Below are 57,671 nucleotides of genomic sequence, written 5' to 3'. Positions count from 1 at the left end.
ACTTTCCTGGGCGGTAAGATCCACATTGGCCTGGAAAACTACAGCGGCGGCCGTGCCGGGGATCCACCATCGATCACCCTGGCCTCGCGTCTGCGTGAAATGCCATTCCGGGTTGATCGTCTGAAAACCGGTACTCCGCCGCGTATTGACGCACGTACCGTAGATTTCAGCCAGCTGCTAGCGCAGCACGGTGATAATCCGACGCCAGTGTTTTCGTTCATGGGTAAAGCTTCGGATCACCCGCGCCAGATTCCGTGTTTCATCACCCACACCAATGAGAAAACCCATGACGTGATCCGTAATAACCTGGATCGCAGTCCGATGTACTCCGGGGTGATCGAAGGGATCGGGCCACGTTACTGTCCGTCGATCGAAGACAAAGTTATGCGCTTTGCCGACAAGGACAGCCACCAGATTTTCATTGAGCCGGAAGGCCTGACAACCCACGAGCTGTACCCGAACGGGATTTCCACCAGCCTGCCGTTTGATGTGCAGATGCAAATCGTGCGCTCTATGAAAGGCTTTGAAAATGCCGTGATCGTGCGTCCTGGCTACGCCATTGAGTATGATTTCTTTGACCCTCGCGATCTGAAGCAAACCTTCGAGACGAAGTTTATCGACGGCCTGTTCTTTGCGGGTCAGATTAACGGTACCACCGGTTACGAAGAAGCCGCGGCCCAAGGCCTGCTGGCGGGTATGAACGCTGCCCTGCAGGCGCAAGGGAAAGACGGTTGGAGCCCGCGTCGTGATCAGGCCTACATCGGCGTATTGATTGACGATCTGTCCACCATGGGCACCAAAGAGCCGTACCGTATGTTTACGTCTCGTGCCGAATACCGTCTGCTGTTGCGTGAAGACAATGCTGATCTGCGCCTGACGGAAATGGGCCGAGAGCTGGGACTGGTTGATGATGAGCGCTGGGCGCGATTTAACCAGAAACTGGACAACATCGAACAGGAACGTCAGCGTCTGCGCAGCATTTGGGTCACCCCGAGCTCTGCTCAGGTTGACGCCGTGAACGCGATCCTGAAATCGCCGATTGCGCGCGAAGCCAGTGGTGAAGATCTGCTGCGTCGCCCGGAAGTCAGCTACAACCAGCTGACCGAGATCGAGACGTTCGGTCCAGCTCATGATGACAGCCAGGCCAGCGAGCAGGTAGAAATCCAGGTGAAATACCAGGGTTACATCGAGCGCCAGAAAGACGAAGTGGAAAAATCCCTGCGTCACGAAAACACTAAATTGCCGCTGGATCTGGATTACAGCGTCGTGAAAGGCCTGTCAAACGAAGTCATTGCCAAGCTGAACGATGCCAAGCCGGAAACGGTCGGGATGGCTTCTCGTATTTCCGGTATTACCCCGGCGGCCATTTCGCTGCTGCTGGTCTACTTGAAAAAACAGGGCATGCTGAAAAAAGGCGAATAAGGAGCGCGCAATGAAAGAACGTCTGACGCAACTGATTGCGCAAACCGATTTGGTGGTGACAGAGCAGCAGCTTAACCAGCTGGTTGGTTTTGTCGCCATGTTGGATAAGTGGAACAAGGCATACAACCTGACCTCTGTCCGCGATCCCCATGAGATGTTAGTGAAACATATCATGGATAGTATTGTGGTGAGCCCTTACCTGAAGGGCAACCACCTGATTGATGTCGGTACCGGCCCTGGCTTGCCGGGGATCCCGCTGGCGATCATGAACCCGGACAAGACCTTTGTGCTGCTCGACAGCCTGGGCAAGCGAATTCGCTTTATCCGTCAGGCGCTGCACGAACTGAGGCTTACTAACGTGACCCCTGTGCAGAGCCGGGTTGAAGAATTCCAGCCGGAGCAAGGCTTTGATGTGGTACTGAGCCGCGCTTTTGCCTCGCTGACGGATATGGTGTCATGGTGCCGTCACCTGCCAAGTCAGGACGGCCACTTTCTGGCCCTGAAAGGCCAGTACAATGAGCAGGAAGTCACTGAACTGCCGTCATGGTGTTCTGTGACTGAAGTCAAATCTTTGCAAGTTCCTGAGTTGGAAGGCGAGCGCCATCTAGTAATCTTGGCTGCAAAGGAATAACGGATGAGGGTTTTCTGTGGGAAGAGTCATAGCAGTCGCCAACCAGAAAGGCGGCGTGGGTAAAACCACAACATGTGTCAACCTGGCTGCCTCGCTGGCAGCAACTCAGCGCAAGGTGCTGGTGATTGACCTGGATCCTCAGGGCAATGCCACGATGGCCAGCGGCGTCGATAAGTACCAGGTCGATGCAACAGCGTATGAACTGCTTGTCGAAGAAACCCCGTTCCAGGATGTTGTCATCCACGAGACCACTGGCGGCTATCACCTGATTGCCGCCAATGGTGATGTTACTGCGGCGGAAATCAAACTGATGGAAGTGTTTGCCCGCGAAGTGCGGCTGCGTAACGCTTTAGAGGTAGTTCGTGATAACTATGATTTCATCTTTATTGATTGTCCTCCAGCCTTAAACCTTCTTACAATCAATGCCATGACCGCCGCTGATTCGGTGCTGGTTCCGATGCAGTGTGAGTACTTCGCTCTGGAAGGACTGACGGCATTGATGGATACCATCAGTAAACTGACTGCTGTCGTTAACAGCGAGCTGAAAATCGAAGGCCTGCTGCGCACGATGTACGATCCGCGCAACCGACTGGCCAGCGAAGTCTCGCAGCAGCTTAAAAAGCACTTTGGCGATAAAGTCTATCGTACCGTCATCCCGCGTAATGTCCGCCTTGCCGAGGCACCCAGCCATGGTCGCCCGGCAATGTACTACGACAAGTATTCGAGTGGGGCCAAAGCCTACCTGGCCCTGGCCGGAGAAATGATTCGCCGTGAAGAACTGGCGCACTCTGCCGGGACGGTCGAGGGATAAAGGTAAACCATGAATATGAATAAGCGGGGCCTGGGCAAGGGCCTTGATGCGTTGCTGGCGACCAGTGCGGTAGCGAGCGTTAAACAGCAACAAGCCGAGCAGGCACAAACCCTTTCTGCCGATGGCACCCTCAAAGAGCTGGCTTTGTCCCAGCTGACTCCCGGCCGTTATCAGCCACGCAAAGACATGTCCGATGAAGCCCTGGCCGAACTGGCCGAGTCTATCCGGGCGCAGGGCGTGATTCAGCCTATCGTGGTGCGTGAAACGGCACCTCAGCAGTATGAAATCATTGCCGGCGAACGTCGCTGGCGAGCGTCGCGTCAAGCTGGGCTTCAGAAAGTCCCTTGTATTATTAAGGCTATTGATGACAAAGCGACCATTGCGGTGGCTTTGATCGAAAATATCCAGCGTGAAGACTTAAATGCCATTGAAGAAGCCCAGGCGCTGGAAAGGCTGCAGAGTGAGTTTTCACTTACTCACCAGCAAATCGCAGAGGCGGTGGGTAAGTCACGCGCTGCAGTCTCTAACCTGCTGCGCCTGAACCAACTGGAAGCACCGGTGAAGCGATTGGTGGAGCAAAAACAGTTGGAAATGGGCCATGCCCGGGCGCTGTTGGCTCTGTCATCGGCGCAGCAACTTGAAGCAGCCCAAATGGTGGTTGCAAAATCGTTAACGGTTCGTGAAGCGGAACGTTTGGTCAAACAGATGCAAAATCCTGCCCCTGAAGCACAGACTTCCCCCGTCAACCCCCAGGTTGAACTGGCAGAAAATCGCCTGAGTGAGCACTTCGGCACCCAGGTGGCGATTAACCAGCGGAAAAACGGTAAAGGAAGCATCGTTATCAGTTTTGATCAAACCGACAAATTGAAGCAAATCCTTGCAATGTTTGGTCAGGAAATGTGACACAAAACGTGGAACTTATGTTGCAAAAATTACAATGACGTGATCAGGTTATTGTGTTGTAAAATCTAACACTTTTTTTTGCTGCGATTAGATTGCATTCAAACTGACGAACCGTATAATTTTCGCAGTTTTCCCAGCACGACGTATGTGCAGTGGAACGGACTCGAGGAACGAATACATGGTATCGGCGCTGGTTAGACCGGGACGCCAGCTGGCGAAGCGGTTGCTCTTGCTACAATCTGGCGTCGTTTTAACAACGGCAATAATGGCAGCGTTTGCTGTCAATGTTGACTGGGGAATCTCTGCATTAATCGGCGGTGGCATCTTCGTGATAGCTAACGCTGTCTTTGCGACCTGTGCGTTTTTGTTTAGTGGTGCCCGCAAGGCACGGCTGATCATGGCGTCATTCTTCGGTGGTGAAGTGCTTAAAATTCTCATCACAGTCATCCTATTTGCCATTGTTTACCTGTATGTCGAGGTGGAACTTGTTCCCCTCAAACTGACCTATTTGCTGGCTCTCGGTATTAATATCTTTGGGCCGGTTTTATTCATTAACAACAACAAATAGGATGAGTTATGGCTGCGCCAGGTGAAGCGCTAACGCCGTCAGGTTACATTGCTCACCACCTGACAAATTTGTCAGTGGGTGAAGGTTTCTGGACGGTTCATATAGACAGCCTGTTTTTCTCTGCCCTAACCGGATTATTCTTCCTTTGGGTATTCCGCAAGGCAGCGAAAACGGCGACATCAGGAGTCCCTGGAAAACTACAGTGTTTTGTAGAAATCATGGTGGAATTCGTTGACAACAGCGTCAAAGAAACCTTCCATGGTCGCAACCCACTGATAGCTCCTTTGGCTCTGACCATTTTCTGCTGGATCTTGTTGATGAACATCATGGACTTAGTGCCAATTGATTTTCTTCCGTATCCTGCAGAGCACTGGTTAGGTATTCCTTACCTTAAGGTTGTACCGAGTGCTGATGTCAACATCACCATGGCAATGGCATTAGGCGTGTTCGCTTTGATGATCTACTACAGCATCAAAGTGAAAGGCGTTGGTGGCTTTGTCAAAGAACTGGCACTTCACCCGTTCAATCATCCGGTCATGATTCCGTTCAACCTGCTTCTTGAAGTGGTGTCGCTGCTGGCGAAACCAATTTCACTAGGTATGCGTCTGTTCGGTAACATGTTTGCCGGTGAGGTGGTGTTTATCCTTATCGCGGCACTACTGCCGTGGTGGGCACAATGGCTAGGTTCGCTACCGTGGGCAATTTTCCACATCCTGGTCATTACGATTCAAGCATTCGTATTTATGATGTTGACGATTGTGTACCTGTCTCAGGCACATGAAGACAATCATTAATCGATAATTTGTAAGATTTTCAATTCTTTACTGGCACTTTGCCGACAACTATAAACTGGAGATAGTGATGGAAACTTTACTAAGCTTTTCTGCAATTGCCGTGGGCATCATTGTAGGTCTTGCTGCACTGGGTACAGCGATCGGCTTCGCCCTTCTGGGTGGTAAATTCCTTGAAGGTGCTGCGCGTCAACCTGAAATGGCACCAATGCTACAAGTTAAGATGTTCATCATTGCGGGTCTGCTTGATGCGGTTCCAATGATCGGTATCGTAATCGCTCTGCTATTCACATTCGCAAACCCATTCGTTGGCCAGCTGGCAGGCTAATAACCGAATACGAACGGACCCATAGCAACCCTTTTTAAGGAGATGCCGTTGTGAATATGAATGCAACTTTGCTGGGTCAGGCGATCGCGTTTTTCCTGTTTGTGGTGTTCTGCATGAAATATGTATGGCCACCAATCATGGAAGCGATTGAAGAACGTCAGAAGAAAATTGCTGACGGTTTGGCAGCGGCTGATCGCGCTGCCAAAGACCTGAACCTGGCGCAGGCGAATGCTTCCGACCAACTGAAAGAAGCAAAGCGCACTGCGACTGAGATCGTTGAGCAAGCTAACAAACGCAAAGCTCAGATCATCGAAGATGCTAAGGCGGAAGCCCTGGCTGAGCGCGATAAAATTCTGGCTCAAGGTCGTGCAGAAATTGACGCCGAACGTAGCCGCGCTCGCGATGAACTAAGAAAACAAGTTGCAACTCTGGCTGTGATTGGTGCTGAGAAAATCATTGAGCGTTCTATCGATAAAGACGCTCACGCTGATCTTCTTAACAAAGTCACTGCAGAACTGTAATTAAAGGGGCAAGCACATGTCGGATATGACTACTATCGCACGCCCCTACGCTAAAGCAGCTTTTGATCTTGCAGTTGAAAAAGGTGAGCTGGCCGCCTGGGCGGAAATGCTCACCTTTGCTGCCGAAGTAGCGCGTAACGAAACGATTCAGGAAATTCTGAGTAGTGGTTATGCAGCTGAAAAACTGACAGAAGTATTCCTGTCAGTGTGCGGCGAGCAACTCAACGAAAACGGCCAGAACCTGATTAAGGTGATGGCTGAGAACGGACGCCTGAAAGCCCTTCCTGCTGTATGTGAAGAGTTCATGCTGCTCAAGAGTGAGCATGAGAAAACTATCGAAGCCGCCGTAATTTCTGCGGTTGAGCTGAATGATAGTCAACTTGAAGCAATTAGCGAGAAACTGGCTAAGCGTCTGGATCGTAAGGTCAAGCTGACTTGCAGTGTAGACGAGACCCTGATTGCCGGGGTTGTGATTAGAGCTGGAGACTTGGTCATCGATAACTCAGTACGCGGCAAACTAAGCCGTCTGAGCGATACTTTGCAGTCTTGATTTGGGGAATTGGAGCATGCAACTTAATTCCACGGAAATTAGCGAACTGATCAAGCAGCGTATTGAAAACTTCAACGTTGTTAGTGAAGCGCGTAACGAAGGTACTATCGTATCAGTAAGCGATGGTATTATTCGTATCCATGGCCTTGCAGATGTAATGCAAGGTGAAATGATTGAACTTCCAGGTGGCCGTTTTGCACTGGCACTTAACCTTGAGCGTGACTCGGTTGGTGCGGTTGTAATGGGTCCATACGCTGACCTGCAGGAAGGTATGAAAGTTAAGGGTACTGGTCGTATCCTTGAAGTACCTGTAGGTAAAGCACTTCTTGGCCGCGTAGTGAACACACTGGGTGAGCCAATCGATGGCAAAGGTCCAATCCAGGCAGAGACTACGTCTCCTGTTGAAGTGATTGCACCGGGCGTAATCGACCGTAAATCTGTTGACCAGCCAGTTCAGACTGGTTACAAGGCAGTTGACTCGATGATCCCAATCGGCCGTGGCCAGCGTGAGCTGATCATCGGTGACCGTCAGACTGGTAAAACAGCCCTGGCGATCGATGCCATCATCAACCAGAAAGATTCTGGTATCTACTCTATCTACGTCGCAATCGGCCAGAAAGCGTCTACTATCGCTAACGTAGTACGTAAACTGGAAGAGCACGGTGCGCTGGAAAACACTATCGTTGTTGTTGCATCTGCTTCTGAAGCAGCTGCCCTGCAGTACCTGGCACCTTACTCAGGCTGTGCGATGGGTGAATACTTCCGTGACCGCGGTGAAGATGCTCTGATCGTATACGATGACCTGTCTAAGCAGGCTGTTGCTTACCGTCAGATCTCTCTGCTACTGCGTCGTCCACCAGGTCGTGAAGCATTCCCAGGTGACGTTTTCTACCTCCACTCTCGCCTACTAGAGCGTGCAGCACGTGTTAACGAGCACTACGTAGAAAAATTCACTAACGGTGAAGTGACTGGCCGTACCGGTTCTCTGACCGCACTGCCTATCATCGAAACTCAGGCTGGTGACGTATCGGCATTCGTACCGACCAACGTTATCTCCATCACCGATGGTCAGATCTTCCTGCAAACCGAACTGTTCAACGCCGGTATCCGTCCAGCTGTTGACCCAGGTATTTCGGTATCTCGTGTAGGTGGTTCTGCGCAGACCAAGATCATCAAGAAACTGTCTGGTGGTATCCGTACTGCCCTGGCACAGTACCGTGAACTGGCAGCGTTTGCTCAGTTCTCGTCTGACCTTGATGACGCAACGAAGAAGCAGCTGAACCACGGTCAGAAAGTAACCGAGCTGATGAAGCAGAAGCAGTATGCACCAATGTCTGTATTTGAGCAGGCGCTGGTAATCTTTGCTGCGGAAAAAGGTTATCTGAATGATGTTGAGCTGGACAAGCTTGCTGACTTCGAAGACGCGTTGCTTTCTTATGCCAAAGGTCACTTTGCTGAGCTGGTAGCTCAGATTGATGAGACGGGTGCTTGGAACGATGAAATCGAAGCCCAGTTCGTGAAACTGGTTGAAGGTTTCAAAGCGACCCAGACTTGGTAATTGGTTGGTGATCGCTTGCGATCACCCACTAACGGAGAGTAACGATGGCCGGCGCAAAAGAGATTCGTAACAAGATCGGTAGTGTTAAAAACACTCAGAAGATCACAAAAGCGATGGAAATGGTAGCCGCGTCCAAAATGCGTAAAACGCAGGACGCAATGGAATCATCACGCCCATACGCACAAACTATGCGCAAAGTGATCGGTCATATCGCACTTGGTAGCCTTGAGTATAAGCATCCTTATCTCGAAGAGCGTGAAGCCAAGCGCGTTGGTTACATCATTGTTTCTACTGACCGTGGCCTGTGTGGCGGCCTGAACATTAACCTGTTCAAGCAAGCCATGACAGACATGAAGAAGTGGTCAGATCAAGGTGCTGAAATTGACCTGGGCCTGATTGGCTCTAAGGCAACAGCATTTTTTAACAGCTACGGCGGTAAAGTTGTGGCTCAGGTTTCCGGCCTGGGTGACAAGCCATCAGTCGATGAACTGATCGGTACTGTTGGTGTGATGCTGAAGAAATATGATGAAGGCCAGTTGGATCGTCTGTACCTGGTTTACAACAAGTTTGTGAACACCATGGTTCAGCAACCAGTGACTGATCAATTGCTGCCTTTGCCTAAGTCGAAAGACGAAGACATGCAGCGCAACCATGCTTGGGACTACATTTATGAGCCTGAGCCAAAACCTCTGCTGGATACCCTGCTGGTTCGTTATGTCGAATCTCAGGTTTACCAAGGGGTTGTTGAGAACCTGGCAAGTGAACAGGCTGCTCGAATGGTCGCGATGAAAGCAGCAACCGATAACGCAGGCAACTTGATTGATGATCTGCAGCTTGTGTACAACAAGGCCCGTCAGGCTGCGATTACACAAGAGCTGTCAGAAATCGTTTCTGGTGCGGCTGCTGTTTAAGGCAAAGATTAAACAAGTTTAGAGGATTAACGATGGCTACAGGTAAGATCGTACAGATCATCGGTGCGGTAGTCGACGTAGAGTTTCCACAGGACTCAGTACCACAGGTATATGATGCCCTGCACGTAGATGCTAAAGAAAACGGTACGCTAGTACTGGAAGTTCAGCAGCAGCTAGGCGGTGGTATCGTGCGTGGTATCGCAATGGGTAGTTCTGACGGCCTGCGTCGTGGTCTGTCTGTTGAAAATACAGGTCGACCAATTGAGGTTCCAGTTGGTAATGCAACGCTAGGACGTATCATGAACGTTCTGGGTCAGCCAATTGACGAATGTGGTGAGATCGGCGAAGAAGAGCGTTACTCAATTCACCGTGAAGCACCAAGCTACGAAGAGCAGTCAAACGCTACTGAACTTCTGGAAACAGGCGTTAAGGTTATCGACCTGATTTGTCCATTCGCTAAGGGTGGTAAAATCGGCCTGTTCGGTGGTGCGGGTGTAGGTAAGACCGTTAACATGATGGAGCTTATCAACAACATCGCCCTGCAGCACTCCGGTCTGTCAGTATTCGCGGGTGTTGGTGAGCGTACTCGTGAAGGTAACGACTTCTACTTCGAAATGCAGGAAGCTGGCGTTGTTAACATTGAGAACCCAGCTGAATCAAAAGTAGCAATGGTTTACGGTCAGATGAACGAGCCACCAGGTAACCGTCTGCGTGTTGCTCTGACTGGCCTGACTATGGCTGAGAAATTCCGTGATGAAGGCCGTGACGTACTGCTGTTCATCGATAACATCTACCGTTACACCCTTGCAGGTACAGAAGTATCGGCTCTGCTGGGTCGTATGCCTTCTGCGGTAGGTTACCAGCCAACGCTGGCGGAAGAAATGGGTGTGCTTCAGGAGCGTATTACCTCTACGAAGACTGGTTCTATCACATCTGTACAGGCCGTTTACGTACCTGCGGATGACTTGACTGACCCATCTCCAGCCACAACGTTCGCGCACCTTGATGCGACAGTTGTACTGTCTCGTCAAATCGCGTCTCTGGGTCTGTACCCAGCGATCGACCCACTGGATTCGACATCTCGTATGCTGGATCCACTGGTTGTTGGCCAAGAGCACTATGACATTGCCCGCGGTGTACAGAGCACCCTGCAGCGTTATAAAGAACTAAAAGACATCATCGCTATCCTGGGTATGGATGAGCTGTCAGAAGATGACAAGCAAACTGTATCCCGTGCACGTAAGATTGAGCGTTTCCTGACTCAGCCTTACCACGTAGCGGAAGTCTTTACTGGCGACCCTGGTATCTACGTATCGCTGAAAGATACACTGCGTAGCTTCAAAGGTCTTCTGGCAGGTGAATACGACGATATCCCAGAGCAGGCATTCATGTACTGCGGCGCGATTGAAGACGTATTGGAAAACGCTAAGAAGCTTTAAGCTAAGTAGGAGGCGATATGGCAGCGATAACCTTCCATCTGGACGTTGTAAGCGCCGAGAAACGTTTGTTCTCTGGCCGTGCTGAAAACATTCAGGTGACCGGTAGCGAAGGTGAACTGGGTATCCACGCAGGTCACACCCCGCTGCTGACCGCTATTACGCCGGGTATGGTCCGTATCACTAAGCAGCATGGCGGCGAAGAGGTAATTTACCTGTCCGGCGGTATGTTGGAAGTTCAGCCTGGCGCAGTAACTGTGCTGGCTGACACCGCGATTCGTGGTGAAGATTTGGACCGAGCGAAAGCGGAAGAGGCGAAGCGCCAGGCTGAGGAGCGTATCCACAATCAGCATGGCGACATCGACTTTGCGCAGGCGGCCAGTGATCTGGCGAAGGCGATTGCTCAGCTCCGTGTTATCGAGCTGACCAAGAAAGCCCGCTAACCAGGCAGATAAGAAAAAAGCGACCTTTGGGTCGCTTTTTTTATATCCGCGGTTTGGGACTGTCAGCTGTGGGTTAATACTCAGAAAAAATTATCTATTTTCCTTAACCCGTCAGTACTGAGTCGATACAATGCAAAAAGTCACATTGAAAATTATGCATCGAGAGGAATAACGCATCATGAGCTTCAGCGCTGTGATCCTGGCGGCGGGCAAAGGAACCCGCATGTACTCCAATTTGCCGAAAGTACTGCATACCTTGGCAGGTAAGCCAATGGTTAAGCATGTTATTGATACCTGTACCGGCATTGGGGCCAACAACATTCATTTGGTTTACGGCCATGGTGGCGAGCAGATGCAGGCTGCACTGGTGGAAGAGCAAGTGAACTGGGTGCTGCAAGCGGAGCAGCTGGGGACTGGTCATGCGGTTAACCAGGCATGCCCGGATCTGGCGGACAATGAGAAAGTCCTGATTCTGTATGGTGATGTGCCGCTGATCAGCAGCGAGACGCTGGAAAACCTGCTGGATGCCCAGCCGGATGGTGGCATTGCGCTACTGACGGTCATGTTGGACGATCCGACGGGTTACGGCCGGATTATTCGCCGCAATGGCCCGGTGGTTGCTATCGTGGAGCAGAAAGATGCCAGCGAAGAGCAGAAGCTGATCAAAGAAATCAACACCGGGGTGATGGTGGCCAATGGCGGCGATCTGAAACGTTGGCTGTCGGCGCTGAAAAATGACAACGCGCAGGGTGAGTATTACCTGACCGACATCATTGAGATTGCCCACGACGAAGGCCGAGCCGTGGAAGCGGTTCACCCGGTGAAAGCCATTGAAGTGGAAGGCGTCAACAACCGTATCCAACTGGCCCGTCTGGAGCGTGCTTATCAGGCGATGCAGGCCGAGCGTCTGCTTGAACAAGGTGTGATGCTGCGTGATCCGGCGCGTTTCGATCTGCGCGGTGAGCTGCAGTGCGGTACGGATGTTGAAATTGATGTGAATGTCATCATTGAAGGCAGTGTGTCACTGGGCAACAATGTCATTATTGGTGCCGGTTCGGTGCTGAAAGACTGTGAAATTGATGATAACAGTATCATTCGCCCGTACAGTGTGATTGAAGGCGCGACGGTCGGCGAAGACTGTACGGTCGGCCCGTTCACCCGTCTGCGCCCTGGTGCAGAGCTGGTGGGTGATTCTCACGTCGGCAACTTCGTGGAAATGAAGAAAGCCCGCCTGGGTAAAGGCTCGAAAGCTAACCACCTGACATATCTGGGTGATGCCGATATCGGCGATCGCGTGAATATCGGTGCCGGTACCATTACCTGTAACTATGATGGTGCGAACAAGTTCAAGACCGAAATCGGCGATGACGTGTTTGTTGGCTCCGACACGCAGCTGATTGCGCCGGTGAAAATTGCCAAAGGTGCCACGATTGGTGCCGGTGCGACCATCAACCGAGATGTTGGTGAAGGCGAGTTAGTGATCACCCGTGCTCCGGCCCGTACCATCAAAGGTTGGAAACGTCCGGTTAAACAAAAGTAATTCCCGCAGAAGGCAGCTTTAGGCTGCCTTCTTTTTATCTCAGCTTCCCTGCCCTACTTTTGCCCTATTCCCGTAACCTCCCCAGCCTATTTTGATGGCTGTGAGCAGCCCTCGTTTTTCTGAAATCACGCCGGCAGCCTTCTTTTTCATAAAAAATTAATTGCACAGTGTTGATCAAAAAAGTTTTGCTCTGCTAAAATTTCTTTCAGTTCGAAACTTATAGCTATCAGTTCGTAATTCCATGTCCAAACGAAATACCCAGCAACGGCGCCATGCGATTGTCCAGATGGTCAATGAGCAAGGTGAAGTCAGTGTCGATACCCTGGCAAAACAGTTTGCCACTTCCGAAGTTACCGTGCGTAAAGATCTGGCTGCACTAGAAAAAAACGGCCAGCTACTGCGCCGCTATGGTGGGGCGATTGCCATGCCAAGTGAAATGGTGGCCGAAACGGAAGAAGATGAAGTTTCGATTCGAAAGATGGCGATTGCCAGAGCCGCCGCCGAACGCATCCGGGATCATAACCGCATCATTATCGACAGCGGCAGTACCACGGCATGCCTGATCGGTTTGCTGGGGGAAAAACATGGTCTGGTGGTCATGACCAACTCGCTCAATGTGGCCAACGCCCTGAACGAGCTGGAGAACGAGCCAACCCTGCTGATGACCGGGGGCACCTGGGATCCGCATTCGGAAGCGTTTCAAGGGCAGGTGGCAGAATCGGTACTACGCTCATATGACTTCGATCAGCTGTTTATCGGCGCGGACGGGATCGATACGGCGCGTGGAACGACGACATTTAACGAACTGATTGGCCTGAGCCGCGTCATGGCGGAAGTCGCCCGCGAGGTGGTGGTCATGGTGGAATCGAGCAAGGTGGGGCGCAAAATCCCGAACCTAGAGCTGCCCTGGCAGCATATCAGTACCCTGATCACCGATGACGGCCTGGACATGGTCGCCAAACAACAGATTGAACAGCAAGGCGTGCAAGTGATCTGCGCGTCGGCAAATTAATTTAGGAGCAAATTAACTATGTGTGGGATTGTTGGTGCAGTAGCACAACGTGATGTAGCAGAAATTCTGGTGGAAGGCCTGCGTCGCCTGGAATACCGTGGCTATGACTCTGCTGGTGTGGCGATTGTTGACGGTCAGGGTAACCTGGAGCGTATTCGTCGCCTGGGTAAAGTGCAGGAGCTGGCGGATGCGGTGGCGAGCGCGGCACCAACCGGCGGTACCGGTATTGCGCACACGCGTTGGGCTACGCACGGTGAACCTTCTGAAATCAATGCGCACCCACACATGTCAGGCGACCACATTGCTCTGGTTCACAACGGCATTATCGAGAACCACGAAGAGCTGCGTGCGATTCTGACCGAGCGTGGTTATGAGTTCTTATCACAGACCGATACCGAAGTGATTGCTCACTTGGTGGAGTGGGAACTGCGTTCTTCGGAAACACTGCTTGAAGCGGTGCAGAAGACTGTGGCTCAGCTGGAAGGTGCCTACGGTACGGTGGTGATGGACCGTCGTGACCCTGAGCGCGTAGTGGTTGCGCGTTCTGGCAGCCCACTGGTGATTGGTCTGGGCGTGGGAGAGAACTTCCTGGCATCGGATCAGCTGGCCCTGCTGAACGTGACCCGTCGTTTTATCTTCCTGGAAGAAGGCGATGTGGCTGAAATTACCCGCCGTGAAGTGAATATCTTTGACACTGACGGTCAGCCGGTGGCCCGTGAAATCCACGAGTCTAACCTGCAGCACGACGCCGCAGACAAAGGCCAGTACCGTCACTACATGCAAAAAGAGATCTATGAGCAGCCAAGCGCACTGATCAACACCATGGAAGGCCGTATCAGCAGTGATGCCGTGATCGTTGAGAGCATTGGTAACGGCGCGAAAGAAATCCTGGAAAAAGTGGAACATATCCAGATCGTGGCCTGTGGTACCTCTTACAATGCAGGTATGGTCGCCCGTTACTGGTTTGAAGCCATGACCGGTGTCAGCTGTGACGTTGAGATCGCTTCTGAGTTCCGCTACCGTCCGTTCGTCACGCGTCCGAACAGCCTGCTGATCACCCTGTCGCAGTCTGGCGAAACCGCCGATACACTGGCAGCGCTGCGCCTGGCCAAAGAGAAAGGCTACATGTCGGCGATGACAATCTGTAACGTGGCTGGCTCGTCGCTGGTACGTGAATCGGATTTGGCCTTCATGACCCGCGCCGGTACTGAGATTGGCGTAGCATCTACCAAAGCCTTCACCACGCAGCTGGTGGCCCTGCTGATGCTGGTGACCGCACTGGGTAAAGAGAAAGGCCTGATCGACTCGGCGAAAGAGAAGCAGATTGTTGATGCCCTGCATGCCCTGCCGACGCAAATTGAGAAAGCGCTGGCTTTCGACAAGCCGATTGAGCAGTTGGCCGAAGATTTTGCCGATAAGCACCACGCTCTGTTCCTGGGCCGTGGCGAGTACTACCCAATCGCGATGGAAGCGTCACTGAAGCTGAAAGAGATTTCGTACATTCATGCTGAAGCCTATGCTGCTGGTGAACTGAAGCACGGCCCGCTGGCGCTGATTGATGCTGATATGCCGGTAATCGTGGTGGCACCTACTAACGATCTGCTGGAGAAGCTGAAATCCAACATCGAAGAAGTGCGCGCCCGTGGCGGTCTGCTGTATGTGTTCGCAGACAGCGAAGCGGGTTTTGAAGAAACCGACGGCATGAAGATCATCACGATGCCACGTGTTGACGAGATCATTGCCCCTATTTTCTACACCATTCCGATGCAGCTGCTGTCTTACCACGTTGCGTTGATTAAAGGGACGGACGTAGACCAGCCACGTAACCTGGCGAAAGCGGTGACTGTGGAATAAGCTCGATGAAAAGAGTGTTTCAAGATTGAGAAAAGGCATCCGACAAGGATGCCTTTTTTATTTTGCCGGTGTCCAGAGGTCTACTATCTAGACTGGAGTGCAGGATTTTTTGCGAAATAGAAAATACAGGCAGGTTGGTTACTTATTGCGAATCAAAATACAACCTCAAAGATAAAGTTGAGTTTTATGTTGTTGTTAATCTTTGATTTTTAGCCGTGTTGGCAAGTTGGCTTATGTTGTGCAACTCCGTAATGAAAGCTAGGCAATGTTCATTGAAGTCGGATTGGAGGTGAGACATGACTGATTCCAAAGCCAAAATCGCAGCCCGTATTAAAGAGGCCCGGGAATGGAAAGGGCTGACACAGGTCCATATGGCCCAGCAACTCAAAGTAGCACGCCAGACCTATCTTGATTTAGAGACCGGGAAGACGGAGCCTAAGGTCAGGGTGCTATCGGAAATCTCAGAAATTACTGAGCGACCGCTAACCTGGTTTGTCTACGGGGACGAAGGGATCGAAATCCTGGAAAGTGAATATAAGGACGAAATTGATCGCCTGCTTCAGTATTTCAGCCGATTACCCCACTCTGCCCGGAATGTAATTCTGCAACAGAGTATCAACCTGGCAGGTTTTATGGCGGAATACACTAAAGCATTGACGCAAAGAGATAAGTAGTGGCAGTTAACTGCGTTTATCTCATTTGTTGTGTCTGAGTTGGACGGCATCTATAAAGGATGAGTGTCTCGTTTTAGTGACACCTGTTGCCCAATATCACACTTTTACTTTTCCAGCGTCGTGCAGGGAGGAACGACAGACAATAATTGACCGTTTTGACAATAGGCAGATCCGTTTGGCGCTGGGCCAGACGGTAAACTGCTGAGATGCCGTATGGAAATTGAGGGGACGGTTTGAATGGTTACTGCTAAACCGCAGATAGCAAAACGGATTAAGGAAGCAAGAGAGTGGAAAGGCTTGTCGCAGGTAGCGATGGCCAAGCGACTGGGCATTGCCCGCCAAACTTACTTAGATTTGGAAACCGGCAAAACGGAGCCCCGCATTACCGTGTTGCTCAGTATCGCCGCGTTGACGGAGCGGCCGGTCAGCTGGTTCATGGTTGAAGAGAGTACGCATACTACCGAGCGGTGTCAGCCGGATATGCAGCCATTGTTGTCACTGTATCGCCAACTGCCGGAACCCCTGCGTTCACAATTGCTGACCAGCCATATTGGTCAACTGAAGGCCTGCCTTGATTACCTGCATCACCACCAGCCCGATGAGGCTGCCTGCGAATAGCAGGCCGTGAGCGAGTTGCCCTCGCCGCCGGCCCGTTACATCCTGGCCCAGATCTGGGCCGCGATGGTTTATGTTGATGATCTCACTGTGCCAGGAAGAATTGGTACGCCTGGTTACCGGTTTCGTCCTTCCAGCTGTAACCCAGCTCGCGCAAGTGGCTGGTGAACGAAAGTAAATCGGCGTCATCCATTTCAAAGCCGCACAGCACTCTGCCATAGTCAGCCCCGTGGTTACGGTAATTGAACAGACTGATATTCCAGCGGGTGCCCAGCGTCGTCAGGAACTTCAGCAACGCACCTGGGTATTCCGGGAACTCGAAGCTGTAGAGACGCTCCTTGAGCGGCTTGGACGGACGTCCGCCAATCATGTAACGGACATGGACTTTCGCCATCTCATCGTCGGATAAATCCACTACCGGATAACCGCCTTTGCGCAAGTCCGCAATGATGTTGTCGAGTTCTTCCTGCCCCTGTAACAGGCGCACCCCGACAAACACATTTGCCAGGCTGTCATCGTTATAACGGTAGTTAAACTCGGTCACCGCACGGCCGCCCAGTAGATGGCAGAAATCGAGAAAAGCCCCTGGTCGTTCCGGAATGGTCACGGCCAGCAATCCTTCCCGTTTTTCGCCCAGCTCGCAGCGTTCGGAGACGTAACGCAGGCCGTGGAAATTGAGGTTGGCACCGGACAGGATAGCTGCCAGCTGCTTGTTTCGGAGCTGGTGCTTATCGACATATTTTTTCAGTCCGGCCAGCGAGAGCGCGCCGGAAGGCTCGGCAATCGCACGGGTATCCTCGAAAATATCTTTGACGGCAGAGCAGATTTCATCGCTGCTGACCGTGATCACGCCATCCAGATACTGCTGGCACAGACGGAACGTTTCCTCGCCAATGCGCTTGACCGCCACCCCGTCTGCAAACATGCCGACCTGATCCAGCGTAACTGGCTCACCGGCATCGAGCGCTGCTTTCAGACAGGCCGAATCTTCAGCTTCGACCCCAATGACTTTGATTTGCGGCATCAGCTGCTTGATCAGAACCGCGACCCCGGCTGCCAGGCCGCCGCCGCCGACCGGCACGAAAATGTAATCCAGGTGGCCGTTCTGTTGCACCAGCTCGACCCCGATGGTGCCCTGCCCGGCAATGACCGCCGGGTGGTCAAATGGCGGAATAAAGGTGTAGCCGTGCTGGCCCGCCAACATCTCGGCATGGGCTTTGGCTTCGTCAAAGTTGCTGCCGTGCAGCACGACTTGACCGCCAAAGCTGCGCACTGCGTCGACCTTGATATCCGGCGTGGTACGCGGCATGACAATCGTGGCCTGAACCCCGAGGTGTTTGCCCGACATGGCCAGCCCCTGGGCGTGGTTGCCGGCTGAGGCCGCAATGACCCCAGCGCGGCGCTGGGGCTCGGTGAGCTGGGCCATCATGTTGTAGGCACCGCGCAGCTTGAAAGAGTGGACCGGCTGGCGGTCCTCTCGTTTGAGCTGAATCTGGTTGCCGAGTCGGGTCGCCAGACGAGGCATGGCCTGCAGCGGTGTGACCTGTGCAACTTCATACACCGGAGCCCGAAGGATGTCGCGAAGGTAATCCGCGCCGTTGGGTAAAGTGACCTCTCTGGCCTGAGTGGCTTCGCTCATCATTCGTTATCCTTCCAGTTTCGATTTATCGCGGACTGCGCCTTTGTCGGCGCTGGTGGCCAGGTTAGCGTAGGCACGCAGGGCGAAGGACACTTCACGCTGGCGATCCAGTGGTTTCCAGCCGCGCTGATCCGCCGCCGCACGACGTGTCGCCAGGGTGGCATCGTCCACCAGCAGGTCGATCGAACGGTTCGGGATATCAATCGCAATGGTATCGCCGTCTTCGATCAGGCCGATGGTGCCGCCGTTGGCTGCTTCCGGTGAGACGTGGCCAATTGACAGGCCGCTGGTGCCGCCGGAGAAACGGCCGTCCGTGATCAGGGCACAGGCTTTGCCCAGTCCCATCGACTTCAGGTAGGTGGTTGGGTACAGCATTTCCTGCATGCCCGGTCCGCCTTTCGGCCCTTCATAGCGGATCACTACCACATCACCGGCTTTGACTTTACCGCCCAGAATGCCTTCCACGGCGGTTTCCTGGCTCTCGAACACAACAGCTGGCCCGGTAAAGGTCAGGATGCTGGCATCGACCCCGGCGGTTTTCACGATACAGCCGTCCTGTGCCATGTTGCCGGACAGTACCGCCAGTCCGCCATCCTGGCTGAACGCATGCTCGTGGTTGCGGATGCAGCCGTTTTCGCGGTCATCGTCCAGGGTGTCCCAGCGGCATTCTTGTGAGAAGGCCTGGGTGGTACGGATGCCAGCCGGTCCGGCACGGTAGAAGGCTTTGACGTCTTCAGACTCGGTTTGTATGACGTCAAAATGCTTGAAGGATTCAGCGAACGTTTCGCCCAGTACGTTGTAGCAATGGCTGTGCAGCAGACCAGCACGGTCCAGCTCGGCAAGAATGCCGTACACGCCACCAGCACGGTGGACATCTTCCATGTGGTACTGCTGAGTGGACGGCGCGACTTTACACAGGTGTGGGACCTGGCGGGACATCCGGTCGATGTCAGTCATGGTGAAGTCCACTTCGCCTTCCTGCGCGGCTGCCAGCAGATGGAGCACGGTATTGGTTGAGCCGCCCATGGCGATATCAAGGGCCATGGCGTTCTCGAAGGCCTGTTTGCTGGCGATGTTGCGCGGCAGCACGCTGTCATCATCCTGCTCGTAGTAGCGTTTGGTCAGAGTGACAATTCGCTGACCGGCGCTGAGAAACAGTTGTTTGCGGTCGGCATGGGTCGCCAGCAGTGAGCCATTCCCCGGCTGGCTCAGGCCCAGCGCTTCGGTCAAACAGTTCATGGAGTTGGCGGTAAACATGCCAGAGCAGGATCCGCAGGTGGGACAGGCGGAACGCTCGATCTGCTCGCTTTGTTCATCAGAAACCGTTGGATCGGCTCCCTGGATCATCGCATCGACCAGATCCAGCTTGAGGATCTGATCCGACAGTTTGGTTTTACCGGCTTCCATCGGGCCGCCGGAAACGAAAATCACCGGAATATTGAGGCGCATGGAGGCCATCAGCATTCCCGGGGTGATTTTGTCACAGTTGGAGATACACACCATGGCGTCGGCACAGTGGGCATTGACCATATATTCCACGGAATCGGCAATTAGCTCACGGGACGGCAGCGAATACAGCATCCCGCCGTGGCCCATGGCAATCCCGTCATCAATCGCAATGGTGTTGAATTCTTTGGCGATACCGCCCGCAGCTTCAATTTCCCGGGCGACCAGTTGGCCGAGGTCCTTGAGGTGAACGTGGCCGGGAACAAATTGGGTGAATGAGTTCACCACGGCAATAATCGGTTTACCGAAATCTTCGTCTTTGACACCGGTGGCACGCCACAGGGCGCGGGCACCGGCCATATTACGGCCGTGAGTGGTGGTGGCGGAGCGGTACTTGGGCATAACAACAATCCTTTTGCAGTTGGGTCTGGCCAGCAGCGGTGAGCGAGGCTGCTGGCCGGGTCTATCAGTTACTTGTCAGTCGGGTAGATGTAATCCAGCCAGCCCCATTTGTCTTCCGTGGTGCCGTTGAACAGGCCGAAATACGCCTCCTGAACGGCTTTGGTGATCGGACCGCGTTTACCGGCGCCGACGGTAATTTGATCCACGCTGCGGACCGGTACGATTTCTGCCGCCGTACCGGTCATGAAGATTTCATCTGCCAGGTACAGGGCTTCGCGGGCAATGTTCTCTTCACGCACTTCGTAACCCATTTCTTTGGCCAGGACCATGATGGAGTCACGGGTAATGCCCGGCAGGATGGCGCTGGTGGTCGGCGGGGTCGACAGAATGCCGTTGCGTACCACAAACAGGTTCTCACCGGCACCTTCCGACAGGTAGCCGTCTACGCTCAGGGCGATCCCTTCGGCATAGCCGTGGCGACGGGCTTCACCGCCAACCAGCAGGGACGACAGGTAGTTACCACCGGCCTTGGCAGCGGTCGGGATGGTGTTCGGTGCGGCGCGGTGCCAGCTTGAGATCATTGCATCCACGCCATTTTCCAGCGCTTCTTCACCCAGGTAAGACCCCCACGGGAAAGCCGCGACCATGACATCCATCTCTGTGCCAACCGGTGGGCAGACACCCAGGCCCACATTACCGACATACGCCAGCGGGCGAATGTAGGCAGAATCCAGGCGGTTAACGCGCAATGTTTCCCGGCACACTTCCATCAGTTCGTCAGTGCTGTACGGAATCGGGAAACGGTAAATCTTGGCCGAGTTTTTCAGCCTGTCCATGTGCTCTTTATGACGGAACACCGCGGGACCGTTCGGGGTGTTGTAGCAGCGGATCCCCTCGAAGACTGACGTGCCGTAATGCATTGCGTGGGTCAGGACGTGTACTTTGGCGTCGCCCCAAGGGATCATTTCACCGTTGAACCAGATAAATTCCGCTGTATTGGCCATGTTTGTTCCTTCCTTAAAAACTAATCTCGGTTATCAATGAGCGTGGTTTCAACGCTCAGGACGTCCCACAGTTTTTCAATTTGATTGATGAGGGTTGAAATGGGACGGTCACTGTCCACAAGAATTGCGATAGTGGCGATCTTGCTTTCATGGTTTTGCGTCGCATTCACTTGCTTAATAATGAAACCACGGTGGCGGATAACGCGTAAAATCCGCTCTAGTAATACTGGCTTATCATCCGCTTTGATGTCGAGTAAATATCGGTCCATTAAGTATTCTCCAGCATATCCTGGTTGGCGGCACCGGGTGGAACCAGTGGCCAGACGTTGTCTTCTTCGGCGATCACCACATGCAGCAGGTAAGCGGTGTCACTGGCCAGCATGGTTTGCAGGGCCGGTTCAACGTCTTCTTTGCGGGTGATGGTTTTGCCCGGAATCCCGAAGGCACTGGCCAGCGTGACAAAATCCGGGTTGTCGTCGAGCAGGGTTTCACTGTGGCGGCCATCAAAGAACAGCGACTGCCACTGGCGTACCATTCCCAGTCGCTGGTTATCAATCAGCACCATTTTGACCGGGATCTGGCGGCGTTTCAGGGTGCCCAGCTCCTGCACATTCATCATGAAAGAGCCATCCCCGGAGATCAGGATTGATTCATCCTCCGGGCGGGCCACTTTCGCGCCCATTGCTGCCGGCAGGCCGAAGCCCATGGTGCCCAGACCCGCAGAAGTGATGTAGTTCTGAGGTTCTCGTGGCTGAATATGCTGTGCGGCCCACATCTGGTGCTGGCCGACATCGGTCGACACCATGGCACTGTCCGGCATCATATCGGAGAGCTGTTTCAGCATTTTCGGGGCGTAGATACGTTCGCCCGGGTGGTCGTAACGCCACTTGAAACGGGTACGCAGGGTATCGCAGTGGGTGACCCATTCACTGATATCTTGCGCCAGTTCCAGCTGCGGCAGCACCTGGTTGATGTCCCCGCGCAGCGGGGCATGGGCATGGCGCAGTTTGTTGATTTCGGCGGCATCAATGTCTATATGGATCACTTTGGCATGCGGCGCGAAGGTTTCCAGCTTGCCGGTCACCCGGTCATCAAAGCGGGCTCCAACGGCGATGAGCAGATCACATTCCTGCACGACCAGATTGGCTGCTTTGGTGCCGTGCATCCCCAGCATGCCAAGATAATGCGGGTGATGGCGCTCGATGGTGCCCAGCCCTTTCAGGGTGCTGACCGCCGGCATTGGGTTCATGGCCAGGAAGGCGCGTACCGTGTGGGTGGCGTGGGCCAGTTGCACCCCGCCGCCGACATACAACACCGGGCGTTGGCTGTCAGCCAAAAGCTGCTGGGCAGCGGCCAGTGCCTCGGTAGTCACTTCCGGGAGAGCGGGAGGAGTGAACAGCGGCAAGGTCGTGACCGGTGCCTCGGCCAGCTGCACGTCTTTTGCGATGTCTACCAGTACCGGGCCGGGACGGCCGGTGCGGGCAACTTCAAACGCTTCCGCCAGGGTCGGGGCCAGTTCATGGATATCGGTCACCAGGTAGCTGTGTTTGGTACAGGCTAGCGACATTCCGATCACATCCATCTCCTGGAAGGCATCTGTACCGATGTGAGAGCTGGCAACCTGGCCGGTGATCGCCACCAGCGGGACAGAATCGAGGAAGGCATCAGCCAGACCAGTGACCAGGTTCGTCGCCCCCGGGCCGGATGTGGCCATGCAGACCGCGACGCTTTGTGTGGCTCTTGCCATCCCGATGGCGGCCATGGCGGCTCCCTGTTCATGACGGCAGAGGATGTGTTCCACTTCACTGCCGTAGAGGGCATCGTAAATCGGCATGATTGCGCCGCCCGGATAGCCAAAAATTGTTGTGATCCCCTGCTGTTGCAGCGCTTGTACGACTAACTCTGCTCCTGTCATCGCTGCTCTCCCTTGTTGTCCCTGTTGGCGATGCGCTGAATTATTCAGCGAATTCTTGGTTATTGTTCACAAAAAAGCCCCCGGAGCTGGTTGGCTGCGGGGGCTGTTTGCGTGTTTGCATGTGATTGCTAATTTACGCCTGCTCGTCCCCCTCGCGATGAAATAATCACCACGATGACGTTAATAATGAGAAGGAGAACATTGGCGTTAAATTGCATTGACTGTCTGTCCGGTTTTTTATGTTTCTATGTTGTGTTTACTAAGTGGTAACACAGACATCGCTCGCATGACAAGCAAAAACTTTCGCTTTTTTGTACAGCGAGTAGACAAAAAAAGGTTACTTAAGCCACATAGTCTATGAATTTCATTAACTTATCTGATTAAAGTATCAACAGAATGGTGATTCATGAACCTTGCTATTGTCCATAGTCGAGCGTGTGTGGGAGTGGAAGCGCCGCCGGTGACGGTGGAAGTCCATATCAGTAACGGAATGCCGGCACTGGCACTGGTGGGGTTGCCGGAAACCAGTGTGAAAGAGGCCAAGGATCGGGTCCGCAGTGCGATTGTCAACGCCGGGTTTGAGTTCCCGTCCCGGCGGATAACGGTCAATCTGGCTCCGGCGGATTTACCCAAGGAAGGCGGCCGGTTTGACCTGCCGATTGCGTTGGGGATACTCGCCGCTTCCGGCCAAATCCCTGATACATCACTGCAAAATACCGAGTTTTTGGGGGAGTTAGCCCTGTCGGGGGAGCTGCGTCCGGTCAAGGGAGCGTTGCCTGCGGCGCTCGCGGCCAAGCAGGCCGGACGGTGCCTGGTCGTCCCGGATCAGAACGGCAATCAGGTGGCGCTGGTGGGGAAGGCTCTCCACAAATCGGCCCCGTCCTTGCTGGCGGTATGTGGCCATTTGTGCGGACAGGCTAGCCTCTCGCTCAGCTGTTCGGCCCCGCATGAAGACCCGCCACCGAGTGGCGTGTCCCGCGACATGCAGGACATCATTGGTCAGCAGCAAGGGAAACGGGCGCTGGAAATTGCCGCGGCCGGCGGGCACAACCTGCTCTTTTTGGGGCCGCCCGGAACCGGAAAAACCATGCTTGCGTCACGATTGTGCGATCTGTTGCCCGACATGACGGTCGCGGAAGCCATGGAAACCGCGGCCGTGGCGTCGCTGACTCAACAGAGCATTCACGAAGGCAACTGGCGGCGTCGGCCGTTCAGAACGCCGCACCATTCCAGCTCGATGGCGGCGCTGGTGGGCGGGGGCTCGGTGCCCCGGCCGGGGGAGATTTCCCTGGCGCATAACGGGATCCTGTTTTTGGATGAAATGCCGGAATTTGAACGTAAAGTGCTGGATTCTTTACGTGAACCGCTGGAATCCGGCGAGATTGTGATCTCCCGAGCCACCAGCAAAATGACGTTTCCGGCTCGCTTTCAGCTGATTGGGGCATTAAATCCCAGCCCGACCGGCTACTACGAAGGCAGTCAGGCACGCACCAACCCGCAGGCGATCTTGCGCTATCTGGGGCGGCTGTCTGGCCCGTTGCTGGATCGTTTCGATATGTCGATTGAGATCCCTGCCCTGCCGCGCGGCACACTGGCGGATGGGGGCGATCGGGGGGAGCCGAGTGTGGTGATCCGCCAACGGGTGGCGCAGGCGCGGGATATCATGCAAGGGCGTGCCGGACGGGTGAATGCCCTGCTTTCGACTCGGGAGCTGGACAAGTATTGCGCGCTGGATAAGCCGGATGCGGAGTTTCTGGAAACCGCCTTGCACCAGCTTGGTTTATCGATTCGGGCCTATCACCGTATTATCAAGGTGGCGCGCACCATTGCCGATTTAGCCGGGTGTGAGCGGATCAGCCGGGCTCATCTGGCGGAAGCACTCGGTTACCGGGCGATGGATCGGTTATTGAAACAGTTGTCAGCTCAAATGGTTTAAAAGGAGCTGTAACGCAACAGGTATCAGCCGCAGAAACAAAAACAGGGCCTGAGGCCCTGTTTTCCGTGGTGTGCGGAGCACTTATTTGGTCAGCAGGAAGTTGACCAGTTCGAAGTACTCATCGGCAGAGCGGATATTGCTGGTTTGCACCAGGTACTTGTTATTGACCACGACGGCTGGCACGCCGGTCAGACCGCTGTCCTTAAACGCTTTATTGAAGCGGTTTACCATGGAGTTGACGGCAAAGCTGTTGAATGCACCGTCAAAGTCTTCCGCTTTTACGCCTTCGTCGATGAAGATCTGGCGCAGTTCCTCGTCATTGCGTGGCGGTTTGTTCATGTCGTGAATGCGGGCAAACAGCACCGGAATCATCTTGTCTTCCACACCCAGAACCACTGACGTGGCGTAGGCTTTACTCATAGATGTGCCCATCGCGCCGCCCATGAAAGAAACATGATTTTTCTGCAGCTTGGCATTGTCCGGCAGGGCTTTTTTCAGCTGCTGGATCATCGGCTCGAAGTTATGGCAGTGTGGGCAGTAGAACGAGAAAAACTCGGTGACGACCGGGGTGCTGGATTTTGGCAGGTCGAGCACTTTGTAGTAGTCGCCTTCGGTGAATTTTGCCGCCTGAACGGATAGTGATAGCAGTGCGATGCTGGCGAAAGCCAGAATTTTCTTTAACATGTTTCTAGTAACTCCCTGAAATAATAACTGAACTTACAGGCGGTGTTGCCCGGTTTGTTGATTTATGGTGATTACCATTGCGGCATCAGCTGCAATGGCGGTTCATTGAGTGCTGCAAGTTGCTCCTTGAACGCCAGTACTTGCCCTTCCCAGTATTTTGCATCCGCAAACCACGGGAAAGCCTGCGGAAACGCCGGGTCTTCCCACCGTTTTGCCAGCCAAGCCATGTAGTGCACCATTCTAAGACCGCGCAAAGGCTCAATCAGTTTCAATTGGTTAACATCAAAATCGGCAAATTCGTCATAGGCTTCCAGCAGGGTATCTAACTGTACCAGTTTATCCTGGCGTTCGCCGTTCAGCAGCATCCATAAATCCTGAATGGCCGGGCCGTTACGGGCGTCGTCGAGATCCACAAACAGTGGCCCGTCCCGCCATAAAATGTTGCCGGGATGGCAATCGCCGTGCAGGCGGATACTTTGCCAGCTGTTGTCCCAGTGTTGTTCGATTTCGCGAATCAGGAAGTCCAGATCATTGAAGAACGCGGCTTTCAGGTGATCCGGAATAAAGTCGGCCTGCTCGAGCTGGCGACGCGGCTGATACAGGTATTCCTCCAGTCCCAGCGTCGGGCGGTGGGCAAAGGCCTGTTTCTGGCCGACGCTGTGCACCCGGCCCATAAAGCGGCCGACCCACTCCAGCTGATCGAGATTATCCACTTCAAACTGGCGCCCGCCCAGGCTGGGAAACAGCGCGAAACGGTGTCCCTGGTAATGATGCAGGGTGCTGCCGTTATGGACCAGAGGCGCGGCGACCGGAATATCCTGCTCGGCCAGTTCGAGGGTGAACTGATGCTCTTCCAGAATCTGGGCATCGCTCCAGCGCTGGGGACGGTAAAACTTGGTGACGTAACGCGCGCCATCTTCAGCCATAAACTGGTAGACCCGGTTTTCATAGCTGTTAAGGGCAAGCAGGCCGGATTCGGCCCGAATCCCGGTGCTGTCGAGGGCATCGAGCAGCAGGTCCGGGCTGAGATCGGCAAAACTAAAACCTTGTGGGGTGGTCATGGATAATTTCCGCAAGCTACAGATGGCACAAGTATACCACCATAATAAGACAGGGCCGGAAAAGGCCCTGTCTGTGTTGCTGTGGCGCGGACGAATCCAGGCGTGGGGGTTAGCGAAGATCGCCGATAAAGCGGCTTTCTGTGCTGATGCTGGTGCCGTCTTCACGAGTCAGCGTGAATGTAATATCGGCAATGCTGCTCTCCATCACATACGGGTCAACCCCCAGGCTGATCGGTAGAGAGTAAACCTCACCAGCCGACACGGTGACCTTGCTCGGGCCATACCATTTGATATCTTCCAGGCCGCTGGCGGTCAGGGTGAAAACGGCCGGCTGTTGCGTCTTGTTCAGAATTTTCAGGGTGTAGGTGTTCTCGACCAACCCTTCCGAGTTTTCCCGGAACAACTGGTTGCGGTCACGCAGTACATCCAGTCCCATAGGCTGAATCGACGCCAGTAAGTAGAAGAACAGGCCCACCATGGCAACCATCACGACCCCGTAGCCGAGCAGTTTCGGCCGCATCACATGGGTCTTCTTGCCTTCCAGCTTGTGCTCGGTGGTGTAGCTGATCAGACGTTTTTCGTATCCCATCCGCTCCATGGTTTCGTCACAGGCATCGATACATGCACCGCAGTTGATGCATTCGTACTGCAGGCCGTCCCGGATGTCGATCCCGGTCGGGCAGACCTGAACACACAGGTTACAGTCGATACAGTCTCCCAGTCCGAGCTCTTTTGGATCTTTCTTGCGTGAGCGCGGGCCGCGGGTTTCACCGCGTGCCACATCGTAGCCGACAATGTAGGTGTCTTTATCGAACATCGCTGACTGGAAGCGGGCGTAGGGGCACATATGGATGCAGACGATGGAGCGCATCCAACCGGCATTGGCATAGGTACAGCCAGCAAAAAACAGCACCCAAAAGCCAGCCCAGAAGCTGGTGTTGAACGTGAAAAAGTCGATAAACAACGCTTTGACCGGCAGGAAGTAACCGACAAAGGTCAGCCCGGTGACCAGCGCAACCGCCAGCCAGGCGATATGCTTGAGTACCTTGCGTCCCATCAGTTTGGCAGTGGGCGCGATGCTGTCTTGCTTGCGTCGTTTGTTGGCCGGCCCTTCCAGCTTTTCCTCAAACCAGATATAGATGAAGGTCCATACGGTTTGCGGGCAGAAATAACCGCACCAGACCCGGCCGAGGAAGGTGGTGACAAAAAACAGGGCAAAGGCCGCGATCATAAACAGGGTCGCCAGCAGGGTCAGATCCTGCGGCCACAGGGTGGTGCCGAAGAAATTAAACTGCTGTTGCCCGATATCGAGCAGGATGGCCTGGCGATCACCGTACGGGATCCACGGCAGGCCCAAAAACAGCAGCATCAGCAGCCAGCCCATACGTTGGCGCAGTTGCTGGTAAATCCCTTTTACGGCCCGGACGTAAATCCGGTTGTTCGGATTGAAGCGATCCGCCTCCCCTTTATGCGTTTTGGGGTTGAACGTGGGCGGGGTGATATCCTTGATCTTGATTTTCTCTTGGCTCATGACATTACTTTCCTTGGGTAGCCCCCTATGGGTAACTATAGTCAGGGGTTGACGGCCGGTACATTGCCGAGCCGATTGTGTCATTCGTAACAGAATGTTATCGAGCGATTATATCTCAGCCGCTGGAGCGATAACTCTAGCAAGGTCATAGTTTGAGCAACAGATACAGAATGGGTGCTAAAGGACTATAACAGAAGGAAAATTAATAAAAGGGAAAGGACAAAAGGCACCGCCCAGTGCCGGCGGTGAGTGGGCACTGGGGGATAAGATTGTGTGATTACTTAATGATGCCACGGGCGCGAAGAATGGCGGTTTTAAAATCTTCCTCGCAGTCTTTAGCGATGCCCGGGATCATCGCCTGCTTGTCCGCATTGCGCATTTTCAGGTGGTAAATCAGCACATCGTCGGTCAGGTCTTCCAGCTTGCCCTGGTACTTGGCTTCTTCCGCCAGCTTAAGCAGAAACTCAACCAGGTTAAGGTCCGGGTCTTTCTGCCATTCCGGATGAAGCAGCTCGATCAGCTCGTTGACGCGATGGGTTTTCATAACAGGCTCCGCAAATAAAGGCTGGGGTAATGTCGTACTTTTTATAAGGGTAAAAAGTATACCATTCTCCGGCGTGATACCAACCGGTGGGACAGAAAAAAGCACAGGCAGCCTAGGCTGCCTGTCGGACCGGTTATGCCGCTTGCTCAGTGCTGGCTGGCATCGGGTTGACGACCGGGGAAGCGGTCGGTACGGCAGTCAGCGTTGTCTGCGGTTGTTTTGGTTTTACCGTTGGAGCGTGAAAGGTACTGCGCAGACGGGAAGGACTGCGTGGAGTGCTGTACCTGACAAAGGAGGTTGGGCGCATGGTTTACCTACAAGTCAGGCTCATCCGTGGCCAGGGTTTATGGTGTATTTCCGCTTGCTCATGCTGGCTGGGCCGTTCCTCAGCGGAAATAAATAAGACATTGTTTTTTTCGCCGCGAGAATAGCAGTTACCTATGCGCAAGTCGAGTATTAATCCGGCATATTGATTAAGGTTTTTCCGTTTTGTCCGGCCGGGATTTTGCACCCGAACTGTTAGCAAGCTCGCCATCTGAGAAGATAAGCCGTTGCACCGGCGCGGCTTTGTGGTCTAATGCGGCTGACTGGCAATAAACGCCTGCTAAAGATTGACAGGCAGGTCAATAACAAGAGCCTCTGGAGGAAGTAAATGGATCACGATCTGCAACGTCAGGTCACCAGCCGTAACCTGTCATATAAACTGGCTGAAGCGATCGGACAGAAGATTCTGCGCGGCGAACCGGCTCCTGGTGAGATCTTGCCCGGCGAAGTTGAGCTGGGAGAAATGTATGGTGTCAGCCGGACTGCCATTCGCGAAGCGATCAAAATGCTGGCGGCCAAAGGGATGGTTCTGCCCCGCCCGCGTATCGGTACCCGGGTACTGCCAAAGCGCAACTGGAATTATCTGGATCAGGATTTACTGGCCTGGCTCAATTTCGATCAGCACGAAGAACTGGTCTCAGAGTTTCAGCGCGTCCGTATCACACTGGAACCGGAAGCCGCGGCGTTAACTGCCCTGAATGCCAGTGAGGCTGATCGTGCGCAGCTGTGTGCCCTGATGGTGGAAATGCATGAGCTGGGTGAGCACTTCGATCAGGAGCGTTGGGTCGATGTGGATACCCGGTTCCATCAGCTGATTTATTTTGCTTCCGGCAATCACTTTATCAGCCCGTTTGGCAACCTGTTCAAGGCGGTGTTTGAAAATTATTTCCGGGTGATTATCCGCGACCGGTTGCTCAAGCTGGAGCTGCACCAGCAAGTGGTTGATGGCATCATGGCGCGGGATCCGGATGCGGCCCGCCAGGCGACCATTGAGTTGCTAAAGTGAAACAAAAAAACGAAGCCACGGCTTCGTTTTTTTATGGGCGTGACGTCGCTTCCATCACGGTGCTTGCAGGCGGCGCCGGTTCGCTGCAATATTAATAGGAATTCATATCGTTTCGGCAGGGCCCAGCACGGCGTTGCCGGCGCAAAGGAGATGCCTGATGTCATTGTTCCGAAAAAGCCTGGCTAGCCTGGGAATAGGCTCGGCCCGGGTTGATACGTTGGTTCACCAGGACGTACTGATCCCCGGCGGTAACCTGCAGGTGGAGATCCAGATACACGGCGGGAAGGTCAGTCAGCAGATCGACAATATTGATCTCTACCTCTGCTGCCACTACCGCGAAGAAGTGGAAAGCAGCCGCGGTGACAACCAGCACCGTAAAGAAACCATCACCCAGGTGTGTAAATTGGCGGAATGGTCCCTGCCCTACGCTTTTGAAATTCAGGCCAACGAAGAGCGCCAGTTTTCGGCCACGCTGGAGCTGCCGTTCAATACGCCGATTACCATCGGGGATGCTAAGGTGTGGCTGGAAACCCATCTGGATATTCCGATGGCCGTTGACCCGAAAGACAAGGATCGCCTGACTGTCCGTCCGGATCCGTTGATGGATGGAGTGTTTACTGCGCTGGAGCTGGCCGGGCTGCGCATTCGCCAGGTCGAGTGCGAGGCGGCGAAAAACTTTGCCCTGCCGTTTGTACAGGAGTTTGAGTTTGTGCCGGTCTCCGGTCCGTACCACGGGCGCTGGCGCGAGCTGGAGATTGTAGCCTACCGCGATGAGCAGGCATTGCAATTGTGGTTTGAGGTCGATCGTCGCCAGAACGGGTTTAGCGGCATGCTGTCGAGCTTGCTGGGGCGCGGCGAACTGAAGCGTTACCTGGAATTACCGACGGGTATGCACCCACAGCAGGCTGGTGAGATGGTGCTGGAATTCCTTGATCAGCACACCTGAACTTCACTCCCTTAGCGTCGGTTCCTGCCCCTGAAAATTTAGCTTACACGTGTAAGCTAAAGTGTGCCATACTGCCGAAAACAATATGCAATATGGCCTTGCCGCAAGCGTGCGGCGGGGATTTTCGGGACAGTGAAAGGGAGCGCGAACATGGCGAAATCATTGACTTTGCGATCCGGCTATTCGGTCGCAGAGGAAGTGGCAAACAGTATCAGTCACGGCCTGGGGATGATTTTTGGCATCGTCGGGCTGGTGCTGTTGCTGATGCAGGCGGTGCAGGCCGATGCTGATGCACTGAGTATTACCAGTCTGAGTATTTATGGCGGCAGCATGATCGTGCTGTACCTGGCTTCGACCCTCTATCATGCCATTCCGTTTGCCCGTGCTAAGCGGGCCCTGAAAACTTTCGACCACTGTGCCATTTACCTGCTGATTGCCGGCACATATACCCCTTTCCTGCTGATCACCCTGCGGACCCCGCTGGCCATTACCCTGATGGCGGTGATTTGGCTGATTGCCCTGCTCGGGATGTTGGTCAAAATTGTTTTTGTGTACCGCTTTAAGCGGCTGTCATTGGCCACGTACCTGGCGATGGGCTGGCTGTCACTGATTGCCGTGTATCCACTGGCAATGTCGCTGGAGACCGGCGGGCTGGTGCTCCTGGCGGCCGGCGGGGTGATTTACTCGCTCGGGGTACTGTTTTATGTCAATCAGCGCATTCCGTTTAACCATGCGATTTGGCATGTGTTTGTGCTGGGCGGCACGGTCTGCCATTTTCTGGCGATTTACTTCTATGTTGACCCGGTCTGAGGGGATGACCATCGAGACGGGAAATTGAAAAGAGAGCCATGCGGCTCTCTTTTTCGTTTGGGGCTTTTTTATTCTGAGGCTCAGTTACGCCAGAAGGCCGGGAAGAACAGCACCAGCACGGTCAGAATTTCCAGACGCCCCATCAGCATGCCTAGGCTCAGGGTCCATTTCGCCATATCCGGTAAGGTCGCGAAGTTACCGGTCGGGCCGATTACCTCTCCCATGCCGGGACCAACGTTGGCCACCGCGGTCATCGCCCCGGTGATACTGGTGATGGCATCCAGCCCTTGCATGCCCAGCACAGCCGCCACAATCACGATGGTCAGAATGAAGGTCAGGGCAAAGGCCACGACAGAGCGTACGATACCGTCGGTAACCGGACGCCCGTTATAGCGCTGGATGAACACCCCGGAAGGATGAATCAGCTGCATCATCTGCTTGCGCAGCAGCGCAAACGCGACCTGGAAACGGAAGATTTTGACCCCGCCGGCAGTGGAGCCGGAGCAGCCGCCGACCAGCATCATGAACGCAAACACGATGGTCGGGAATGGCCCCCAGGAGCTGAAATCGTCCAGACCGAAGCCGGTGGTGGTGACAACCGAGATAATGTTGAACAGCGAGACCCGGAAAGCATCGGCAAACGGGTAGTCGCGCTGCCACGTCAGCCACAGGGCGACCGCCAGACCAGCACACAGCACCAGCAGGGTAAAGCCTTGTACCTGGGCATCTTTGAGCAGGGTTCGCGGGTGTTTTTTCCGCAGCACCTGGACAAACAGCAGGAACGGCAGGCCTCCGGCAAACATGAACACGATGGCCACCCAGTGGGCGGCATTGGAGAAGTGGTTCATGGAGCCATCGGAAGTGGAGTAACCGCCGGTCGACAAGGTGGTGAAGGCGTGGTTAATGGCATCAAAGGTGTTCATTCCGGCCATCAGGTAACCGACAAAGCACAACCCGGTCAGGCACAGATACACGTTGACGATATTTTTGGCCACGCTTTTAGTTCGCGGTGAACTTTTTTCCGACCAGTCGGACGATTCGGTTTGGAACAGCCGCATCCCGCCCACGTTCAGCATCGGCAGGATGGCCACCCCCATTACGATGAATCCGACCCCGCCGAGCCACTGCAATGTCGAACGCCACAGCAGGATACTCGGTGCCATGTCATCCAATCCGCTCAGCACCGTCGAACCGGTCGTGGTGATCCCTGACATGGTCTCGAAATAGGCATCGGTAAAACTGATATGGTTGATGAACACGAACGGCAGTGCGGCGAAGGCGCTGGCGATAGTCCAGACCAAGGTGGTGATCATGAACATATCGCGTACCCCGAGCTTGAACTCGTCGGTCCGGCCAAATGTCAGGCACAGAAAAGCGACCACGTGGGTGATCAGCACCGCCGTCGCGAAGTCGATAAAGCCCGCCGTCCCGGTGACAAACGCCACCAGGGTCGGGACATACATGAACAGGGCGATCTTTGACAGCACCAGCCCGATCACGAAGAGGATGGGACGATAATTGACCATAGTATTACAAGAAGAACGGGCTAGGCTGGAACAGGCGTTCGACGTCCGGGATGTATTTTTTATCCACCAGGAACATCACCACGTGGTCGTTCTGCTCAATCACGGTTCGGTCATGGGCGATCAGCACTTCGTCACCACGGACGACGGCACCAATGGTGGTCCCCGGCGGCAGCTTGATATCACCGACGGCCCGGCCCACGACTTTCGACGTGCTGGCATCACCGTGGGCGATTGCCTCAATGGCTTCAGCCGCGCCGCGTCGCAGTGACGAGACGTTGACGATATCGGCCTTGCGCACGTGGGTCAGCAGGGCCGAAATGGTTGCCTGCTGCGGCGAGATCGCAATATCGATAGTGCCGCCCTGGACCAGGTCCACGTAAGCGCCGCGCTGAATCAGCACCATGACTTTCTTGGCCCCCATCCGTTTGGCCAGCATGGCTGACATGATGTTGGCCTCATCGTCATTGGTTACCGCAATAAACACGTCAATCTGCTCAATGTGCTCTTCGCTCAGCAGTTCCTGATCCGACGCATCGCCACAGAACACGATGGTATTTTCCAGCATTTCCGACAGGTTTTCCGCCCGCTCCGGATTGCGCTCGATGAGCTTGACGCTGTAGCTCTGCTCCAGGCGGCGCGCCAGACCGGCGCCGATGTTACCGCCGCCGACAATCATCAGGCGTTTGTACGGCTTCTCCAGGCGCTGCAGTTCACTCATGACCGAGCGGATATGGTTGCTGGCCGCCACGAAGAACACTTCGTCATCCGCCTCGATAATCGTGGTGCCCTGCGGGCGGATTGGCCGTCCCTGACGGAAAATGGCCGCGACCCGGGTGTCGATGTGCGGCATGTGCTCACGCAGTGCCGACAGGGCATTCCCTACCAGCGGGCCGCCGTAATAGGCTTTAACCGCCACCAGGCCCACCTTGTCTTCGGCAAACCCGACAACCTGCAGGGCGCCAGGGTATTCGACCAGGCGTTCGATATAGCCGGTCACCAGCTCTTCCGGTGCGATTAAATGGTCAACCGGCACAGCATCTGACTGGAACAGCGGATCTTTTTCTTTCAGGTATTCCGGCGAACGGATACGGGCGACCCGGTTCGGGGTATTGAACAAGGTGAAGGCGATCTGGCAGGCGACCATATTGGTCTCGTCAGAGTTCGTGACGGCCACCAGCATATCGGCGTCCTGTGCACCGGCTTCCCGCAGGGTACGTGGGTGGCTGGCAAAGCCCTGTACTACACGCAGGTCATATTTGTCCTGCAGCTCTCGCAGACGCTCCGGATCCTTATCGACGATGGTGATATCGTTGTTCTCGCCAACCAGGTTTTCAGCCAACGTACCGCCGACCTGACCGGCACCGAGAATGATAATTTTCATAGCATGTGCCTGATTATTGGAATCGTTGTAGGTTACTACGCTTCAGGATGAGGGTCATGCTGATCTCTATCCATTTAGAATAACTTAGTTTTCACCCCTGTGGCGAACTGCCTCAAACAGGAGGAAAGCTGCAAAGAAAAAGCGGAACTTGTTAACCAAGTTCCGCTTTCTGATTATGCGTTCGTTTTGCGGATCACCGCATAGTAGAAGCCGTCCATGTCGTGTTCACCCGGCAGGATCTGACGGCCCGGTTGTGCCGGGTCGCTGTCCATCAGGGTCGCTTCCGGGGTACGGGACAGGAACGCTTTGACCTGTTCACTGTTTTCCTGCGGCGTAATGGAGCAGGTTGCGTACACCAGGGTGCCGCCTGGCTTGAGCTGTTGCCACATCGCATCCACGATCTCTGCCTGTAACTGCGCCAGTGCTTCAATGTCGTCTGCGCGGCGCAGCCACTTGATGTCCGGATGGCGGCGGATCACGCCGGTTGCCGAACATGGGGCATCCAGCAGAATCCGATCAAACTGCTCGCCATGCCACCACTGTTCAGGATGACGGGCATCGGCACACAGTACTTCGGCGTCGAGCTGCAAGCGCTGCAGGTTGTCGTAAACCCGTTTGAGGCGCTGTTCATCGCAGTCAATTGCCACCACTTTGGCTTGCGGCTGACGTTCCAGAATGTGCGCGGTTTTTCCGCCCGGAGCAGCACAACAGTCCAGAATCAGTTCACCGGCCTGCGGCTGCAGGTATTCGACGGACAGTTGCGCGGCGGCATCCTGTACCGAAACCCAACCATCAGCAAAGCCCGGCAGTCGGCTGACCTCACACGGGCTGTGCAGTTTCAGGGCATCCGGCGCCTGTGGGTGAATGTCGGTCGCAATGCCAGCTTCATCCAGCAGGGCGCGGTAGCTATCCCGATCATGATGACGGCGGTTAACCCGCAACCACATCGGTGCTTTGGTGTTATTAGCCGTGACAATGGCTTCCAGCTGATCCGGGTAACTGGTTTGCAGCAGTTTCAACAGCCAGCCCGGATGGCCGTAACGGCCGGCATCGTGGCTGGTCGCCTGGGTATCCAGAGCCTCTTGCTGGCGTTGGTAGTTACGCAGAATGGCATTGATCAGGCCCCGCAGCTGTGGCTTTTTCAGGGGCTTGGTGGCATTCACGGTTTCAGCCACTGCTGCGTGCGCCGGGATCCGCATGTAACCGAGCTGGTACAGGCCGACCAGGATCAGATGGTGGAAAACCCGTTGCTTGCCTTTCAGTGGCTTGTCCATCAGTTCCTGGGTAATGGCTTCCAGGCGGGGCAGCCAGCGCAATACGCCGTAGCACATTTCCTGCAGCAGCGCGTGATCGCGTTCTTTGATGTCTTGTTGGGCGGCTGGCAGTGCTGTTGACAGGGACTGGCCCTGATCGACAACCTGATACACCACTTTTGCCGCAGCGGCTCTTACATTCATGCAGTTTTCCTGATGTTATCGCCCCACCCTCGCCGGGACAGCGAGCCGGGGAAGAAAAAACGAAGGCCAGTGCAAGCACTGGCCTGGGGATCCGCGCGCCATGACGAATAACGCGTCAGGCCGCTGAGTCAGCTTATGATGAGAGTACGTTACCCGGGGTGAACCACTCTCGGCGCGAGTTCAGCAGATCCTGTGCCTTCATGGCTTTCTTACCCGGAGGTTGCAGCTCAATCAGACGCAGCGCGCCTTGCCCGGTCGCGACCAGAATACCGTTTTTATCGGCAGCCAGAATGGTGCCCGGGGCTTTGCCCTGGTTGTCTGCTTCCACGGCGGTCTGCCAGACTTTGATATTCTGCTCGGCCACGGTGAAGTAGCTCATCGGCCAGGGATTGAACGCACGAACACAGCGTTCGATCGCCGCGGCATCCATAGACCAGTCGATCTGGGCTTCTTCTTTGCTGAGTTTTTTCGCGTAGTTAGCCAGTGCATCATTTTGTTTCACCGGCACCGCCGTACCGGCGGCAATGTCGTTCAGACATTCAATCAGGGCGACCGGCCCCAGTTCTGCCAGCTTGTCATACATGGTGGCGCTGGTATCGGTCGCTTCAATCGGCGTGGTGGCGATTTTCAGCATGTCGCCGGTATCCAGACCGATGTCCATCTGCATGATAGTCACGCCGGTTTCGGCGTCACCGGCCCAGATGGAGCGCTGGATCGGTGCGGCGCCACGCCAGCGCGGCAGAATAGAACCGTGGACATTGATACAGCCCAGACGCGGGGTATCCAGGACCACTTGCGGCAGCAGCAGGCCATAGGCCACCACGACCATGATGTCGGCGTTCAGCGCAGCCAGCTCCTGCTTGGCTTCTTCAGACTTGAAGTTCTCAGGCTGATAAACCGGAATATTGTGCGCCAGTGCAATGTTTTTCACTGGGCTGGCCGTCAGTTTTTTCCCACGACCGGCTGGGCGATCGGGTTGGGTATAGACGGCAATCACGTCGTGCTCTGAAGACAACAACGCCGCCAGGTGAAGGGCGGCGAAATCCGGAGTACCTGCGAAGACAATTCGTAAAGGCTTGCTCAAGGTAAACGTCCTTAAATCGGGGTTAGGCTTAGTTGTTCGCGTGCTTGTCGTTGAAGCGTTTGATTTTGGCCAGTTTGTCCTGAATACGTTTACGCTTCAGCGGCGACAGGTAATCGACAAACAGCTTACCTTTCAGGTGATCAAGCTCATGCTGTACGCAGATAGCCAGTAGGTCGTCGGCATCAAATTGGTATTCCTTACCGTCACGATCCAGTGCCTTAACGGTCACTTCGGCCGCACGTGGAACCAGGGCTCGGGCGCCCGGTACAGACAGACAGCCTTCTTCAATTCCGTCTTCACCGCGTTTTTCGATGATTTCCGGATTGATCAGTACCATTGGCTGATTGCGCTCTTCAGAAATATCGATCACCACGATGCGCTGATGGATATCCACCTGAGTGGCGGCAAGGCCGATGCCTTCCTCGTCATACATGGTTTCCAGCATGTCATCGACAATTTTCTGGATCTCAGGTGTCACTGCTTCAACCGGTTTTGCTACGGTGCGCAGGCGCTCATCAGGGAATGTTAATACTTGCAATACAGACATAGATACTCGTTAAAAAGACAGTACGGATTACTCAAGATTCGTAGTTGCTCTAATTCTAGTCATTTTAAGCGCCAAATAACAGTCCCTGACGGTCGCGGGGTGCCCTGTTCGCCGAGGATAACGTGCCTTTTTGTGTAACAGAGAAAAAGGAAAGGTGAAGCGTGCCGAAAAGTCGCGGCACGGCGTGGGGAAGCGCTAGACACCTTTTCCCCGCAATGCCAGCCTGATGACCCAGTCAGGTGCTTGCCATGGGGAGCGGCACGGCGAAGTAGAACAGGAAGGGATGTATGTGGCTGCGTGTCATTGTCTTGGTATTGGCCGGATTTCACGGAACGGGGTGGGCTAAGCCGCCGCAGCCGAAGGTCATTGACGGTGCCCCTGAGGTGTATACCGTCAAAAAAGGCGATACTTTGTGGGATATTTCCGCCCATTTCCTGTCCAGCCCCTGGCTGTGGCCGACCCTTTGGCAGGCGAATGATTACATCAAAAATCCGCACCTGATTTATCCGGGCGATCAAATCCACCTGGTGTGGGTGAATGGCCAGCCGCGCCTGCAACTGAAGCGTCATTTGAAACTGTCACCGCAGGTTCGGATTGTACGCACCCCGATCACCACCCTGCAGTCTTCCCTGATGCTGCCATTTCTGGCGCAAGATAAGTTGATGACACCAGCCCATCTGGATCGTCTGCCACGGGTGGTCGGCAGCAGCCGGGCCAGAGATTATATGGCGGAAGAAGATTTAATTTGGGCTGACACGCCGCTGGAAACCGGGGATGTGTGGTGGGTCTACCGTCCGGACAAGCGCTTTGAACGTGAATTGGCAAACGGCGACACTCGGGAAGTGATGGGGTTGAAGGAAATTGCCCGAGCCAAAGTGACGCAGGCCGACAGTGAGAAAAGTGCGCTGACTCTGACCACTTTCCTTGGCGAAGTCAGACAAAATGACATTCTGCTGCCTGCGCCGCTTGGCCGGGAGGATCTCAACCTCAGCTTTGCGCCTTCTGCGCCGCCCGCCGATGTGTCCGGCAGCGTTGTCGGTCATTTAGGGGGCATGCGTTATATCGCGACCCACGATCCGGTTGTGATTGACCTTGGGCACCTTGACGGCGTGCAGGCTGGCCATGTGTTTAACCTGTACCGGGCTGGTGCCGGCGTGGTGGGTGAGAAAGGTAGTTATGATTATCAGGGAGTGAGTTTCCAGCAGCAGAAGTTTGTCCTGAGCCAGGTGCCGGTTGGTGAAATGGTCGTGATTCGGGCATATGAGCATTTTGCCCTGGGAGTGGTAACCCGGGCGACCCAGCCTTTTGTGCCGGGTACCCTCGCCTTGCCTCCACATCACGGCTGAACCACGGCAGTACGTAACATGACGGCATTAGTTGATTGGTTGGTTCTGGCGTCTGCACCGGGTCTGGGCGGCGTCAGGATCAGCCGTATCTTGGAACATGTGACTCCGTCATCCCTGCGTGCGATGTCGGCCGAAGAGTTGACGGGCATCGGTATGACTCCCCGCCAAGTGAGTCACTTTCGCCAGCCTCCGATGGCAAAAATTGATCGTTGTCTGCGTTGGGCCAGCCAGCCGGGCCAGACTATACTCACCTTAGATTCTTCTCATTACCCTGCTTTACTTAAAGAAATCGCTTCACCTCCTCCTTTATTGTTTGTCCGGGGAGAGCCGCACTGGTTGCTGCAGCCACAGCTGGCTATTGTCGGCAGCCGCTCAGCCAGTATCGACGGTCGGGAAGCGGCTTATGAATTTGCGGCTGCACTGGTAGCGGCCGAGTATGTGGTGACCAGCGGATTGGCGTTAGGGGTGGATGGTCAGGCGCATTACGGAGCGCTGAAAAATGGCGGGGCCACAGTAGCGGTACTGGGCTCGGGCCTTGATCGGATCTACCCGGCCAAACACCGTGAGCTGGCGAGCCTGATTACGCAGCAAGGGGCGCTGGTCTCTGAGTTCTGGCCGGATGAATCGCCTCGGCCGCAGAACTTTCCGCGTCGCAACCGAGTGATCAGCGGACTCTCGGTCGGCGTACTGGTGATAGAGGCGGCGCAGAAAAGTGGCTCGCTGATTACGGCGCGGTATGCCTTAGAGCAAGGGCGGGAAGTCTTTGCCCTGCCCGGCCCGATTCATTATCCCGGGAGCCGAGGCTGCCATGCCCTGATAAAAAATGGTGCCAAACTGGTCGAAACACCGGTCGATATCTTTGAAGAAGTCGGGGCGCTGACAAGCTGCGTAAAAAATAGCCATTCGGATGAATCGCTCGCACAACCTGAAAATGAAAAATTGCCATTTCCAGCGCTGTTGGCTAACGTAGGCAGTGAGGCAACACCCGTAGATGTAGTTGCTGAGCGCAGTGGGCAACCTGTTCAGGAAGTCATGATGCAGTTACTTGAACTGGAACTGCTCGGGATGGTCACTGCTGTACCAGGTGGCTATATCAGAGCGAGGAGGGGCTAGTTATGATGGATATCCTTATGTACCTGTTTGAGACCTATATCCACAGCGATGTGGAATTGATGGTCGATCAGGATGAATTATCCGAAGAATTGCTGCGAGCTGGGTTCCATCAGGAAGATATTTACAAGGCCCTGGAATGGCTTGAGAAACTGGCCGCATTGCAAGAAACCGAAAATACCCCATACATGAACACCAGTGCGGTGACATCAATGCGCATTTACACGGCGCAAGAGATGACTCGCCTGGATACCAACTGCCGTGGCTTTCTGACTTACCTGGAGCAGATTCATGTTCTGGGCGCAGACACCCGTGAAATGGTGATTGATCGGGTCATGGAGCTGGATACGGCTGACTTTACCCTGGATGATTTGAAATGGATCATTCTGATGGTGCTGTTTAATGCACCGGGTAATGAAAGCGCCTACAGCCAGATGGAAGAACTGCTGTATGGCATGGAAGATGGCTATATTCACTAAAGCCGGTCAGGTTTACTAAGTGGTAGAGAGTAAGATGTCTGATCGAACGAATGAGCCGTTATTTACCGCTCACGAGCACGCATTAGAGCGGGAAAATCTGTGTCCTCAATGTGGTGCCGCGCTGGTGATGAAACACGGTAAGCGCGGCCCGTTTTTGGGCTGTGCGTCTTATCCCGCCTGTGATTATATCAAGCCACTCCACCATAACGACGGCCATATCGTGAAACACCTGGCAACCCCCTGCCCTGACTGTGGTGAGGAACTGGTGTTGCGTCAGGGGCGTTATGGCATGTTTATTGGTTGCAGCGCGTATCCGGTCTGCCAGCATATTGAGTCACCGGAAAGAAAAGCGCAGGCTACCCAGCTGGGTTGTCCGGATTGTGGCAAAGGGCATCTGGTCGAACGCAAATCGCGTTACGGCAAGGTGTTTTACGCTTGTGACCAGTACCCGTCCTGCCGCTTTGCGGTCAACCTCAAACCTGTGGCCGGGGTGTGTCAGCAATGTGCTTATCCGCTTTTGGTTGAGAAGAAGCTAGCCAGTGGCGTGCGTTTGCAGTGCGCAGACCGACGCTGCCATGCGTATCAGGATGCCGTTTCGCAGGCGCCGGAACATGGTGAAACTGGCGAACCGGATATCGGGTAACAAGCACCACGCCAGTGTTTACACGCTCGCGGTGGCAGGTGAAGCAACAATGGGCCATGTGACAAAATAAAGCCGGCAGTAAGCCGGCTTTTGTGTTTTCTAGTCTGGCCGTATCGCGGCGTTAACCATGTAAGGCGGGAAACGCGTCCGGATCCAGATGGCTGGCTAATTGTTTCAGCGCCTCTTGCAAGGCCGCCGGGGTGTCTGCGCACAGGTTAATGTGCCCCATTTTTCGCCCGGCTCGCTTCTCTTTGCCGTACCAGTGGATATGGCAGGTTGGTTCAGCCAGAATGGCGGTTGGCAGGCGATCTTCTCCTAAGATGTTCACCATTGCTGTCGGACGGATTAAGGCCGTGCTGCCTAATGGAAGTCCGGTGACCGCACGCAAATGGTTTTCAAACTGGCAGGTTTCGGCCCCTTGTTGGGTCCAGTGGCCGGAGTTGTGTACCCGGGGCGCAATTTCATTGACCAGCAACTGGCCGTTTACATCAAAGAATTCAATCGCCAGGACACCCACGTAGTTGAGTGAGTTGGCCAGCGCAGTAAACATCTTTTCAGCCTGAGCCTGCAGCGCGTGATCGCCTTCCTGGGCGACGGACAAGCTCAGTACCCCATTGGTATGCGTATTCTCGGTCAGTGGATACACCGCAATTTGTCCGTCACGACCGCGAGCTCCGATCAGGGAGACCTCGCGATCAAACGGGATGAAGGCTTCCGCTACAATAGCCTGGTTTTCAGTCTGCGCCATGAAGTCAGCCATGTCTTGCCAGACGGCTTCAACCTGACCCGCTTCTTTCAGACGCCACTGCCCTTTGCCGTCATAGCCACCCAGTGCACTCTTCAGCACCATGGGCAGGCCAATTTTGGCGATGGCCGCGTCCAACTCTGCCCGGCTGGTGACGATATGGTATGGCGCATTGGCCACCCCAGCATTGTCCAGCAGGTTTTTTTCCAGACGGCGATCGCCACCGGCTTTTATGGCGGTGGTGGTGGGCTGGAATTTGCCGCTACGCTCGCAAATATCGAGAATTTCATGAGGAATATGCTCAAATTCTGCGGTGATCACATCGGTGTAGGTGAGCGCGGTATCCAACCCTTTCAGCATGACCTGCTGGGTCAGCGGATGCACGACTTTACCGGTCGCCACATCATAGGCAAACACTTCAATGTTCAGCGGTGCCCCCGCCAGGGACATCATCCGGGCCAGCTGGCCGGAACCCAGCACTAGCACTTTCATTGTGAATCCTCAGCCGGGTTTGGATTGCTCAGTACTGCGTCAGTCTGCTCTTTACGGAAGGCATCAATGGCTGCCATGACATCGCTGTCCTGAGTACCGATGATTTGCGCTGCCAGCAGGCCAGCATTCGCAGCACCGGCCTCACCGATGGCCAGCGTGCCCACGGCCACGCCTTTTGGCATCTGTACAATCGAAAGCAGTGAATCCATGCCTTTCAGAGCGCGGGATTGGACCGGTACCCCTAACACCGGCAGGCTGGTAAAGGCCGCCGTCATGCCCGGCAGGTGCGCAGCCCCCCCGGCACCGGCAATAATCACCTTAATGCCACGGGTCTGTGCACTCTCCGCATATTCCGCCAGCAGGTGCGGAGTTCGGTGAGCCGAGACCACCTTGGTTTCATAAGCGATATTGAAGCGATCTAGCATTTCCGCTGCGTGCTGCATGGTTGGCCAGTCAGACTTTGATCCCATGATGATTCCAACTTTCATCCCGATCTCCTTTGGGGTAGCAAAACTATTGGGTTCAGTGCGTGTGGGCTGCATTATACGAAGATTTTTTGTGAAGGAAAACGTTTGCGTCGGTGAAATTGCAACAATCGTTAACGAGCGTGGAGTTGTGGTTCAGGAGTCGGTAAGATAGCAGCACAGAACACTCAAGACAGGCAATGACCTGATAAGCATCGAGGAACGTGTGGAAAACCTGAACCATGTGGTGGCTGCCCTGCGGCAGGAGGAAGTGATCGCCTATCCGACTGAAGCGGTTTTTGGCGTAGGTTGTGACCCTGATAGTGAGCAGGCCGTCATGAAACTACTGGCGCTGAAGCAACGACCGGTTGAGAAAGGCCTGATTCTGATCGCAGCCAATTATGAGCAACTGGCGCCTTACATAGACGACAGTCAGCTGACTGACGAGCAGAAACAGCGAATTTTTGATTCCTGGCCGGGACCGGTTACCTGGGTAATGCCAACCAAGCCTGGGGTACCCCGCTTTCTAACCGGCCAGTTTGACACCATTGCGGTTCGCGTGACTGATCATCCTCTGGTGCAGGCATTGTGTCTGGCTTTCGGTAAACCGCTGACGTCGACCAGCGCCAACCTGACCGGCCAGGAGCCGGGCCGGACGGTCGCGGAGGTTGAGCTGCAACTGGGTGACCGACTGGCCGCGATTTTACAAGGTGACACCGGTGGACGGGAAAATCCGTCAGAGATACGAGATGCCCGTACCGGTCAGATTTTCCGACAGGGATAAAGAAAGATGCAGGAAGTCAATAAAGACGCAGTAAAAGCTTTTTTACTCGATCTTCAGGATCGGATTTGCCAGGCACTGGAGCAGCAGGACGGTCAAGCCCGTTTTGAAGAAGATGCCTGGGTGCGTGAGTTGGGTGGCGGCGGCCGGAGTCGGGTGTTGCGCGATGGCCGGGTGTTCGAACAGGGTGGCGTTAATTTCTCGCACGTCTACGGTACCCAAATGCCAGCATCGGCAACGGCCCATCGTCCGGAACTGGCTGGCCGCAGCTTCGAAGCGATGGGTGTCTCCTTGGTTATCCATCCTCGCAATCCGTATATCCCGACTTCCCATGCAAACGTCCGCTTTTTTATTGCCGAAAAAGAGGGTGAAGCGCCGGTTTGGTGGTTTGGCGGTGGCTTTGACCTGACGCCGTTTTACCCTTTTGAAGAAGACTGCCAGCACTGGCACCAGGCCGCGAAAACGCTGTGCCAGCCGTTTGGTGACACGGTGTATGAGGAACATAAGGCGTGGTGCGATCGGTATTTCTTCTTACCGCACCGTAATGAAACCCGGGGGGTCGGTGGCCTGTTTTTTGATGACCTGAACCAATGGGGCTTTGAAAAGAGCTTTGCTTACATCCAGGCTGTAGGCAACGGCTATCTGGATGCTTATCTGCCGATTGTTGAGCTGCGCCAGAATACGGAATACGGTGAGCGTGAACGCCAGTTCCAGTTGTACCGTCGTGGCCGTTATGTGGAATTCAACCTGGTCTATGACCGTGGGACCTTGTTTGGCTTGCAAAGCGGCGGTCGCACGGAGTCGATTTTGATGTCGATGCCGCCACTGGCTCGCTGGGAATACGGTTTCGAACCGGAACCAGGATCGCCAGAAGCGGTGTTGTATGAACATTACCTTCAGCCCCGCGACTGGTAACCGTTAAAAACGGTTTGTTCCCCTGCGACGGCAATGATAGGGTCAGTGAATCACTGACCCTTTTCTCGTTTTACCGAGCATGGATTTCTTGCAAATGGATAAGTACGTTGTGTTTGGCAACCCGATTGCCCAGAGTAAATCGCCTTTTATTCACACCCTGTTTGCGCGCCAGACCGCCCAGGACATGAGCTATGAAGCCCGATTAGCCCCGTTGGATGGTTTTGTGGCGGCGCTGGAGACTTTCTTTGCTGATGGGGGGCGAGGTTGTAATGTCACTGTGCCTTTTAAAGAGCAGGCGTTCGACTATGCGGATCAGCTGACAGAGCGTGCTCGCCTAGCCGGTGCCGTCAATACCCTCAAAAAGTTGGACGACGGGTTAATCCTGGGGGACAACACTGACGGTGAAGGGTTAGTGCAGGATCTGCTGCAACACCAGATTGAGCTCCAGGGTAAGCGTATTTTGCTGGTAGGTGCGGGCGGCGCGGCGCGTGGCGTGGTCCTGCCGTTACTGGCTCAGCAGCCGTCATCCGTCACTATCACCAACCGGACCGTCGCGAAAGCCGATGCACTGGTCGAGGCCTTCGCAACACATGGCCCGGTGAGCGCGAAGGCACTGGATGAATTGGAGGGTGACCACTATGACATCATCATTAATTCCACTTCAGCCAGCCTGAGTGGCCAGTTGCCGGGGATCCCCGCCAGCCTGATTGAGCCGCATACCGTGTGCTACGACATGGTGTACGGTGCGGAACCTACTGCGTTTAATCAGTGGGCACAGCAGCAGGGGGCTAATGTAGTCCTGGATGGGCTCGGGATGTTGGTGGGCCAGGCAGCGGAAAGCTTCATGCTGTGGCGCGGGATCCGTCCGGGTGCCAGACAGGTACAGCGTGAGTTGCGTCGTTCCCTGCAACCTTAATGTGTTACTAATAGATAAAAGATAGAACATGAACCAAAATATTCTGTTTCCAGACTTACAACAGTGGGATGAGCAACAACAGGCTGTGATGTTTCCGGCGCAGCAAGGCGGTTCACTGATAGCCTGCTGGGTGAGCCTGCAATGGCTTGTTCAACATAGTCAGCAACCGCTGAGTACTGAAGCAGAGATTATGGCTGCATTCGGGCAGTACCGGTTCGATCTGGAAGAAATCGCGGAAGACCTGATTGAAGAGGAAGCCTTCAATCAGGACGGTGAGATCCACATTGATTAACTGTGAGGTGAGTTTTCTCGCTCAGCCAGATACTCGTTTTTCAATCTGACGTAGTTATCCGCCGATACCGTTAAGAAAGCACGTTCTTTGTCCGACAGAGGGCGGGCTTTCTTGATTGGACTACCTATATAGAGAAAACCGCTTTCTAGCGTCTTGTTTGGAGGCACCAGACTGCCTGCACCAATAATCACATCATCTTCAACAATCGCCCCGTCAAGAATGATGGCTCCCATCCCGACCAAAACCCGATCGCCAATCTGGCAGCCGTGCAGCATGGCTTTATGGCCAATCGTCACATCCTGACCAATAATTAGGGGATGGCCGTCAGGATTCTCCGGGGTTTTTCGGGTGACATGCAAAACACTCCCGTCCTGAACATTCGTACGTGCCCCAATGGTAATGCAGTTGACATCGCCACGGGCTGCGACCAATGGCCAGATGCTGGTATCTGCTGCGAGGTGAATATCGCCGACCAAAACGGCAGCGTCGTCAACATAGGTCGATGATGTGAGAGTGGGATAAATGCCTTTATAGGAACGAAGTGCGTTTTGCATGAATGAAAGCCCTGAAATTGAGAGTTTACTCAGTCAGAATAGCGTTACGATGACGTAATTAACATCGATAAATGCCGTGTTTGGGTGATAATTGTACGGTTGAGTTAAGATGACAAAATTATTTCAATTTAGCCCTTGCGTATGTGATCGAACTCTCTATAATGCGACCTCACTGACACGGACTACGGCGAAATAAGCCAGCGACGTGAAAGAAAAGTTCTTTAACAATTTGACCATGCAATCTGTGTGGGCACTCGTGAACTGATAGTCAAAAAGATTTATCGATGAACTGAGTGACCAATTCAAAATAGCTTCGGTTATTTTGGCACAGTCAATTTAATTCAGTATTCATCGAGCCAAAACTTTAATTGAAGAGTTTGATCATGGCTCAGATTGAACGCTGGCGGCAGGCCTAACACATGCAAGTCGAGCGGCAGCGACAACATTGACCCTTCGGGTGATTTGTTGGGCGGCGAGCGGCGGACGGGTGAGTAATGCCTGGGAACATGCCTTAGTGTGGGGGATAACCATTGGAAACGATGGCTAATACCGCATAATCTCTACGGAGCAAAGAGGGGGACCTTCGGGCCTCTCGCGCTAAGATTGGCCCAGGTGGGATTAGCTAGTAGGTGGGGTAACGGCTCACCTAGGCGACGATCCCTAGCTGGTCTGAGAGGATGATCAGCCACACTGGAACTGAGACACGGTCCAGACTCCTACGGGAGGCAGCAGTGGGGAATATTGCACAATGGGGGAAACCCTGATGCAGCCATGCCGCGTGTGTGAAGAAGGCCTTCGGGTTGTAAAGCACTTTCAGCAGTGAGGAAGGCGGTATCGTTAATAGCGGTATTGTTTGACGTTAGCTGCAGAAGAAGCACCGGCTAACTCCGTGCCAGCAGCCGCGGTAATACGGAGGGTGCGAGCGTTAATCGGAATTACTGGGCGTAAAGCGCATGCAGGCGGCTTGTTAAGCCAGATGTGAAAGCCCGGGGCTCAACCTCGGAATCGCATTTGGAACTGGCAGGCTAGAGTCTTGTAGAGGGGGGTAGAATTTCAGGTGTAGCGGTGAAATGCGTAGAGATCTGAAGGAATACCGGTGGCGAAGGCGGCCCCCTGGACAAAGACTGACGCTCAGATGCGAAAGCGTGGGGAGCAAACAGGATTAGATACCCTGGTAGTCCACGCCGTAAACGATGTCTACTTGGAGGTTGGTGTCTTGAACACTGGCTTTCGGAGCTAACGCGTTAAGTAGACCGCCTGGGGAGTACGGTCGCAAGATTAAAACTCAAATGAATTGACGGGGGCCCGCACAAGCGGTGGAGCATGTGGTTTAATTCGATGCAACGCGAAGAACCTTACCTACTCTTGACATCCAGAGAACTTAGCAGAGATGCTTTGGTGCCTTCGGGAACTCTGAGACAGGTGCTGCATGGCTGTCGTCAGCTCGTGTTGTGAAATGTTGGGTTAAGTCCCGCAACGAGCGCAACCCTTATCCTTGTTTGCCAGCACTTCGGGTGGGAACTCCAGGGAGACTGCCGGTGATAAACCGGAGGAAGGTGGGGACGACGTCAAGTCATCATGGCCCTTACGAGTAGGGCTACACACGTGCTACAATGGCATATACAGAGGGCAGCAAGACCGCGAGGTGGAGCGAATCCCACAAAGTATGTCGTAGTCCGGATTGGAGTCTGCAACTCGACTCCATGAAGTCGGAATCGCTAGTAATCGTGGATCAGAATGCCACGGTGAATACGTTCCCGGGCCTTGTACACACCGCCCGTCACACCATGGGAGTGGGCTGCACCAGAAGTAGATAGCTTAACCTTCGGGAGGGCGTTTACCACGGTGTGGTTCATGACTGGGGTGAAGTCGTAACAAGGTAGCCCTAGGGGAACCTGGGGCTGGATCACCTCCTTACCTAAAGACTGCGCTTTGCGTAGTGTCCACACAGATTGCTTGGTTAATAAGTTAAAAACAACAGCAGAAAGCCTTAATGAATGGCGCTCGCTATTGATTAAAGCTGTTTGCTTTAATGCTCTTTAACAATCTGGAAAGCTGACTAGTAATTCGATTCATACGAATCGAAATTATTGTTTCTCGAAAGAGAAACGAGTTCTCAAGCAATACACATTCAAGTGTCTTGTGTAAGAAGAGTCCGGCAAAACAAACTAACCATCTTAACTCAGATGGAAAAACCTTGGTTGTTTGAACATACGAAACCTCTTGGGGTTGTATGGTTAAGTGACTAAGCGTACACGGTGGATGCCTGGGCAGTCAGAGGCGATGAAGGACGTACTAACTTGCGATAAGCGTAGATGAGGCAGTAAGAGCCACTTGAGTCTACGATTTCCGAATGGGGAAACCCAGCTGCATAAGCAGTTATCATCAAGTGAATACATAGCTTGATGAGGCGAACCGGGGGAACTGAAACATCTAAGTACCCCGAGGAAGAGAAATCAACCGAGATTCCGGCAGTAGCGGCGAGCGAAACCGGATTAGCCCTTAAGCGCTTTAGGTGTCAGGCGAATGAGCTGGAAAGCTCAGCGATACAGGGTGACAGCCCCGTAGCCGACAACACATTTGGCGTGAAAACGAGTAGGACGGGACACGTGTTATCTTGTCTGAAGATGGGGGGACCATCCTCCAAGGCTAAATACTCCTGACTGACCGATAGTGAACCAGTACCGTGAGGGAAAGGCGAAAAGAACCCCTGTGAGGGGAGTGAAATAGAACCTGAAACCGTGTACGTACAAGCAGTAGGAGCAGGCTTTGTCCTGTGACTGCGTACCTTTTGTATAATGGGTCAGCGACTTAATTTCAGTAGCAAGGTTAACCGTATAGGGGAGCCGTAGGGAAACCGAGTCTTAACTGGGCGTGCAGTTGCTGGGATTAGACCCGAAACCGAGTGATCTAGCCATGGGCAGGTTGAAGGTGCGGTAACACGCACTGGAGGACCGAACCGACTAATGTTGAAAAATTAGCGGATGACTTGTGGCTAGGGGTGAAAGGCCAATCAAACTCGGAGATAGCTGGTTCTCCCCGAAAGCTATTTAGGTAGCGCCTCGGACGAATACTACTGGGGGTAGAGCACTGTTAAGGCTAGGGGGTCATCCCGACTTACCAACCCTTTGCAAACTCCGAATACCAGTAAGTACTATCCGGGAGACACACGGCGGGTGCTAACGTCCGTCGTGGAGAGGGAAACAACCCAGACCGCCAGCTAAGGTCCCAAAGTTATCGCTAAGTGGGAAACGATGTGGGAAGGCTCAGACAGCCAGGATGTTGGCTTAGAAGCAGCCATCATTTAAAGAAAGCGTAATAGCTCACTGGTCGAGTCGGCCTGCGCGGAAGATTTAACGGGGCTAAGCGATACACCGAAGCTGCGGCAATGCGCATTAGCGTATTGGGTAGGGGAGCGTTCTGTAAGCCGCTGAAGGTGTCCTGTAAGGGGCGCTGGAGGTATCAGAAGTGCGAATGCTGACATGAGTAACGATAAAGGGGGTGAAAAACCTCCTCGCCGGAAGACCAAGGGTTCCTGTCCAACGTTAATCGGGGCAGGGTGAGTCGACCCCTAAGGCGAGGCCGAAAGGCGTAGTCGATGGGAAACGGGTTAATATTCCCGTACTTCTTGCTATTGCGATGGGGGGACGGAGAAGGCTAGGTGGGCCTGGCGACGGTTGTCCAGGTTCAAGGGTGTAGGCTGATGGTTTAGGCAAATCCGGACCATCTTAAGGCTGAGACCCGATGTCGAGGCACTACGGTGCTGAAGTCATTGATGCCATGCTTCCGGGAAAAGCCTCTAAGCTTCAGATAGCAAGAAATCGTACCCCAAACCGACACAGGTGGTCGGGTAGAGAATACCAAGGCGCTTGAGAGAACTCGGGTGAAGGAACTAGGCAAAATGGTACCGTAACTTCGGGAGAAGGTACGCTGCCGGCGGTGAAGAGACTTGCTCTTGGAGCTGCTGGCAGTCGCAGATACCAGGTGGCTGCAACTGTTTATTAAAAACACAGCACTGTGCAAAATCGAAAGATGACGTATACGGTGTGACGCCTGCCCGGTGCCGGAAGGTTAATTGATGGGGTTATCCTTAGGGAGAAGCTCTTGATCGAAGCCCCGGTAAACGGCGGCCGTAACTATAACGGTCCTAAGGTAGCGAAATTCCTTGTCGGGTAAGTTCCGACCTGCACGAATGGCGTAATGATGGCCACGCTGTCTCCACCCGAGACTCAGTGAAATTGAAATCGCAGTGAAGATGCTGCGTACCCGCGGCTAGACGGAAAGACCCCGTGAACCTTTACTACAGCTTGGCACTGAACATTGACCCTACATGTGTAGGATAGGTGGGAGGCTTCGAAGCAGGTACGCCAGTATCTGTGGAGCCGTCCTTGAAATACCACCCTTGTAGTGTTGATGTTCTAACGTCGCCCCCTTATCGGGGGTGCGGACAGTGCCTGGTGGGTAGTTTGACTGGGGCGGTCTCCTCCCAAAGCGTAACGGAGGAGCACGAAGGTGGGCTAATCACGGTCGGACATCGTGAGGTTAGTGCAATGGCATAAGCCCGCTTGACTGCGAGAATGACGGTTCGAGCAGGTGCGAAAGCAGGTCATAGTGATCCGGTGGTTCTGAATGGAAGGGCCATCGCTCAACGGATAAAAGGTACTCCGGGGATAACAGGCTGATACCGCCCAAGAGTTCATATCGACGGCGGTGTTTGGCACCTCGATGTCGGCTCATCACATCCTGGGGCTGAAGTCGGTCCCAAGGGTATGGCTGTTCGCCATTTAAAGTGGTACGCGAGCTGGGTTTAGAACGTCGTGAGACAGTTCGGTCCCTATCTGCCGTGGGCGTTGGATGATTGAGAGGGGCTGCTCCTAGTACGAGAGGACCGGAGTGGACGAACCTCTGGTGTTCGGGTTGTGTCGCCAGACGCATTGCCCGGTAGCTAAGTTCGGAATCGATAACCGCTGAAAGCATCTAAGCGGGAAGCGAGCCTCAAGATGAGTCATCCCCAGAGCTTTAAGCTCTCTGAAGGGTTGTTCGAGACTAGAACGTTGATAGGCAGGGTGTGTAAGCGCTGTGAGGCGTTGAGCTAACCTGTACTAATTGCCCGTGCGGCTTAACCATACAACACCCAAGGGGTTTTACGGACTCCACGAGCACTTGAATGGTGTGCTTGAACTTTAGTCAGTTTTTTCCAAGATTGTGATTTTCGGCCTTCGGGCGGTGAATCAAAGAATTTGCCTGGCGACCATAGCGCTGTGGACCCACCTGATCCCATGCCGAACTCAGACGTGAAACGCAGCAGCGCCGATGGTAGTGTGGGGCCTCCCCATGTGAGAGTAGGACATCGCCAGGCACCGATTCCAGAAAGCCCGTTGGGTCACAACGGGCTTTTCTTTCGCTCTCACCGATGGTGATGTGAGCGGAGTCAACATAAGGTTTTTACTTTCTCGCCGGTTGGCAAAAAAGGTGAAAGTTTTATCTTGACTTAAAAACTGGAACGCGTAGTATACGCCTCCTGACTTGCTGAAGCGCTTCGCGCTAACGCATTGAAAGTCAACGTTCTTTAACAATTTGACCATGCAATCTGTGTGGGCACTCGTGAACTGATAGTCAAAAAGATTTATCGATGAACTGAGTGACCAATTCAAAATAGCTTCGGTTATTTTGGCACAGTCAATTTAATTCAGTATTCATCGAGCCAAAACTTTAATTGAAGAGTTTGATCATGGCTCAGATTGAACGCTGGCGGCAGGCCTAACACATGCAAGTCGAGCGGCAGCGACAACATTGACCCTTCGGGGGATTTGTTGGGCGGCGAGCGGCGGACGGGTGAGTAATGCCTGGGAACATGCCTTAGTGTGGGGGATAACCATTGGAAACGATGGCTAATACCGCATAATCTCTACGGAGCAAAGAGGGGGACCTTCGGGCCTCTCGCGCTAAGATTGGCCCAGGTGGGATTAGCTAGTAGGTGGGGTAACGGCTCACCTAGGCGACGATCCCTAGCTGGTCTGAGAGGATGATCAGCCACACTGGAACTGAGACACGGTCCAGACTCCTACGGGAGGCAGCAGTGGGGAATATTGCACAATGGGGGAAACCCTGATGCAGCCATGCCGCGTGTGTGAAGAAGGCCTTCGGGTTGTAAAGCACTTTCAGCAGTGAGGAAGGCGGTATCGTTAATAGCGGTATTGTTTGACGTTAGCTGCAGAAGAAGCACCGGCTAACTCCGTGCCAGCAGCCGCGGTAATACGGAGGGTGCGAGCGTTAATCGGAATTACTGGGCGTAAAGCGCATGCAGGCGGCTTGTTAAGCCAGATGTGAAAGCCCGGGGCTCAACCTCGGAATCGCATTTGGAACTGGCAGGCTAGAGTCTTGTAGAGGGGGGTAGAATTTCAGGTGTAGCGGTGAAATGCGTAGAGATCTGAAGGAATACCGGTGGCGAAGGCGGCCCCCTGGACAAAGACTGACGCTCAGATGCGAAAGCGTGGGGAGCAAACAGGATTAGATACCCTGGTAGTCCACGCCGTAAACGATGTCTACTTGGAGGTTGGTGTCTTGAACACTGGCTTTCGGAGCTAACGCGTTAAGTAGACCGCCTGGGGAGTACGGTCGCAAGATTAAAACTCAAATGAATTGACGGGGGCCCGCACAAGCGGTGGAGCATGTGGTTTAATTCGATGCAACGCGAAGAACCTTACCTACTCTTGACATCCAGAGAACTTAGCAGAGATGCTTTGGTGCCTTCGGGAACTCTGAGACAGGTGCTGCATGGCTGTCGTCAGCTCGTGTTGTGAAATGTTGGGTTAAGTCCCGCAACGAGCGCAACCCTTATCCTTGTTTGCCAGCACTTCGGGTGGGAACTCCAGGGAGACTGCCGGTGATAAACCGGAGGAAGGTGGGGACGACGTCAAGTCATCATGGCCCTTACGAGTAGGGCTACACACGTGCTACAATGGCATATACAGAGGGCAGCAAGACCGCGAGGTGGAGCGAATCCCACAAAGTATGTCGTAGTCCGGATTGGAGTCTGCAACTCGACTCCATGAAGTCGGAATCGCTAGTAATCGTGGATCAGAATGCCACGGTGAATACGTTCCCGGGCCTTGTACACACCGCCCGTCACACCATGGGAGTGGGCTGCACCAGAAGTAGATAGCTTAACCTTCGGGAGGGCGTTTACCACGGTGTGGTTCATGACTGGGGTGAAGTCGTAACAAGGTAGCCCTAGGGGAACCTGGGGCTGGATCACCTCCTTACCTAAAGACTGCGCTTTGCGTAGTGTCCACACAGATTGCTTGGTTAAAATGTGAAGAGCGAAACGATGCTGGGTCTGTAGCTCAGGTGGTTAGAGCGCACCCCTGATAAGGGTGAGGTCGGTGGTTCAAGTCCACTCAGACCCACCACTTCCTGCCCAAAGGAAGCTGGTGAGGCATCGGAAACGTTGGGGCTATAGCTCAGCTGGGAGAGCGCCTGCCTTGCACGCAGGAGGTCAGCAGTTCGATCCTGCTTAGCTCCACCACTCTTTAAGGGTTTTCCCTGAGAATCTTTAAACAGTGGTGTTATCTCGTTGGAGATAACGACACATGCTCTTTAACAATCTGGAAAGCTGACTAGTAATTCGATTCATACGAATCGAAATTATTGTTTCTCGAAAGAGAAACGAGTTCTCAAGCAATACACATTCAAGTGTCTTGTGTAAGAAGAGTCCGGCAAAACAAACTAACCATCTTAACTCAGATGGAAAAACCTTGGTTGTTTGAACATACGAAACCTCTTGGGGTTGTATGGTTAAGTGACTAAGCGTACACGGTGGATGCCTGGGCAGTCAGAGGCGATGAAGGACGTACTAACTTGCGATAAGCGTAGATGAGGCAGTAAGAGCCACTTGAGTCTACGATTTCCGAATGGGGAAACCCAGCTGCATAAGCAGTTATCATCAAGTGAATACATAGCTTGATGAGGCGAACCGGGGGAACTGAAACATCTAAGTACCCCGAGGAAGAGAAATCAACCGAGATTCCGGCAGTAGCGGCGAGCGAAACCGGATTAGCCCTTAAGCGCTTTAGGTGTCAGGCGAATGAGCTGGAAAGCTCAGCGATACAGGGTGACAGCCCCGTAGCCGACAACACATTTGGCGTGAAAACGAGTAGGACGGGACACGTGTTATCTTGTCTGAAGATGGGGGGACCATCCTCCAAGGCTAAATACTCCTGACTGACCGATAGTGAACCAGTACCGTGAGGGAAAGGCGAAAAGAACCCCTGTGAGGGGAGTGAAATAGAACCTGAAACCGTGTACGTACAAGCAGTAGGAGCAGGCTTTGTCCTGTGACTGCGTACCTTTTGTATAATGGGTCAGCGACTTAATTTCAGTAGCAAGGTTAACCGTATAGGGGAGCCGTAGGGAAACCGAGTCTTAACTGGGCGTGCAGTTGCTGGGATTAGACCCGAAACCGAGTGATCTAGCCATGGGCAGGTTGAAGGTGCGGTAACACGCACTGGAGGACCGAACCGACTAATGTTGAAAAATTAGCGGATGACTTGTGGCTAGGGGTGAAAGGCCAATCAAACTCGGAGATAGCTGGTTCTCCCCGAAAGCTATTTAGGTAGCGCCTCGGACGAATACTACTGGGGGTAGAGCACTGTTAAGGCTAGGGGGTCATCCCGACTTACCAACCCTTTGCAAACTCCGAATACCAGTAAGTACTATCCGGGAGACACACGGCGGGTGCTAACGTCCGTCGTGGAGAGGGAAACAACCCAGACCGCCAGCTAAGGTCCCAAAGTTATCGCTAAGTGGGAAACGATGTGGGAAGGCTCAGACAGCCAGGATGTTGGCTTAGAAGCAGCCATCATTTAAAGAAAGCGTAATAGCTCACTGGTCGAGTCGGCCTGCGCGGAAGATTTAACGGGGCTAAGCGATACACCGAAGCTGCGGCAATGCGCATTAGCGTATTGGGTAGGGGAGCGTTCTGTAAGCCGCTGAAGGTGTCCTGTAAGGGGCGCTGGAGGTATCAGAAGTGCGAATGCTGACATGAGTAACGATAAAGGGGGTGAAAAACCTCCTCGCCGGAAGACCAAGGGTTCCTGTCCAACGTTAATCGGGGCAGGGTGAGTCGACCCCTAAGGCGAGGCCGAAAGGCGTAGTCGATGGGAAACGGGTTAATATTCCCGTACTTCTTGCTATTGCGATGGGGGGACGGAGAAGGCTAGGTGGGCCTGGCGACGGTTGTCCAGGTTCAAGGGTGTAGGCTGATGGTTTAGGCAAATCCGGACCATCTTAAGGCTGAGACCCGATGTCGAGGCACTACGGTGCTGAAGTCATTGATGCCATGCTTCCGGGAAAAGCCTCTAAGCTTCAGATAGCAAGAAATCGTACCCCAAACCGACACAGGTGGTCGGGTAGAGAATACCAAGGCGCTTGAGAGAACTCGGGTGAAGGAACTAGGCAAAATGGTACCGTAACTTCGGGAGAAGGTACGCTGCCGGCGGTGAAGAGACTTGCTCTTGGAGCTGCTGGCAGTCGCAGATACCAGGTGGCTGCAACTGTTTATTAAAAACACAGCACTGTGCAAAATCGAAAGATGACGTATACGGTGTGACGCCTGCCCGGTGCCGGAAGGTTAATTGATGGGGTTATCCTTAGGGAGAAGCTCTTGATCGAAGCCCCGGTAAACGGCGGCCGTAACTATAACGGTCCTAAGGTAGCGAAATTCCTTGTCGGGTAAGTTCCGACCTGCACGAATGGCGTAATGATGGCCACGCTGTCTCCACCCGAGACTCAGTGAAATTGAAATCGCAGTGAAGATGCTGCGTACCCGCGGCTAGACGGAAAGACCCCGTGAACCTTTACTACAGCTTGGCACTGAACATTGACCCTACATGTGTAGGATAGGTGGGAGGCTTCGAAGCAGGTACGCCAGTATCTGTGGAGCCGTCCTTGAAATACCACCCTTGTAGTGTTGATGTTCTAACGTCGCCCCCTTATCGGGGGTGCGGACAGTGCCTGGTGGGTAGTTTGACTGGGGCGGTCTCCTCCCAAAGCGTAACGGAGGAGCACGAAGGTGGGCTAATCACGGTCGGACATCGTGAGGTTAGTGCAATGGCATAAGCCCGCTTGACTGCGAGAATGACGGTTCGAGCAGGTGCGAAAGCAGGTCATAGTGATCCGGTGGTTCTGAATGGAAGGGCCATCGCTCAACGGATAAAAGGTACTCCGGGGATAACAGGCTGATACCGCCCAAGAGTTCATATCGACGGCGGTGTTTGGCACCTCGATGTCGGCTCATCACATCCTGGGGCTGAAGTCGGTCCCAAGGGTATGGCTGTTCGCCATTTAAAGTGGTACGCGAGCTGGGTTTAGAACGTCGTGAGACAGTTCGGTCCCTATCTGCCGTGGGCGTTGGATGATTGAGAGGGGCTGCTCCTAGTACGAGAGGACCGGAGTGGACGAACCTCTGGTGTTCGGGTTGTGTCGCCAGACGCATTGCCCGGTAGCTAAGTTCGGAATCGATAACCGCTGAAAGCATCTAAGCGGGAAGCGAGCCTCAAGATGAGTCATCCCCAGAGCTTTAAGCTCTCTGAAGGGTTGTTCGAGACTAGAACGTTGATAGGCAGGGTGTGTAAGCGCTGTGAGGCGTTGAGCTAACCTGTACTAATTGCCCGTGCGGCTTAACCATACAACACCCAAGGGGTTTTACGGACTCCACGAACACTTGAATGGTGTGCTGAGACTTTAGTCAGTTTTTTCCAAGATTGTGATTTGCGGCCTGCGGGCAGTGAATCAAAGAATTTGCCTGGCGACCATAGCGCTGTGGACCCACCTGATCCCATGCCGAACTCAGACGTGAAACGCAGCAGCGCCGATGGTAGTGTGGGGTCTCCCCATGTGAGAGTAGGACATCGCCAGGCACCCAATTTAGGTTAACGTTCTGAACAAACGTTAATCCTGAGTGGAGCGGTAGTTCAGTTGGTTAGAATACCGGCCTGTCACGCCGGGGGTCGCGGGTTCGAGTCCCGTCCGCTCCGCCACTTATTCAGACAAAGTTAAGTCTTAAAAATAACTACAGGGGTGTAGCTCCAATTGGCAGAGCAGCGGATTCCAAATCCGCGTGT

48 protein-coding genes, 4 tRNA genes and 6 rRNA genes (2 of these 58 running past the window's edge) are annotated in these 57,671 nt (G+C 54.0%); 40 read left to right on the top strand and 18 right to left on the bottom strand.

Features of this window, described 5'->3' with window-relative positions; genetic code table 11:
* From mnmG to PGW97_RS16295, 18 genes are all read left to right on the top strand, one after another.
* Positions 1–1,422 carry the 3' portion of a tRNA uridine-5-carboxymethylaminomethyl(34) synthesis enzyme MnmG gene (gene mnmG / locus PGW97_RS16380; protein WP_273858055.1) on the top strand. 468 nt of this gene lie to the left of the window's left edge, so 1,422 of the gene's 1,890 nt are visible here — the last part of the coding sequence; its start codon lies beyond the left edge, outside the window; it ends in the stop codon at positions 1,420–1,422.
* Between the two features lie 10 nt (positions 1,423–1,432).
* Positions 1,433–2,053 (top strand): 16S rRNA (guanine(527)-N(7))-methyltransferase RsmG, encoded by a 621-nt coding sequence (gene rsmG, locus PGW97_RS16375; RefSeq protein WP_273858053.1) that lies wholly within the window; start codon positions 1,433–1,435, stop codon positions 2,051–2,053.
* Positions 2,054–2,069: 16 nt separating this feature from the next.
* Positions 2,070–2,864: a ParA family protein gene (locus tag PGW97_RS16370; RefSeq protein ID WP_273858052.1), complete on the top strand. Its 795-nt coding sequence runs from the start codon at positions 2,070–2,072 to the stop codon at positions 2,862–2,864.
* Positions 2,865–2,879: 15 nt separating this feature from the next.
* Positions 2,880–3,767 (top strand): ParB/RepB/Spo0J family partition protein, encoded by an 888-nt coding sequence (locus tag PGW97_RS16365; protein WP_273859679.1) that lies wholly within the window; start codon positions 2,880–2,882, stop codon positions 3,765–3,767.
* A gap of 178 nt (positions 3,768–3,945) precedes the next feature.
* On the top strand, positions 3,946–4,335 hold the full coding sequence (locus PGW97_RS16360; protein ID WP_047887498.1) for a F0F1 ATP synthase subunit I: 390 nt from the start codon (positions 3,946–3,948) through the stop codon (positions 4,333–4,335).
* An 8-nt stretch (positions 4,336–4,343) separates the two neighbouring features.
* Positions 4,344–5,129, top strand: a complete 786-nt coding sequence (atpB, locus tag PGW97_RS16355) for a F0F1 ATP synthase subunit A (RefSeq protein ID WP_047887497.1) — start codon at positions 4,344–4,346, stop codon at positions 5,127–5,129.
* A 67-nt stretch (positions 5,130–5,196) separates the two neighbouring features.
* Positions 5,197–5,454 (top strand): F0F1 ATP synthase subunit C, encoded by a 258-nt coding sequence (atpE, locus tag PGW97_RS16350; RefSeq protein WP_005302247.1) that lies wholly within the window; start codon positions 5,197–5,199, stop codon positions 5,452–5,454.
* A gap of 50 nt (positions 5,455–5,504) precedes the next feature.
* The gene (atpF, locus tag PGW97_RS16345) at positions 5,505–5,975 is read left to right on the top strand and encodes a F0F1 ATP synthase subunit B (RefSeq protein ID WP_047887496.1); all 471 of its coding nucleotides are present in this window, start codon (positions 5,505–5,507) and stop codon (positions 5,973–5,975) included.
* 16 nt (positions 5,976–5,991) lie between these two features.
* Positions 5,992–6,525, top strand: coding sequence for a F0F1 ATP synthase subunit delta (gene atpH / locus PGW97_RS16340; protein ID WP_047887495.1), 534 nt, complete (start codon positions 5,992–5,994; stop codon positions 6,523–6,525).
* A 16-nt stretch (positions 6,526–6,541) separates the two neighbouring features.
* On the top strand, positions 6,542–8,083 hold the full coding sequence (atpA, locus tag PGW97_RS16335) for a F0F1 ATP synthase subunit alpha (protein ID WP_047887494.1): 1,542 nt from the start codon (positions 6,542–6,544) through the stop codon (positions 8,081–8,083).
* Between the two features lie 44 nt (positions 8,084–8,127).
* Positions 8,128–8,994 (top strand): F0F1 ATP synthase subunit gamma, encoded by an 867-nt coding sequence (atpG, locus tag PGW97_RS16330; protein ID WP_047887493.1) that lies wholly within the window; start codon positions 8,128–8,130, stop codon positions 8,992–8,994.
* A gap of 32 nt (positions 8,995–9,026) precedes the next feature.
* Positions 9,027–10,433, top strand: coding sequence for a F0F1 ATP synthase subunit beta (gene atpD / locus PGW97_RS16325; RefSeq protein WP_047887492.1), 1,407 nt, complete (start codon positions 9,027–9,029; stop codon positions 10,431–10,433).
* A gap of 17 nt (positions 10,434–10,450) precedes the next feature.
* Entirely contained in the window at positions 10,451–10,873 is a 423-nt protein-coding gene (locus PGW97_RS16320; protein ID WP_047887491.1) for a F0F1 ATP synthase subunit epsilon, read from the top strand.
* Positions 10,874–11,051: 178 nt separating this feature from the next.
* Positions 11,052–12,413 (top strand): bifunctional UDP-N-acetylglucosamine diphosphorylase/glucosamine-1-phosphate N-acetyltransferase GlmU, encoded by a 1,362-nt coding sequence (gene glmU, locus PGW97_RS16315; RefSeq protein WP_047887490.1) that lies wholly within the window; start codon positions 11,052–11,054, stop codon positions 12,411–12,413.
* A 241-nt stretch (positions 12,414–12,654) separates the two neighbouring features.
* Positions 12,655–13,425 (top strand): DeoR/GlpR family DNA-binding transcription regulator, encoded by a 771-nt coding sequence (locus PGW97_RS16310; RefSeq protein WP_047887489.1) that lies wholly within the window; start codon positions 12,655–12,657, stop codon positions 13,423–13,425.
* Positions 13,426–13,443: 18 nt separating this feature from the next.
* The gene (glmS, locus tag PGW97_RS16305) at positions 13,444–15,279 is read left to right on the top strand and encodes a glutamine--fructose-6-phosphate transaminase (isomerizing) (RefSeq protein ID WP_047887488.1); all 1,836 of its coding nucleotides are present in this window, start codon (positions 13,444–13,446) and stop codon (positions 15,277–15,279) included.
* Between the two features lie 296 nt (positions 15,280–15,575).
* Positions 15,576–15,953, top strand: coding sequence for a helix-turn-helix transcriptional regulator (locus PGW97_RS16300; RefSeq protein WP_047887487.1), 378 nt, complete (start codon positions 15,576–15,578; stop codon positions 15,951–15,953).
* A gap of 237 nt (positions 15,954–16,190) precedes the next feature.
* A complete protein-coding gene (locus PGW97_RS16295; RefSeq protein WP_047887486.1) occupies positions 16,191–16,571 on the top strand; it encodes a helix-turn-helix domain-containing protein in 381 nt (126 codons plus the stop codon).
* 82 nt (positions 16,572–16,653) lie between these two features.
* Here the strand turns inward: PGW97_RS16295 and ilvA are convergent, their stop codons facing one another.
* The 5 genes from ilvA to ilvG all read right to left on the bottom strand — a co-directional run bounded on the left by ilvA (position 16,654) and on the right by ilvG (position 22,974).
* On the bottom strand, positions 16,654–18,207 hold the full coding sequence (ilvA, locus tag PGW97_RS16290) for a threonine ammonia-lyase, biosynthetic (protein ID WP_047887530.1): 1,554 nt from the start codon (positions 18,205–18,207) through the stop codon (positions 16,654–16,656).
* A gap of 6 nt (positions 18,208–18,213) precedes the next feature.
* Positions 18,214–20,055, bottom strand: a complete 1,842-nt coding sequence (gene ilvD, locus PGW97_RS16285; protein WP_273858025.1) for a dihydroxy-acid dehydratase — start codon at positions 20,053–20,055, stop codon at positions 18,214–18,216.
* A 68-nt stretch (positions 20,056–20,123) separates the two neighbouring features.
* Complete coding sequence (gene ilvE, locus PGW97_RS16280) at positions 20,124–21,059, bottom strand: branched-chain-amino-acid transaminase (protein WP_047887484.1); 936 nt, start codon at positions 21,057–21,059, stop codon at positions 20,124–20,126.
* Positions 21,060–21,079: 20 nt separating this feature from the next.
* Entirely contained in the window at positions 21,080–21,328 is a 249-nt protein-coding gene (gene ilvM / locus PGW97_RS16275) for an acetolactate synthase 2 small subunit (protein ID WP_047887483.1), read from the bottom strand.
* Positions 21,328–22,974, bottom strand: a complete 1,647-nt coding sequence (gene ilvG / locus PGW97_RS16270) for an acetolactate synthase 2 catalytic subunit (protein WP_273858023.1) — start codon at positions 22,972–22,974, stop codon at positions 21,328–21,330. The genes ilvM and ilvG overlap by 1 nt, the downstream gene beginning before the upstream one ends.
* Positions 22,975–23,380: 406 nt before the next feature.
* Between ilvG and PGW97_RS16265 the strand changes: the two genes are divergently transcribed.
* A complete protein-coding gene (locus PGW97_RS16265; RefSeq protein WP_273858021.1) occupies positions 23,381–24,910 on the top strand; it encodes a YifB family Mg chelatase-like AAA ATPase in 1,530 nt (509 codons plus the stop codon).
* A gap of 81 nt (positions 24,911–24,991) precedes the next feature.
* On the opposite strand, the gene PGW97_RS16260 is transcribed toward PGW97_RS16265, so the two are convergent.
* The 5 genes from PGW97_RS16260 to PGW97_RS16240 form a co-directional block, all read right to left on the bottom strand.
* Positions 24,992–25,594 carry a thiol:disulfide interchange protein DsbA/DsbL gene (locus tag PGW97_RS16260; protein ID WP_047887480.1) on the bottom strand — a complete coding sequence of 201 codons (603 nt, stop codon included), beginning with the start codon at positions 25,592–25,594 and terminating at the stop codon, positions 24,992–24,994.
* A 71-nt stretch (positions 25,595–25,665) separates the two neighbouring features.
* Positions 25,666–26,655, bottom strand: a complete 990-nt coding sequence (locus tag PGW97_RS16255) for a serine/threonine protein kinase (protein ID WP_273858018.1) — start codon at positions 26,653–26,655, stop codon at positions 25,666–25,668.
* Between the two features lie 109 nt (positions 26,656–26,764).
* Positions 26,765–28,186 (bottom strand): cytochrome c oxidase accessory protein CcoG, encoded by a 1,422-nt coding sequence (gene ccoG, locus PGW97_RS16250; protein WP_047887478.1) that lies wholly within the window; start codon positions 28,184–28,186, stop codon positions 26,765–26,767.
* A 277-nt stretch (positions 28,187–28,463) separates the two neighbouring features.
* Complete coding sequence (locus PGW97_RS16245) at positions 28,464–28,730, bottom strand: YihD family protein (RefSeq protein ID WP_047887477.1); 267 nt, start codon at positions 28,728–28,730, stop codon at positions 28,464–28,466.
* A gap of 133 nt (positions 28,731–28,863) precedes the next feature.
* The gene (locus PGW97_RS16240) at positions 28,864–29,037 is read right to left on the bottom strand and encodes a hypothetical protein (protein WP_273858015.1); all 174 of its coding nucleotides are present in this window, start codon (positions 29,035–29,037) and stop codon (positions 28,864–28,866) included.
* Positions 29,038–29,382: 345 nt separating this feature from the next.
* On the opposite strand from PGW97_RS16240, the gene PGW97_RS16235 reads away from it, so the two are divergent.
* From PGW97_RS16235 to trhA, 3 genes are all read left to right on the top strand, one after another.
* Complete coding sequence (locus PGW97_RS16235; RefSeq protein ID WP_047887476.1) at positions 29,383–30,060, top strand: FadR/GntR family transcriptional regulator; 678 nt, start codon at positions 29,383–29,385, stop codon at positions 30,058–30,060.
* Positions 30,061–30,217: 157 nt separating this feature from the next.
* Positions 30,218–31,006 (top strand): sporulation protein, encoded by a 789-nt coding sequence (locus PGW97_RS16230; protein WP_047887475.1) that lies wholly within the window; start codon positions 30,218–30,220, stop codon positions 31,004–31,006.
* A gap of 150 nt (positions 31,007–31,156) precedes the next feature.
* The gene (trhA, locus tag PGW97_RS16225; protein WP_047887474.1) at positions 31,157–31,816 is read left to right on the top strand and encodes a PAQR family membrane homeostasis protein TrhA; all 660 of its coding nucleotides are present in this window, start codon (positions 31,157–31,159) and stop codon (positions 31,814–31,816) included.
* Positions 31,817–31,896: 80 nt separating this feature from the next.
* On the opposite strand, the gene PGW97_RS16220 is transcribed toward trhA, so the two are convergent.
* From PGW97_RS16220 to def, 5 genes are all read right to left on the bottom strand, one after another.
* Positions 31,897–33,342 (bottom strand): TrkH family potassium uptake protein, encoded by a 1,446-nt coding sequence (locus PGW97_RS16220; RefSeq protein WP_047887473.1) that lies wholly within the window; start codon positions 33,340–33,342, stop codon positions 31,897–31,899.
* Between the two features lie 4 nt (positions 33,343–33,346).
* Positions 33,347–34,723, bottom strand: a complete 1,377-nt coding sequence (gene trkA / locus PGW97_RS16215; protein ID WP_047887472.1) for a Trk system potassium transporter TrkA — start codon at positions 34,721–34,723, stop codon at positions 33,347–33,349.
* A 173-nt stretch (positions 34,724–34,896) separates the two neighbouring features.
* Positions 34,897–36,180, bottom strand: coding sequence for a 16S rRNA (cytosine(967)-C(5))-methyltransferase RsmB (rsmB, locus tag PGW97_RS16210; protein WP_273858012.1), 1,284 nt, complete (start codon positions 36,178–36,180; stop codon positions 34,897–34,899).
* Between the two features lie 133 nt (positions 36,181–36,313).
* A complete protein-coding gene (gene fmt / locus PGW97_RS16205; RefSeq protein ID WP_273858011.1) occupies positions 36,314–37,264 on the bottom strand; it encodes a methionyl-tRNA formyltransferase in 951 nt (316 codons plus the stop codon).
* A 28-nt stretch (positions 37,265–37,292) separates the two neighbouring features.
* Positions 37,293–37,811, bottom strand: a complete 519-nt coding sequence (def, locus tag PGW97_RS16200) for a peptide deformylase (RefSeq protein WP_047887469.1) — start codon at positions 37,809–37,811, stop codon at positions 37,293–37,295.
* Positions 37,812–38,098: 287 nt separating this feature from the next.
* On the opposite strand from def, the gene PGW97_RS16195 reads away from it, so the two are divergent.
* From PGW97_RS16195 to PGW97_RS16180, 4 genes are read left to right on the top strand one after another with little or no spacing between them, the layout of a single operon-like run.
* Positions 38,099–39,157, top strand: a complete 1,059-nt coding sequence (locus PGW97_RS16195) for a LysM peptidoglycan-binding domain-containing protein (protein WP_273858009.1) — start codon at positions 38,099–38,101, stop codon at positions 39,155–39,157.
* Between the two features lie 18 nt (positions 39,158–39,175).
* Entirely contained in the window at positions 39,176–40,270 is a 1,095-nt protein-coding gene (gene dprA, locus PGW97_RS16190) for a DNA-processing protein DprA (RefSeq protein WP_273858008.1), read from the top strand.
* Positions 40,271–40,272: 2 nt separating this feature from the next.
* Entirely contained in the window at positions 40,273–40,746 is a 474-nt protein-coding gene (locus tag PGW97_RS16185) for a DUF494 family protein (protein ID WP_047887466.1), read from the top strand.
* 34 nt (positions 40,747–40,780) lie between these two features.
* Complete coding sequence (locus PGW97_RS16180; protein WP_273858005.1) at positions 40,781–41,389, top strand: DNA topoisomerase family protein; 609 nt, start codon at positions 40,781–40,783, stop codon at positions 41,387–41,389.
* A 121-nt stretch (positions 41,390–41,510) separates the two neighbouring features.
* Here the strand turns inward: PGW97_RS16180 and PGW97_RS16175 are convergent, their stop codons facing one another.
* Both PGW97_RS16175 and purE read right to left on the bottom strand, forming a co-directional pair.
* On the bottom strand, positions 41,511–42,626 hold the full coding sequence (locus PGW97_RS16175) for a 5-(carboxyamino)imidazole ribonucleotide synthase (protein ID WP_047887464.1): 1,116 nt from the start codon (positions 42,624–42,626) through the stop codon (positions 41,511–41,513).
* The gene (purE, locus tag PGW97_RS16170) at positions 42,623–43,114 is read right to left on the bottom strand and encodes a 5-(carboxyamino)imidazole ribonucleotide mutase (protein WP_047887463.1); all 492 of its coding nucleotides are present in this window, start codon (positions 43,112–43,114) and stop codon (positions 42,623–42,625) included. Before purE ends, PGW97_RS16175 begins: the two co-directional genes overlap by 4 nt.
* A gap of 202 nt (positions 43,115–43,316) precedes the next feature.
* On the opposite strand from purE, the gene tsaC reads away from it, so the two are divergent.
* The 4 genes from tsaC (at position 43,317) to PGW97_RS16150 (ending at position 45,994) form a co-directional block, all read left to right on the top strand.
* Complete coding sequence (gene tsaC, locus PGW97_RS16165; RefSeq protein ID WP_207103413.1) at positions 43,317–43,874, top strand: L-threonylcarbamoyladenylate synthase type 1 TsaC; 558 nt, start codon at positions 43,317–43,319, stop codon at positions 43,872–43,874.
* A gap of 6 nt (positions 43,875–43,880) precedes the next feature.
* The gene (gene hemF, locus PGW97_RS16160; protein WP_273858003.1) at positions 43,881–44,786 is read left to right on the top strand and encodes an oxygen-dependent coproporphyrinogen oxidase; all 906 of its coding nucleotides are present in this window, start codon (positions 43,881–43,883) and stop codon (positions 44,784–44,786) included.
* A gap of 94 nt (positions 44,787–44,880) precedes the next feature.
* Positions 44,881–45,702 carry a shikimate dehydrogenase gene (gene aroE, locus PGW97_RS16155; RefSeq protein WP_273858002.1) on the top strand — a complete coding sequence of 274 codons (822 nt, stop codon included), beginning with the start codon at positions 44,881–44,883 and terminating at the stop codon, positions 45,700–45,702.
* A 28-nt stretch (positions 45,703–45,730) separates the two neighbouring features.
* On the top strand, positions 45,731–45,994 hold the full coding sequence (locus PGW97_RS16150; protein ID WP_273858000.1) for a DUF1488 domain-containing protein: 264 nt from the start codon (positions 45,731–45,733) through the stop codon (positions 45,992–45,994).
* On the opposite strand, the gene PGW97_RS16145 is transcribed toward PGW97_RS16150, so the two are convergent.
* Positions 45,991–46,548 (bottom strand): gamma carbonic anhydrase family protein, encoded by a 558-nt coding sequence (locus PGW97_RS16145; RefSeq protein ID WP_273857998.1) that lies wholly within the window; start codon positions 46,546–46,548, stop codon positions 45,991–45,993. The genes PGW97_RS16150 and PGW97_RS16145 overlap by 4 nt on opposite strands.
* 365 nt (positions 46,549–46,913) lie before the next feature.
* On the opposite strand from PGW97_RS16145, the gene PGW97_RS16140 reads away from it, so the two are divergent.
* From PGW97_RS16140 to PGW97_RS16095, 10 genes are all read left to right on the top strand, one after another.
* A 16S ribosomal RNA gene (locus PGW97_RS16140) occupies positions 46,914–48,465 on the top strand.
* Positions 48,466–48,783: 318 nt separating this feature from the next.
* A 23S ribosomal RNA gene (locus PGW97_RS16135) occupies positions 48,784–51,675 on the top strand.
* Between the two features lie 116 nt (positions 51,676–51,791).
* Positions 51,792–51,907: ribosomal RNA gene (gene rrf, locus PGW97_RS16130) — 5S ribosomal RNA — on the top strand.
* 354 nt (positions 51,908–52,261) lie between these two features.
* A 16S ribosomal RNA gene (locus PGW97_RS16125) occupies positions 52,262–53,813 on the top strand.
* Positions 53,814–53,883: 70 nt separating this feature from the next.
* Positions 53,884–53,960 (top strand) — tRNA-Ile (locus tag PGW97_RS16120).
* Between the two features lie 40 nt (positions 53,961–54,000).
* Positions 54,001–54,076: transfer RNA gene (locus tag PGW97_RS16115), tRNA-Ala, on the top strand.
* Positions 54,077–54,343: 267 nt separating this feature from the next.
* Positions 54,344–57,235: ribosomal RNA gene (locus PGW97_RS16110) — 23S ribosomal RNA — on the top strand.
* Between the two features lie 116 nt (positions 57,236–57,351).
* Positions 57,352–57,467, top strand: a 5S ribosomal RNA gene (gene rrf / locus PGW97_RS16105).
* The 16S, 23S and 5S rRNA genes sit together here with 4 tRNA genes alongside, the layout of an rRNA operon.
* Before the next feature lie 43 nt (positions 57,468–57,510).
* Positions 57,511–57,587 (top strand) — tRNA-Asp (locus PGW97_RS16100).
* Between the two features lie 36 nt (positions 57,588–57,623).
* A tRNA-Trp gene (locus PGW97_RS16095) sits at positions 57,624–57,671 on the top strand; it runs 29 nt beyond the window's last position.

Source organism: Photobacterium sp. GSS17, assembly GCF_028621875.1.
Classification (GTDB): Bacteria; Pseudomonadota; Gammaproteobacteria; order Enterobacterales; family Vibrionaceae; genus Photobacterium; species Photobacterium ganghwense.
This window is presented reverse-complemented; position numbering and strand designations above follow the sequence as displayed.

Bases quoted from the DNA above. Each gene is read 5' to 3' on its own strand.
- ilvD (WP_273858025.1), bottom strand. From the start codon at position 20,055: ATGCCCAAGTACCGCTCCGCCACCACCACTCACGGCCGTAATATGGCC.
- ilvG (WP_273858023.1), bottom strand. From the start codon at position 22,974: ATGACAGGAGCAGAGTTAGTCGTACAAGCGCTGCAACAGCAGGGGATC.
- PGW97_RS16320 (WP_047887491.1), top strand. From the start codon at position 10,451: ATGGCAGCGATAACCTTCCATCTGGACGTTGTAAGCGCCGAGAAACGT.
- PGW97_RS16245 (WP_047887477.1), bottom strand. From the start codon at position 28,730: ATGAAAACCCATCGCGTCAACGAGCTGATCGAGCTGCTTCATCCGGAA.
- hemF (WP_273858003.1), top strand. From the start codon at position 43,881: ATGCAGGAAGTCAATAAAGACGCAGTAAAAGCTTTTTTACTCGATCTT.
- rsmG (WP_273858053.1), top strand. From the start codon at position 1,433: ATGAAAGAACGTCTGACGCAACTGATTGCGCAAACCGATTTGGTGGTG.
- PGW97_RS16255 (WP_273858018.1), bottom strand. From the start codon at position 26,655: ATGACCACCCCACAAGGTTTTAGTTTTGCCGATCTCAGCCCGGACCTG.
- atpH (WP_047887495.1), top strand. From the start codon at position 5,992: ATGTCGGATATGACTACTATCGCACGCCCCTACGCTAAAGCAGCTTTT.
- PGW97_RS16295 (WP_047887486.1), top strand. From the start codon at position 16,191: ATGGTTACTGCTAAACCGCAGATAGCAAAACGGATTAAGGAAGCAAGA.
- PGW97_RS16150 (WP_273858000.1), top strand. From the start codon at position 45,731: ATGAACCAAAATATTCTGTTTCCAGACTTACAACAGTGGGATGAGCAA.
- ccoG (WP_047887478.1), bottom strand. From the start codon at position 28,186: ATGAGCCAAGAGAAAATCAAGATCAAGGATATCACCCCGCCCACGTTC.
- PGW97_RS16300 (WP_047887487.1), top strand. From the start codon at position 15,576: ATGACTGATTCCAAAGCCAAAATCGCAGCCCGTATTAAAGAGGCCCGG.
- PGW97_RS16360 (WP_047887498.1), top strand. From the start codon at position 3,946: ATGGTATCGGCGCTGGTTAGACCGGGACGCCAGCTGGCGAAGCGGTTG.
- dprA (WP_273858008.1), top strand. From the start codon at position 39,176: ATGACGGCATTAGTTGATTGGTTGGTTCTGGCGTCTGCACCGGGTCTG.
- trkA (WP_047887472.1), bottom strand. From the start codon at position 34,723: ATGAAAATTATCATTCTCGGTGCCGGTCAGGTCGGCGGTACGTTGGCT.
- PGW97_RS16260 (WP_047887480.1), bottom strand. From the start codon at position 25,594: ATGTTAAAGAAAATTCTGGCTTTCGCCAGCATCGCACTGCTATCACTA.
- ilvE (WP_047887484.1), bottom strand. From the start codon at position 21,059: ATGGCCAATACAGCGGAATTTATCTGGTTCAACGGTGAAATGATCCCT.
- atpG (WP_047887493.1), top strand. From the start codon at position 8,128: ATGGCCGGCGCAAAAGAGATTCGTAACAAGATCGGTAGTGTTAAAAAC.
- PGW97_RS16230 (WP_047887475.1), top strand. From the start codon at position 30,218: ATGTCATTGTTCCGAAAAAGCCTGGCTAGCCTGGGAATAGGCTCGGCC.
- atpD (WP_047887492.1), top strand. From the start codon at position 9,027: ATGGCTACAGGTAAGATCGTACAGATCATCGGTGCGGTAGTCGACGTA.
- PGW97_RS16175 (WP_047887464.1), bottom strand. From the start codon at position 42,626: ATGAAAGTGCTAGTGCTGGGTTCCGGCCAGCTGGCCCGGATGATGTCC.
- PGW97_RS16365 (WP_273859679.1), top strand. From the start codon at position 2,880: ATGAATAAGCGGGGCCTGGGCAAGGGCCTTGATGCGTTGCTGGCGACC.
- PGW97_RS16220 (WP_047887473.1), bottom strand. From the start codon at position 33,342: ATGGTCAATTATCGTCCCATCCTCTTCGTGATCGGGCTGGTGCTGTCA.
- PGW97_RS16240 (WP_273858015.1), bottom strand. From the start codon at position 29,037: ATGCGCCCAACCTCCTTTGTCAGGTACAGCACTCCACGCAGTCCTTCC.
- ilvM (WP_047887483.1), bottom strand. From the start codon at position 21,328: ATGGACCGATATTTACTCGACATCAAAGCGGATGATAAGCCAGTATTA.
- purE (WP_047887463.1), bottom strand. From the start codon at position 43,114: ATGAAAGTTGGAATCATCATGGGATCAAAGTCTGACTGGCCAACCATG.
- glmS (WP_047887488.1), top strand. From the start codon at position 13,444: ATGTGTGGGATTGTTGGTGCAGTAGCACAACGTGATGTAGCAGAAATT.
- PGW97_RS16145 (WP_273857998.1), bottom strand. From the start codon at position 46,548: ATGCAAAACGCACTTCGTTCCTATAAAGGCATTTATCCCACTCTCACA.
- aroE (WP_273858002.1), top strand. From the start codon at position 44,881: ATGGATAAGTACGTTGTGTTTGGCAACCCGATTGCCCAGAGTAAATCG.
- glmU (WP_047887490.1), top strand. From the start codon at position 11,052: ATGAGCTTCAGCGCTGTGATCCTGGCGGCGGGCAAAGGAACCCGCATG.
- trhA (WP_047887474.1), top strand. From the start codon at position 31,157: ATGGCGAAATCATTGACTTTGCGATCCGGCTATTCGGTCGCAGAGGAA.
- atpB (WP_047887497.1), top strand. From the start codon at position 4,344: ATGGCTGCGCCAGGTGAAGCGCTAACGCCGTCAGGTTACATTGCTCAC.
- atpA (WP_047887494.1), top strand. From the start codon at position 6,542: ATGCAACTTAATTCCACGGAAATTAGCGAACTGATCAAGCAGCGTATT.
- PGW97_RS16195 (WP_273858009.1), top strand. From the start codon at position 38,099: ATGTGGCTGCGTGTCATTGTCTTGGTATTGGCCGGATTTCACGGAACG.
- ilvA (WP_047887530.1), bottom strand. From the start codon at position 18,207: ATGAGCGAAGCCACTCAGGCCAGAGAGGTCACTTTACCCAACGGCGCG.
- def (WP_047887469.1), bottom strand. From the start codon at position 37,811: ATGTCTGTATTGCAAGTATTAACATTCCCTGATGAGCGCCTGCGCACC.
- PGW97_RS16235 (WP_047887476.1), top strand. From the start codon at position 29,383: ATGGATCACGATCTGCAACGTCAGGTCACCAGCCGTAACCTGTCATAT.
- PGW97_RS16310 (WP_047887489.1), top strand. From the start codon at position 12,655: ATGTCCAAACGAAATACCCAGCAACGGCGCCATGCGATTGTCCAGATG.
- atpE (WP_005302247.1), top strand. From the start codon at position 5,197: ATGGAAACTTTACTAAGCTTTTCTGCAATTGCCGTGGGCATCATTGTA.
- PGW97_RS16185 (WP_047887466.1), top strand. From the start codon at position 40,273: ATGATGGATATCCTTATGTACCTGTTTGAGACCTATATCCACAGCGAT.
- rsmB (WP_273858012.1), bottom strand. From the start codon at position 36,180: ATGAATGTAAGAGCCGCTGCGGCAAAAGTGGTGTATCAGGTTGTCGAT.
- PGW97_RS16265 (WP_273858021.1), top strand. From the start codon at position 23,381: ATGAACCTTGCTATTGTCCATAGTCGAGCGTGTGTGGGAGTGGAAGCG.
- PGW97_RS16180 (WP_273858005.1), top strand. From the start codon at position 40,781: ATGTCTGATCGAACGAATGAGCCGTTATTTACCGCTCACGAGCACGCA.